Annotated in this window: 55 protein-coding genes (1 of these 55 only partly in view); 20 read left to right on the top strand and 35 right to left on the bottom strand. The window is 61.3% G+C overall.

Translation table 11 applies throughout. The annotated features are described in order from the left end of the window. On the bottom strand, window positions 1-116 hold the start of the coding sequence (locus NE851_RS35125; protein WP_254962562.1) for an ABC transporter substrate-binding protein. 1,822 nt of this gene lie to the left of the window's left edge; the window shows 116 of its 1,938 coding nt (coding positions 1-116); its start codon is at window positions 114-116; the stop codon falls past the left edge of the window. A gap of 314 nt (window positions 117-430) precedes the next feature. Here NE851_RS35125 and NE851_RS35120 point away from each other — a divergent pair, with 314 nt between their 5' ends. The 9 genes from NE851_RS35120 (at window position 431) to NE851_RS35080 (ending at window position 9,173) form a co-directional block, all read left to right on the top strand. Next, entirely contained in the window at window positions 431-1,144 is a 714-nt protein-coding gene (locus tag NE851_RS35120) for a FadR/GntR family transcriptional regulator (protein ID WP_047619104.1), read from the top strand. Window positions 1,145-1,165: 21 nt separating this feature from the next. Further along, window positions 1,166-1,996, top strand: coding sequence for an NAD-dependent epimerase/dehydratase family protein (locus tag NE851_RS35115; RefSeq protein ID WP_063473732.1), 831 nt, complete (start codon window positions 1,166-1,168; stop codon window positions 1,994-1,996). Continuing rightward, window positions 1,993-2,868: an SMP-30/gluconolactonase/LRE family protein gene (locus NE851_RS35110; RefSeq protein ID WP_063473733.1), complete on the top strand. Its 876-nt coding sequence runs from the start codon at window positions 1,993-1,995 to the stop codon at window positions 2,866-2,868. The genes NE851_RS35115 and NE851_RS35110 overlap by 4 nt, the downstream gene beginning before the upstream one ends. 60 nt (window positions 2,869-2,928) lie before the next feature. After that, window positions 2,929-3,882: a dihydrodipicolinate synthase family protein gene (locus tag NE851_RS35105; RefSeq protein WP_047619110.1), complete on the top strand. Its 954-nt coding sequence runs from the start codon at window positions 2,929-2,931 to the stop codon at window positions 3,880-3,882. A gap of 67 nt (window positions 3,883-3,949) precedes the next feature. Further along, the gene (locus NE851_RS35100; RefSeq protein WP_127431095.1) at window positions 3,950-5,536 is read left to right on the top strand and encodes an ABC transporter substrate-binding protein; all 1,587 of its coding nucleotides are present in this window, start codon (window positions 3,950-3,952) and stop codon (window positions 5,534-5,536) included. Between the two features lie 5 nt (window positions 5,537-5,541). After that, window positions 5,542-6,639, top strand: coding sequence for an ABC transporter permease (locus NE851_RS35095; protein ID WP_127431094.1), 1,098 nt, complete (start codon window positions 5,542-5,544; stop codon window positions 6,637-6,639). Between the two features lie 4 nt (window positions 6,640-6,643). After that, window positions 6,644-7,579 (top strand): ABC transporter permease, encoded by a 936-nt coding sequence (locus NE851_RS35090; protein ID WP_127431093.1) that lies wholly within the window; start codon window positions 6,644-6,646, stop codon window positions 7,577-7,579. Then, on the top strand, window positions 7,576-8,433 hold the full coding sequence (locus NE851_RS35085; RefSeq protein ID WP_127431092.1) for an ABC transporter ATP-binding protein: 858 nt from the start codon (window positions 7,576-7,578) through the stop codon (window positions 8,431-8,433). Before NE851_RS35090 ends, NE851_RS35085 begins: the two co-directional genes overlap by 4 nt. After that, the gene (locus NE851_RS35080) at window positions 8,430-9,173 is read left to right on the top strand and encodes an ABC transporter ATP-binding protein (protein WP_063473737.1); all 744 of its coding nucleotides are present in this window, start codon (window positions 8,430-8,432) and stop codon (window positions 9,171-9,173) included. The genes NE851_RS35085 and NE851_RS35080 overlap by 4 nt, the downstream gene beginning before the upstream one ends. Before the next feature lie 90 nt (window positions 9,174-9,263). Here the strand turns inward: NE851_RS35080 and NE851_RS35075 are convergent, their stop codons facing one another. The 14 genes from NE851_RS35075 to NE851_RS35010 all read right to left on the bottom strand — a co-directional run bounded on the left by NE851_RS35075 (window position 9,264) and on the right by NE851_RS35010 (window position 23,060). Next, a complete protein-coding gene (locus NE851_RS35075; RefSeq protein ID WP_127431091.1) occupies window positions 9,264-9,710 on the bottom strand; it encodes a GNAT family N-acetyltransferase in 447 nt (148 codons plus the stop codon). A gap of 162 nt (window positions 9,711-9,872) precedes the next feature. Beyond that, complete coding sequence (locus tag NE851_RS35070) at window positions 9,873-10,967, bottom strand: hypothetical protein (protein ID WP_254962557.1); 1,095 nt, start codon at window positions 10,965-10,967, stop codon at window positions 9,873-9,875. Between the two features lie 281 nt (window positions 10,968-11,248). Beyond that, entirely contained in the window at window positions 11,249-12,190 is a 942-nt protein-coding gene (locus NE851_RS35065; protein ID WP_254962555.1) for an ABC transporter ATP-binding protein, read from the bottom strand. A gap of 22 nt (window positions 12,191-12,212) precedes the next feature. Then, window positions 12,213-12,848, bottom strand: a complete 636-nt coding sequence (locus tag NE851_RS35060) for an ABC transporter permease (RefSeq protein WP_047619135.1) — start codon at window positions 12,846-12,848, stop codon at window positions 12,213-12,215. Beyond that, on the bottom strand, window positions 12,845-13,477 hold the full coding sequence (locus NE851_RS35055) for an ABC transporter permease (protein WP_097543774.1): 633 nt from the start codon (window positions 13,475-13,477) through the stop codon (window positions 12,845-12,847). The genes NE851_RS35060 and NE851_RS35055 overlap by 4 nt, the downstream gene beginning before the upstream one ends. Window positions 13,478-13,514: 37 nt before the next feature. Continuing rightward, entirely contained in the window at window positions 13,515-14,333 is an 819-nt protein-coding gene (locus NE851_RS35050; RefSeq protein ID WP_097543773.1) for a phosphate/phosphite/phosphonate ABC transporter substrate-binding protein, read from the bottom strand. 5 nt (window positions 14,334-14,338) lie between these two features. Continuing rightward, window positions 14,339-15,343 (bottom strand): ornithine cyclodeaminase family protein, encoded by a 1,005-nt coding sequence (locus tag NE851_RS35045; protein ID WP_097543772.1) that lies wholly within the window; start codon window positions 15,341-15,343, stop codon window positions 14,339-14,341. Window positions 15,344-15,464: 121 nt separating this feature from the next. Beyond that, window positions 15,465-16,352, bottom strand: coding sequence for a glycine betaine ABC transporter substrate-binding protein (locus NE851_RS35040; RefSeq protein ID WP_097543771.1), 888 nt, complete (start codon window positions 16,350-16,352; stop codon window positions 15,465-15,467). A 115-nt stretch (window positions 16,353-16,467) separates the two neighbouring features. Continuing rightward, a complete protein-coding gene (locus tag NE851_RS35035; RefSeq protein ID WP_097543770.1) occupies window positions 16,468-17,973 on the bottom strand; it encodes an HAL/PAL/TAL family ammonia-lyase in 1,506 nt (501 codons plus the stop codon). After that, complete coding sequence (gene hutC / locus NE851_RS35030; protein WP_097543769.1) at window positions 17,970-18,737, bottom strand: histidine utilization transcriptional repressor HutC; 768 nt, start codon at window positions 18,735-18,737, stop codon at window positions 17,970-17,972. The genes NE851_RS35035 and hutC overlap by 4 nt, the downstream gene beginning before the upstream one ends. Further along, window positions 18,734-19,585, bottom strand: a complete 852-nt coding sequence (locus NE851_RS35025; protein ID WP_127431090.1) for a MaoC family dehydratase — start codon at window positions 19,583-19,585, stop codon at window positions 18,734-18,736. The genes hutC and NE851_RS35025 overlap by 4 nt, the downstream gene beginning before the upstream one ends. Next, window positions 19,582-20,388: an SDR family NAD(P)-dependent oxidoreductase gene (locus NE851_RS35020; RefSeq protein WP_097543767.1), complete on the bottom strand. Its 807-nt coding sequence runs from the start codon at window positions 20,386-20,388 to the stop codon at window positions 19,582-19,584. Before NE851_RS35020 ends, NE851_RS35025 begins: the two co-directional genes overlap by 4 nt. Beyond that, window positions 20,385-21,935: an acyl CoA:acetate/3-ketoacid CoA transferase gene (locus NE851_RS35015; protein WP_097543766.1), complete on the bottom strand. Its 1,551-nt coding sequence runs from the start codon at window positions 21,933-21,935 to the stop codon at window positions 20,385-20,387. Before NE851_RS35015 ends, NE851_RS35020 begins: the two co-directional genes overlap by 4 nt. Before the next feature lie 99 nt (window positions 21,936-22,034). Next, the gene (locus NE851_RS35010; protein ID WP_063473749.1) at window positions 22,035-23,060 is read right to left on the bottom strand and encodes a YeiH family protein; all 1,026 of its coding nucleotides are present in this window, start codon (window positions 23,058-23,060) and stop codon (window positions 22,035-22,037) included. Window positions 23,061-23,160: 100 nt separating this feature from the next. Here NE851_RS35010 and NE851_RS35005 point away from each other — a divergent pair, with 100 nt between their 5' ends. Next, complete coding sequence (locus tag NE851_RS35005; RefSeq protein ID WP_097543765.1) at window positions 23,161-24,084, top strand: LysR family transcriptional regulator; 924 nt, start codon at window positions 23,161-23,163, stop codon at window positions 24,082-24,084. A gap of 82 nt (window positions 24,085-24,166) precedes the next feature. On the opposite strand, the gene NE851_RS35000 is transcribed toward NE851_RS35005, so the two are convergent. The 9 genes from NE851_RS35000 to NE851_RS34960 form a co-directional block, all read right to left on the bottom strand. Then, a complete protein-coding gene (locus NE851_RS35000; RefSeq protein ID WP_164735951.1) occupies window positions 24,167-25,792 on the bottom strand; it encodes a GMC family oxidoreductase in 1,626 nt (541 codons plus the stop codon). Further along, on the bottom strand, window positions 25,789-27,315 hold the full coding sequence (locus NE851_RS34995) for an FGGY-family carbohydrate kinase (protein ID WP_097543764.1): 1,527 nt from the start codon (window positions 27,313-27,315) through the stop codon (window positions 25,789-25,791). The genes NE851_RS35000 and NE851_RS34995 overlap by 4 nt, the downstream gene beginning before the upstream one ends. Window positions 27,316-27,346: 31 nt before the next feature. Further along, entirely contained in the window at window positions 27,347-28,189 is an 843-nt protein-coding gene (locus NE851_RS34990; RefSeq protein ID WP_097543763.1) for a class I fructose-bisphosphate aldolase, read from the bottom strand. Beyond that, on the bottom strand, window positions 28,162-29,910 hold the full coding sequence (locus tag NE851_RS34985; protein ID WP_063473754.1) for a glycerol-3-phosphate dehydrogenase/oxidase: 1,749 nt from the start codon (window positions 29,908-29,910) through the stop codon (window positions 28,162-28,164). The genes NE851_RS34990 and NE851_RS34985 overlap by 28 nt, the downstream gene beginning before the upstream one ends. Window positions 29,911-29,922: 12 nt before the next feature. Then, a complete protein-coding gene (locus NE851_RS34980; RefSeq protein ID WP_047619220.1) occupies window positions 29,923-30,918 on the bottom strand; it encodes an aldo/keto reductase in 996 nt (331 codons plus the stop codon). Then, window positions 30,915-31,919: a sugar-binding transcriptional regulator gene (locus NE851_RS34975; RefSeq protein WP_063473755.1), complete on the bottom strand. Its 1,005-nt coding sequence runs from the start codon at window positions 31,917-31,919 to the stop codon at window positions 30,915-30,917. The genes NE851_RS34980 and NE851_RS34975 overlap by 4 nt, the downstream gene beginning before the upstream one ends. Before the next feature lies 1 nt (window position 31,920). After that, window positions 31,921-32,913 (bottom strand): ABC transporter permease, encoded by a 993-nt coding sequence (locus tag NE851_RS34970; RefSeq protein WP_088930321.1) that lies wholly within the window; start codon window positions 32,911-32,913, stop codon window positions 31,921-31,923. Between the two features lie 28 nt (window positions 32,914-32,941). After that, window positions 32,942-34,483 carry a sugar ABC transporter ATP-binding protein gene (locus tag NE851_RS34965; protein ID WP_244604833.1) on the bottom strand — a complete coding sequence of 514 codons (1,542 nt, stop codon included), beginning with the start codon at window positions 34,481-34,483 and terminating at the stop codon, window positions 32,942-32,944. A 65-nt stretch (window positions 34,484-34,548) separates the two neighbouring features. Next, complete coding sequence (locus NE851_RS34960; RefSeq protein ID WP_047619177.1) at window positions 34,549-35,577, bottom strand: substrate-binding domain-containing protein; 1,029 nt, start codon at window positions 35,575-35,577, stop codon at window positions 34,549-34,551. Window positions 35,578-35,969: 392 nt separating this feature from the next. Between NE851_RS34960 and NE851_RS34955 the strand changes: the two genes are divergently transcribed. Both NE851_RS34955 and NE851_RS34950 read left to right on the top strand, forming a co-directional pair. Continuing rightward, entirely contained in the window at window positions 35,970-36,887 is a 918-nt protein-coding gene (locus NE851_RS34955) for a DMT family transporter (protein ID WP_097543762.1), read from the top strand. A 113-nt stretch (window positions 36,888-37,000) separates the two neighbouring features. Next, window positions 37,001-37,450: a pyridoxamine 5'-phosphate oxidase family protein gene (locus tag NE851_RS34950; protein ID WP_047619183.1), complete on the top strand. Its 450-nt coding sequence runs from the start codon at window positions 37,001-37,003 to the stop codon at window positions 37,448-37,450. Between the two features lie 119 nt (window positions 37,451-37,569). On the opposite strand, the gene NE851_RS34945 is transcribed toward NE851_RS34950, so the two are convergent. Further along, entirely contained in the window at window positions 37,570-38,826 is a 1,257-nt protein-coding gene (locus NE851_RS34945; protein WP_097543761.1) for a DUF763 domain-containing protein, read from the bottom strand. 118 nt (window positions 38,827-38,944) lie between these two features. Between NE851_RS34945 and NE851_RS34940 the strand changes: the two genes are divergently transcribed. Beyond that, window positions 38,945-40,441 (top strand): phospholipase D-like domain-containing protein, encoded by a 1,497-nt coding sequence (locus NE851_RS34940; protein WP_097543760.1) that lies wholly within the window; start codon window positions 38,945-38,947, stop codon window positions 40,439-40,441. On the opposite strand, the gene NE851_RS34935 is transcribed toward NE851_RS34940, so the two are convergent. Then, window positions 40,388-41,350 carry a lysylphosphatidylglycerol synthase domain-containing protein gene (locus tag NE851_RS34935; protein WP_254962546.1) on the bottom strand — a complete coding sequence of 321 codons (963 nt, stop codon included), beginning with the start codon at window positions 41,348-41,350 and terminating at the stop codon, window positions 40,388-40,390. The two genes, NE851_RS34940 and NE851_RS34935, sit on opposite strands and share 54 nt — an antisense overlap. A 154-nt stretch (window positions 41,351-41,504) precedes the next feature. Here NE851_RS34935 and NE851_RS34930 point away from each other — a divergent pair, with 154 nt between their 5' ends. Then, window positions 41,505-42,233, top strand: a complete 729-nt coding sequence (locus tag NE851_RS34930) for an endonuclease/exonuclease/phosphatase family protein (protein ID WP_127431088.1) — start codon at window positions 41,505-41,507, stop codon at window positions 42,231-42,233. Between the two features lie 23 nt (window positions 42,234-42,256). On the opposite strand, the gene NE851_RS34925 is transcribed toward NE851_RS34930, so the two are convergent. Then, a complete protein-coding gene (locus tag NE851_RS34925) occupies window positions 42,257-42,778 on the bottom strand; it encodes a hypothetical protein (RefSeq protein ID WP_097543757.1) in 522 nt (173 codons plus the stop codon). 426 nt (window positions 42,779-43,204) lie between these two features. Here NE851_RS34925 and NE851_RS34920 point away from each other — a divergent pair, with 426 nt between their 5' ends. Then, window positions 43,205-45,712: a methyl-accepting chemotaxis protein gene (locus tag NE851_RS34920; protein ID WP_254962542.1), complete on the top strand. Its 2,508-nt coding sequence runs from the start codon at window positions 43,205-43,207 to the stop codon at window positions 45,710-45,712. A 39-nt stretch (window positions 45,713-45,751) separates the two neighbouring features. On the opposite strand, the gene NE851_RS34915 is transcribed toward NE851_RS34920, so the two are convergent. The 3 genes from NE851_RS34915 to NE851_RS34900 all read right to left on the bottom strand — a co-directional run bounded on the left by NE851_RS34915 (window position 45,752) and on the right by NE851_RS34900 (window position 49,453). Beyond that, window positions 45,752-46,888: an NAD(P)/FAD-dependent oxidoreductase gene (locus NE851_RS34915; RefSeq protein WP_029868063.1), complete on the bottom strand. Its 1,137-nt coding sequence runs from the start codon at window positions 46,886-46,888 to the stop codon at window positions 45,752-45,754. Window positions 46,889-46,984: 96 nt separating this feature from the next. Beyond that, a complete protein-coding gene (locus NE851_RS35220) occupies window positions 46,985-48,523 on the bottom strand; it encodes an amino acid ABC transporter permease/ATP-binding protein (RefSeq protein ID WP_028757529.1) in 1,539 nt (512 codons plus the stop codon). A gap of 102 nt (window positions 48,524-48,625) precedes the next feature. Beyond that, window positions 48,626-49,453, bottom strand: a complete 828-nt coding sequence (locus tag NE851_RS34900; protein WP_028757530.1) for an ABC transporter substrate-binding protein — start codon at window positions 49,451-49,453, stop codon at window positions 48,626-48,628. A 183-nt stretch (window positions 49,454-49,636) separates the two neighbouring features. Between NE851_RS34900 and NE851_RS34895 the strand changes: the two genes are divergently transcribed. Beyond that, window positions 49,637-50,707 carry a LacI family DNA-binding transcriptional regulator gene (locus tag NE851_RS34895; RefSeq protein WP_097543755.1) on the top strand — a complete coding sequence of 357 codons (1,071 nt, stop codon included), beginning with the start codon at window positions 49,637-49,639 and terminating at the stop codon, window positions 50,705-50,707. 163 nt (window positions 50,708-50,870) lie between these two features. After that, window positions 50,871-51,974: a helix-turn-helix transcriptional regulator gene (locus NE851_RS34890; RefSeq protein ID WP_097543754.1), complete on the top strand. Its 1,104-nt coding sequence runs from the start codon at window positions 50,871-50,873 to the stop codon at window positions 51,972-51,974. Window positions 51,975-52,079: 105 nt separating this feature from the next. Here the strand turns inward: NE851_RS34890 and NE851_RS34885 are convergent, their stop codons facing one another. The 4 genes from NE851_RS34885 to NE851_RS34870 all read right to left on the bottom strand — a co-directional run bounded on the left by NE851_RS34885 (window position 52,080) and on the right by NE851_RS34870 (window position 53,532). Beyond that, window positions 52,080-52,340: a hypothetical protein gene (locus tag NE851_RS34885; protein WP_029868066.1), complete on the bottom strand. Its 261-nt coding sequence runs from the start codon at window positions 52,338-52,340 to the stop codon at window positions 52,080-52,082. 122 nt (window positions 52,341-52,462) lie between these two features. Further along, window positions 52,463-52,693 (bottom strand): hypothetical protein, encoded by a 231-nt coding sequence (locus tag NE851_RS34880; protein ID WP_028757534.1) that lies wholly within the window; start codon window positions 52,691-52,693, stop codon window positions 52,463-52,465. A 181-nt stretch (window positions 52,694-52,874) separates the two neighbouring features. Then, complete coding sequence (locus tag NE851_RS34875; protein ID WP_097543809.1) at window positions 52,875-53,123, bottom strand: hypothetical protein; 249 nt, start codon at window positions 53,121-53,123, stop codon at window positions 52,875-52,877. Window positions 53,124-53,241: 118 nt separating this feature from the next. After that, the gene (locus NE851_RS34870; protein ID WP_029868068.1) at window positions 53,242-53,532 is read right to left on the bottom strand and encodes a hypothetical protein; all 291 of its coding nucleotides are present in this window, start codon (window positions 53,530-53,532) and stop codon (window positions 53,242-53,244) included. Window positions 53,533-53,721: 189 nt separating this feature from the next. Here NE851_RS34870 and NE851_RS34865 point away from each other — a divergent pair, with 189 nt between their 5' ends. From NE851_RS34865 to NE851_RS34855, 3 genes are all read left to right on the top strand, one after another. Next, the gene (locus NE851_RS34865) at window positions 53,722-54,183 is read left to right on the top strand and encodes a DUF5086 family protein (RefSeq protein ID WP_308422537.1); all 462 of its coding nucleotides are present in this window, start codon (window positions 53,722-53,724) and stop codon (window positions 54,181-54,183) included. A gap of 247 nt (window positions 54,184-54,430) precedes the next feature. Beyond that, window positions 54,431-54,607 carry a hypothetical protein gene (locus tag NE851_RS34860; protein ID WP_245433417.1) on the top strand — a complete coding sequence of 59 codons (177 nt, stop codon included), beginning with the start codon at window positions 54,431-54,433 and terminating at the stop codon, window positions 54,605-54,607. Window positions 54,608-54,956: 349 nt separating this feature from the next. Continuing rightward, window positions 54,957-56,144 (top strand): aq_1923 C-terminal domain, encoded by a 1,188-nt coding sequence (locus tag NE851_RS34855; protein ID WP_097543752.1) that lies wholly within the window; start codon window positions 54,957-54,959, stop codon window positions 56,142-56,144. Between the two features lie 204 nt (window positions 56,145-56,348). Here NE851_RS34855 and NE851_RS34850 read toward each other — a convergent pair whose 3' ends face one another. Next, window positions 56,349-56,510 (bottom strand): hypothetical protein, encoded by a 162-nt coding sequence (locus NE851_RS34850; protein ID WP_164735950.1) that lies wholly within the window; start codon window positions 56,508-56,510, stop codon window positions 56,349-56,351. Window positions 56,511-56,696: the final 186 nt, after the last annotated feature.

Raw genomic sequence — 56,696 nt, 5'->3', positions numbered from 1 at the left:
GGCGCTTCGCCGCCTGCGGCGAAAGCGCGGCCGGCGATGGACAGCGCTGCGACGCCAGCCATGCCACCAAGCACGGCGCGGCGTGTGACACCACGCGACAGAATTTCATTGGGCATCGAGTTCCTCCCTTTTTGCGCCGGCACAGCTTTTGCACCAGCTGATGCGGCGGGCTCCCGACCTGCCGCTTGCGCCCTCCTCGGCGCTGGGACCGAACCATAGACACGTTCTCAAATGATTACAAGAGTTGACAGATATTTACAAATTCGATAGCGATGCAGCCAGACACCGCAGGCGTCATGCCTCTGAAAATACTGTCGCCAGACCAAAAACGGCGGCAGATCTGTCAGATTCTGTAGGCCACACAGAAGACCTCACGATCGGCGACAGGGAGTACGTGGGGCGCCGCGTGGCTTGAGAGAAAAGGACCATAATGACTTTCGCAGTCGACGCCGTTTCCAACAGAGGCGCAACGCGCTTCAGCGACATCATCTACGAGAAGATCGTGGGGATGATCGCCGACGGCAACTTTCCGGTGAACGAACGACTGCCGTCGGAAACGAAGCTCGCCGCGGATTTCGGCGCCTCGAGGCCCGTCGTGCGTGAGGCGCTCGAACGTTTAAGAGCCGATGGCCTGGTCGTTTCGCGCAAGGGATCCGGCTCCTATGTTCGGCAAAGGCCGGATTCGTCGATGCTGAAAATGGTGCCGGTCGGCTCGCTCGCCGATGTCCAGCGCTTTTTCGAATTCCGCGCCGGCCTCGAAGCGGAGGCTGCGGAGCTTGCCGCACGAAACTGGCAGCCGGATGACAGGGAGCGGATAACGGCAGCGCTTCTTGCGATCGAGCAATGCCTGCGCAACGGGGAGCTTGGCGCCGAGGAAGACCAGGCACTGCATGATGCCATCGCCATGGCGACCGGCAACCAGTTCCACATCACCGTTCGTGAATGGTTCAGGCCGCATTTCGCCATCGGGCATTCCGTGACACGAAGCCTGAGCTTGAAACGAACGCTGGAGCAGATTCGCAGCGTCCAGGATGAGCATGCGGTGATCGTGGAGGCGATCTTCGCGCGGCGGGAAACCGACGCTCACGATGCGATGAAGAGACACATACTGAATGCTCGCGCCCGCATGTTCCAGGGCGTTTGAGCGAGAATGGGAGGAAGAACGATGAAACGGGTCGCTGTGACGGGTGCCGCCGGACGTGTCGGAACGCTGCTGCGCCCGCTGCTTCGCTCGCATGTCGAGCATCTGCGCCTGATCGATCTCGAGGAGCCTGCCGGGCTTGGCGAAAACGAGCATTTCGTGAAGGCCGATCTCGCCAATGTCGATGAGGCCACCGCTGCGCTTGAAGATATCGACGGCATCGTCCACCTGGCGGGCATTGCAAGCGGCATCGATATGAACGCCATCCTGCAGGCCAATGTGCTGGGAACCTACAATCTCTACGAGGCGGCGCGGATCAACAAAATTCCCAGGGTCGTCTATGCCTCGAGCAATCATGCCACCGGCTTTTATCCGCGCGGCCAGCTCGTCTCGCCGCTCGATCCGATGCGCCCGGACAGCCCTTATGGGCTTTCCAAATGCTGGGGCGAACTGGTGGCGGGGCTCTACTACGACACATCGGGCATTCGCTCCCTTTCGATCCGCATCGGCAATGCCGGCACCTATCCCAACAGCGAGCGATCCGTCGCGATCTGGATCAGCGCACGAGACCTGGCGCAATTGGTCAGGATCGGCCTGTCGCACCCGTCGATCGCCGCGACGGTGGTCTATGGTGTTTCTGACACCGACGAGAAATGGTGGGACAACGAACTGGCAGCGAGGCTCGGCTACCAGCCACAGGACCGGCCACGCGACCATGCCCGCATCGAGCAGGGATCCGAAGGGCCGGTGGCGCTTGCGTTCCAGGGTGGCGGCTTCTGTGAGATCAATCACGACGGCACCATCCGCATGCGGGACGCCGAGGGCTTGGCCGAGAGCCTGGAGATGGTTCCATGACGGCACCGCGCATCATCCGCCCGGACGTCCGTTCCGTGATCCAGCAACCGCTGACGGTCGGTGAATCCCCGGTATGGGACGAGCGGACCGGCACGCTGTGGCTCGTCGATATCCTGGCGCCGGCAGTTGTCCGCATCTCCGCGCAAGGGAAGGTCGACCGCTTCGACATGCCGGCTCCGGTCGGCAGCCTCGGGCTCTGCCGTGACAACAGGATCGTCGTGGGCCTCCAGACAGGCGTCCACCTCTTCGAGCCCGCCTCGGGCGATCTCGAGTTCCTGTGCGATCCGGTCGGGCGCCACATCAATGGCCGCCTCAACGATGGCAAGGTCGGTCCCGACCGACACTTCTGGGTCGGCTCGATCAGCGAAGCCAAGCCGCAAGTAAACGACGCCGCTCTTTTCCGGGTCGGCGCCGACGGCAGCGCGCGGACGGTGGCAACGGGACTGACGAGCTCCAACGGTCTTGCCTGGTCGCCGGATGGCCGGCGGATGTATCACTCCGACAGCCGGCAATGTTTCCTGCAGGCATTCGATTTCAATCCGGCGACGGGCGAAATCGGCGAAGGACGCCGGCTTCGCAGCTTCACGGAAGACGACGGGCGGCCGGACGGAGCGGCCATCGATCGTGACGGCTTTTACTGGAGCGCCGGCGTATCCGCCGGTCGCCTCAACCGGATATCGCCCGACGGCGAAATCGTCGAGATCTACATTCTGCCGGTCGCCGCACCGACCATGCCGTGTTTCGGAGGGCCGGATCTGCGCACCCTCTACGTCACGAGCCTGTCGACCGACCGCACTGGACGCTTCGAGGCGGGAACGGTCATCGCCTTCGACGCGGACGCAGAGGGCTTGGCGCCCTTCCGTTTCGGATGACAGCGTGCCGATCACCCGTCGGGTGACGGCGGATTGATGGAAAGCTAAGGGGGAAGAAAGATGAGCATCGCAATCATGCGCAAGGCGCTCACAGGCGTATCGGGTGTTCCCGTCACCGCCTATGACGGCAGCGGCGAAGTCGACCCCCGGATCACGGCGAAGGTCTATGAGCGGGTGGCGGCAGCAGGCATCCACAACATCGTTGCCGCCGGCAATACCGGGGAATTTTATGCGTTGACGCCTGAGGAGATCAGGATCGTCCACGAGGCGGCGGTGTCAGGTGTCGACGGCAAGGCGCCGGTGACGGCGGCGATCGGCCGGTCGCTGCGCGAGGCGGTCGGCATGGCAAAGGACGCGGCCCGCATCGGCGCCTCCGCCGTGATGTCGCATCAGCCCGTCGATCCTTTCGCAGCACCTTCGGCCCAGATCGACTATTTCTGCAATCTTGCGGATGCTTCCGCCCTGCCGCTGGTCGCTTATGTCAGGGCCGAGGGTTTCAGTGTCGCAGAGATCGTTCGGCTCGCAAATCACGGCAATATTGCCGGTATCAAGTTTGCGACGACCGATCTGATGCTGCTGTCGCGAGCGATCCCGGCGGCCGACCCGGCCGGTGCACTGTTCGTCTGCGGCCTAGCAGAAAGCTGGGCGCCGACATTCACCGCAGCCGGTGCGCGCGGCTTCACTTCCGGTCTCGTCAATGTTGCACCGAAGCTCTCGCTTGCCGTCCACGATGCGCTTGAAAATGGCGATTTCGCCGCGGCACGAGCGATCGTCAATAAGCTCGAACCATTCGAGCGGATGCGGACCAAATTCCGCAACGGCGCCAACGTGACCGTCGTGAAAGAGGCGGTCAGCTATTCCGGTCTCGATGTCGGCCCGGTGCGTGTGCCGGGCTTGCCGCTGCTCGACCAGCATGACCGCGAGGAACTTCATCGGCTGCTTCGAAGCTGGGAGGCCGAGGGCAATGTTCAAACGGATCCGAACCGGCAGGAGACTTCAAAGGCCGCCGTCTGAGGCCGACATTATTTCCGCAAGCAACAGGTGCCGGCATGGCCGCGCCACAGGATTGGGAGGTCTTGAGATGCTGAAACAGCTACTGACAACGATCGCGATAACGGGCGCCCTGACGGCGGCACAGCCGAGCTGGGCTGCATCGCCGCCAAACATGCTGGTCATCGGCACGAATCTCACCGGCATAAGAACGCTCGATCCGGCCCAGAACAATGCCCGCACGGTTTCCGAGCTGATCTCCAATCTCTACGACAACCTCGTGCAACTGTCACCGGACGATCTAAAAACGCTGAAGCCGATGCTCGCGACGCAATGGAGCGTCTCGGCGGACGGCAAGATCATCACGCTGACATTGCGCGACGACGCGGTCTTCCAGAGCGGCAACAAGGTAACAGCCGATGATGCCGCCTGGTCGATCCAGCGCGTTATCAAGATGGGCCAGGTCGGCTCCACCGATGTCGCGCTCTGGGGCTTCACATCAGACAACGTCGAAAAGCTCGTTCGGGCAAAGGACGAACACACGCTTGAGATCGAGCTGCCGCAGGCCGTGAACACCGATCTGGTGCTCTATTCGCTAGCCGGCTCGTCGATCGGCATCATCGACAAGAAGACGGCACTCTCGCATGAGGCAAACGGCGACTTCGGCGGCGCCTGGCTTTCTGCCAATTCTGCCGGCAGCGGCCCGTTCGCGCTGGCGCAATGGCGGCCGAACGATGTTGCGATCTTCAACGCGCAGCCGAACTACTGGGGCGGCAAGCCGGCCATGACCCGCGTCGTCGCTCGGCATATCCCAGAATCCGGTAACCTCAGACTGCAGCTCGAAGCCGGAGATGTCGATGTCGGCCAGTATCTGGCAAGCGGCGACCTCGATGCCCTGTCCAACAACAAGGACGTGGTGATCGAGAGCGTTCCGGGTCTGGGCTTCTATTACATCGCCCTCAACCAAAAAGACCCGGATCTGCAGAAGCCGAAGGTTCGCGAGGCCTTCCAGCATGCTTTCGACTGGAAGGCGATCTCCGGCAACATCATGCGCTACACCGGTTTTCCCTGGCAGTCGATGATCCCGCGCGGCATGATCGGCGCGCCCGAGGAAGCTGCCTCCCACTACGACTATGATCCTGCCAAAGCCAAACAACTGCTGGCGGAAGCCGGCTACCCCAATGGCCTGAAGAAGGTGCTCAATCCATCGGGCGCGGCGACACTGCCCTTCGCCGAAGCGCTGCAGGCGAGCGCCCGTGCTGCCGGCCTCGATCTCGATCTCGTGCCCGGCGAATTCACGCCCGCCTTCCGCGAGCGGAAATACGAGGTGCTGCTCGGCAATTCCGGCGCCCGACTGCCTGACCCTTTCGCTGTCGCCACGCAATATGCCTATAATCCCGACAATAGCGACGAGGCGCGTCTCGGCAGCTATTATCTCTGGCGCGCCGGCATGAAAGTGGACGAGCTCAACACACTCGTCGACCAATCGATGAAGGAGCGCGATACGGGCAAGCGCACTGACATCTTCAAGAAGATGGACGGCATCTATGCCGGCATGGCCTCGCCGCTCGTCATCTTCTTCCAGCGAACCGACCCCTATGTCACGCGCGCCAACGTCAAGAACTATCACGGGCACACAACCTGGTCGACGCGCTGGCACGACGTTACCAAGGAGTAGAACGCGTGGCGAGCGCCGATCTGACATCGAAGCGGGAGAGCGGCACCCGTTCTGCGGAGGGCGGGTTCGCCGATGCGGCCCCGCACCCTCTGGTGAACCTGTTGCGGCGCTTGGCAGGGCGGGTCGTGGCTGTGGTGACGACGTTGCTCGGCCTTCTCTTCCTGACCTTTTCGATGGGCCGTCTGCTGCCTGCCGACCCGGTGCTCGCCATCACCGGGGCGGAGGTCAGCAAGGAGGTTTATGATCGCGTCTATCATGAGTTGGGACTCGGGCAACCCGTCTGGATGCAGTTCCTCGCCTATGTCGGGAAGATCGCGACAGGCGATCTCGGCACCTCGGCGACGACCGGCCAGCCGATCCTCACCGACCTCATGACGATCTTTCCCGCCACCATCGAGCTTGCGGTCATCGCCATGATCATCGGCGCCATCATCGGCGTTCCCCTGGGGATCACGGCTGCCGTCAGACGCGGAACTGTCATCGACCACGTCGCCCGCATCGTGGCCCTTGCCGGCCATTCCATTCCGATCTTCTGGACCGGGCTGATGGCGCTCTTCATCTTCTACGCCAAGCTCAAGCTCGTCGGCGCATCCGGCCGCATCGACGTCTTCTACGAAGGCCTCGTCACGCCCATGACCGGCTTTCTCCTGATCGACGCAGCGCTGCAGCAGCAATGGGACGTGTTTCACAACGCTCTCGGCCACATCATCCTGCCGGCGGCGATCCTCGGCTATTATTCCGTCGCCTATATCAGCCGCATGTCGCGCAGCTTCATGCTGGAGCAGCTCAGCCAGGAATACATCATCACTGCGCGGGCAAAGGGGCTCGGCACCCGCAAGGTTGTCTGGCGCCATGCCTTCAAGAACATCCGCGTGCAGCTTTTGACGATCATGGCGCTGACCTTCGGCGGGCTGCTCGAAGGGGCGGTGCTGATCGAAACGGTTTTCGGATGGCCGGGGCTCGGCCAGTACCTGACCCGAGGGCTGCAGATGAACGACATGAATGTCGTCATGGGCTCTGTGCTGACGATCGGCGCCGTCTTCCTGACGATCAATATCCTGTCGGACTTCCTCTATCGCATTCTTGATCCGAGGACACGGTGACGCCATGACGATTTCCTCTGAGCACGCAGACAGCGTTGACACCGGCGGCTTTCGCAAATGGCTGCTCGCGCCGGAGCCTCGAGGCTGGTTTCAATCGTCCGCGCAGCAAATCCATCAGGGCTGGCTGAAATTCAGCCTGCACCCGCTTGGCCTCGCCGGACTCGCCATCATCGTGCTGCTGATCGTGGTGGCGACGGCCGCCCCCCTGCTGACGAGCTACGATCCGATCGTCCAGGACATGGCCGGGCGGCTTGCCGCCCCATCGGCAAGCCATTGGCTCGGCACCGACAATTTCGGCCGCGATGTGTTCTCCCGGGTGATCTATGGCGCCCGCACGACGCTCTACATCATCATGCTCGTCACGATCATCGTCGCCCCGCTCGGCCTGCTGATCGGCACCGTCTCAGGTTATTTCGGCGGCATCATCGATGAAATCCTGATGCGCGTCACCGACATCTTCCTGTCTTTCCCCGGGCTGGTGCTGGCGCTCGGTTTTGCCGCAGCGCTCGGACCGGGCATCACCAACGCAATCGTCGCAATTTCGCTGACGGCCTGGCCGCCGATCGCGCGCCTCGCGCGGGCCGAAACGCTCAGCCTTCGCAAGGCGGACTATATCGCCGCCGTGCGCCTGCAGGGCGCGAGCTCAATCGCAATCATCACCCGCCACATCCTGCCGATGTGCATTCCCTCGGTGATCGTCCGCGTCACCCTCAATATGGCCGGCATCATCATCACCGCCGCTGGTCTCGGCTTCCTCGGCCTCGGTGCCCAGCCGCCATGGCCGGAATGGGGCTCGATGGCCGCGAGCGGCCGTGAGTTCATGCTCGACAGCCCCTGGGTCATCGCCGCACCCGGCATTGCCATTGCGCTGGTCAGCCTCGCCTTCAACCTCGTCGGCGATGCGCTCCGTGATGTGCTTGATCCCCGAGGTTCAGAATGACCGAGCCCTTGATCGATATTCAAAACCTCGAAATCGCCTTCGGCGGTGGACAGGTGCGGGCCGTGCGCGGCGTCAGCTTCGCGCTCGGACAGGAAAAACTCGGGATCGTCGGTGAATCCGGATCGGGAAAATCCACTGTCGGGCGGGCGATCATGAAGCTCTTACCGCCGACCGCGATCGTCAATGCCGAGCGGATGCGCTTTCGCGACGTGGATCTGCTCAAGGCAAACGAGAAAACGATGATGACGATCAGGGGGCGGCGGATCGGGCTCATCCTGCAGGACCCGAAATATTCGCTCAATCCTGTCATGCGGATCGGCGAACAGATCGCCGAAACCTATCGTTTACATCATCCCAAGGCGAGCACCAAGCAGACCTCCCGCCAAGCGCTCGATATGCTCGAAGCCGTCCAGATTCGCGATCCCGAGCGCGTGGCCCGCCTTTATCCGCACGAAATCTCCGGCGGGATGGGCCAGCGCGCGATGATCGCCATGATGCTGATCGCCGAACCCGAAGTGCTGATCGCCGACGAGCCGACGTCGGCACTCGACGTGACGGTAAGGCTCGAAATCCTGGCGCTGCTGGACGAGCTCGTGCTACGCCGCAATCTCGGCCTGATCTTCATCAGTCACGACCTCAATCTGATCAGGAATTTCTGCGATCGCGTCCTCATCATGTATGCGGGGCGGGTCGTCGAAGTGCTCGAGGCGCGCGATCTCGACAAGGCCAGACACCCCTATACGCAAGGGCTTCTCGCATCCCTGCCGACGATCGAGAATCCCCCTGCCCGGCTGCCGATCCTCAAGCGCGATCCGGCCTGGCTCGACGAACCCGTATTGGAGGCGCCGCGGTGATCAAGATCGACAATCTCACGATCCGTTTCGGGCATGGCCAGCGACCCGTCGTCAGAGACATCAGCCTCGCCATCGAGAGCGGCACGGCCTTCGGCCTGGTCGGCGAGTCCGGCTGCGGAAAATCCACCGTGCTAAGGGCGCTTTCCGGCCTCAACGCCAATTATGACGGCCGGATCTCGCTCCAGGGCGAGACGCTGGACCGGCAGCGTAGCCGGCCGTTCTTCCGCCGGGTGCAGATGGTGTTCCAGGACCCCTACGGGTCGCTCCACCCGCGCAAAACCATCCGCTCGCAGCTGAAAGAGCCGCTGCGCAACCAGGGACTGGATACGAATTCCGTCGACGTGAATGCCGTCCTGAGATCGGTCGGCCTCGATCCGGCGCTGAGCTACCGATTTCCGCACCAGCTGTCCGGCGGACAGCGGCAGCGTGTGGCGATCGCCCGCGCCCTGATGCTGGACCCGGATGTTCTGCTTCTCGACGAACCGACATCTGCGCTCGACGTGTCGGTTCAGGCCGAAATCCTCAATCTCCTTCAGGATTTGCGTCGGGAACGCGGCCTCACCTATCTGCTCGTCAGCCATGATCTCGCCGTCGTCTCCCATATGTGCAGCCGCGTCGCCATCATGGAAGCCGGCGAGATCGTCGAACAGGTCGATATCGCAGCCCTGCGCAGAGGCGCGGTCGAGCATCCCTATTCGCAACGCCTGCTGCGGGCGAGCCAGATGTATGGAAAGGCGTAAATTCTCGATCGATGCGCGGCGGCTCGACGTCGTCGCAGGCCCGCCGTCCTCAGGATCGTCACTGGCGGATCAGAGACTCCCAATCCAGCACTATCCGCTCGATCTGGAGTACAGGCCAAGCTCGTCTCTCATAGCAAATCCGCAACGCTGATAGAACTCCGACAGCGCCCCACCTCGCTGCGAGATCAGCCAGACGCTATTACACCCTTCAGCTTTGGCTGTTTCAAACATTGCAGAAAGCAGAGCAGTGCCTATTCCCATACCCTGTGCGTCGGGTTGCACTGAAAGCTCGTCCAAGTAAATCACCGGGCCGGTGTGGCGCCGCTGTCGTACGCCCAGCGCAATCCCGAGCACCTTGCCTTCATCAACCGCCGCCAGCGCAACCGATCTAGGGGTTTCAAGCACATAGGTCACATTTTCCGCAGCCGCCTCAAGGGACCAGCTCTCGTTCCACGGCGGCAGGGCATAGGCTCTTACCAATACGTCGGCCGCGCCGCTGACGTGTTTTTCAACCAGACGTTCGATCCGAAATGACATGAACTTGTCTCACGCTACGTGAGGTGACATTTGCCGAGCGCGGTTGGTTTCGCAATGGTGTGTTGCCTGCATCCGCAGATTTTTTCCGAGCTTATCCCCAAAATGGCTAGGCGCCAGGCAGGCCGAGCCAGTCCTCCCGGCTGAGCCCGCCATTGAAAGTCCCTATTTCCAACTTGTGTAATCGTCAGCGACGCAACCAAACGGCGCACGATCCTGACCGAACCGCTTCTTGAGCTGCTGGCATCCCCACTCGTTCAACGGCGCCGGCATGAGATTGTTGATATCCATGCCAGGCGATTGAAATTGTGTCGTGGAGCTCGTGACGTACCAAAGCCAGAAGCCGACCACACCGACGAGGATCAGAAGCAACACACCGAAGAAAATCTGCAGCCGCTTCCAGATCGATACCGCCTTTTTGGGCTCTTCGACCAAGACCGTCGCATTCCGATCGCCTTCTTGCTGAGACGCGAGAGATGCAAGAGCGGCGGCACGCTCATCATCCGTAAGCTCGACGCGCTGCAGACGATCGTCCAGAAGCACCGGAAGAGCAGTATTGCCGTGCCTGACAGCCAGTCCGATCGCTTTGCCCTTGGCTTCACCGACGATGAGCGGCTCTTCTCCATTCTTCATGCGCGTGTAAGCCGATCGCCCCGTTTTGTCGGCGGCGATCTTGTCATTATAGGTGATGGAAAGGACGCCGCGTTTGCGGTCGAATGCGGTCACCTCGACCGGGACAGGGGTCAGCATGGCAGGCCGGCGCAGTTGGCCCTTGACCCGCCAAATGCGGATACCGAGAAAAATCATACCCAGGCTCATGCCGCCAAGCAGGATGACAAACACAGTCAGCGTGATGATCCGGTTCCAGAGCATATCCAGACCTAGGCTCATCGTCGCGAGTTCCGGATGATCGGCTGATATCACAAGGCCGGTTTCGTAGTCGCCGGTATGGAAATCGACGAACATGACCTCGACCTCGGTGTCGTAGTCCCGTCCGCCGTAATTGTAGACAAGGCGTGCTTCGCAATCCGTGAAGATGGCTTTGCGCGTCGTGCATCGCCCGTTTTGCACATCGCCGTTTTCGAGCACCAAGGGGTTCTGGCTGATCTGGTAATCGCGGATCACGCCTGGCGCTTCCGAAACGAAGAGAAAGATAGCCAGTGCCAGGATGATAGGCGTTGACCAGAAGTAAGCATTTGGCGTGGAGATGACGTTGCGCGCCAACGAAAGCGGGCGACTAGGAAGAACAAGCGAAGACAATGGCGTCGACCCCTTATGTGACAGCGCAGCGCGCTGGTAAAGCTTCAGACAGCCGATGATGAACGAGCGGCGTTGATGCGATTGCGACCGGCTTCACACAATCCCATTGTGTGATACCGATCTACAGCCTGAGGCGGGCGATCGGCAATCCCTTTCAGCGCGCGTGGGTAGCATTGGTATGTTGATCCCTTCGCGCACCGCGAGCGAGTCGGTGAGTTGCGCCCGGATATCGATGATTCGTGTCCTCGGCGCCGCGCTCGCATTTGCTTAGCAGGTGAGCTCTACAGCCGATTGGCGCGCAACAAGGTGTCTCGCGACAGATATCCCGCAAGCGTCCCATCGGCTGACCTGACATGCAGGCCCGGCATCTCACCGGACAGGATGAGCGCCAAGGCATCGTGAACCGTGGCGTCAGCGGCGATCTCGGCATCACCGTTGGACGGTTCCGGCGCGGTCATGATCGTCGATACGGCAATCAAGCTGAGCCTCTTTATGGCTCGGTCGGGGCCGAGGAAACTCTCGACGAATTCGTTGACGGGACGCGCAAGGATTTCCTGCGGGCTATCATATTGAAGGAGGCGGCCATCCCGCATGATCGCAATGCGATCGCCCATCTTGATAGCCTCATCGAGGTCATGCGTGACGATGACGACGGTTTTCTTCACCTTCCTCAAAATATCGCGGAATTCGTCCTGAAGCCGGACGCGGGTGATCGGATCGATCGCGCCGAACGGTTCGTCCATCAGCATGATTGCTGGGTCGGCTGCGAGTGCACGCGCGAAACCGACGCGCTGGCGCTGCCCGCCTGACAATTCATGCGGCAGGCGCTGCCGCATGATGGCCGGATCAAGACCGACGAGATCCAGGAGTTCGTCGACGCGGCGATCGCTGCGCGCCTTTTCCCAACCGAGAAGCCGCGGGACGGTCGCGACATTGCGTGCGATCGACATATGCGGAAACAGACCGACCTGCTGGATGACATAGCCGATGCTGCGGCGCAGCTCCTTCTGGTCGACCCGGGCGATATCCCTGCCGTCGACCAGCACACGTCCCGTCGTCGGGGTCTCCAACTGATTGATCATCCGCATGGTCGTGGTTTTGCCGCAGCCCGAAGGACCGATCAGGGCAACCGTCGTACCAATATCGATCAGGAGATCGAGGTTGTCGACCGCATGCTGGCCACTTCCGTCGTAGTTCTTGGTCACATGATCGAGATGAATCATCCTGATATCCGCTTTCGGCCGCTCAGCGCCGTTGAGTGAAGAGGCGCTCCAGGGCGCCGAAGGCCAATTCCGCGAAGATTGCGAGCAGGGCAATCGGCACCGCTCCGACAAGAAGGCGCGGCATGTTCATGATCGCAATGCCGGCATTGATGAAATCGCCAAGCCCGCCGCCGCCGATGAAGGAGGCCAGCGCCGCCCCGCCGATGACCTGGATGGCGCTCGTCCTGACGCCCGACAGAATCGCGGGAACGGCCAGGGGAAGTTCGATCTCCCACAGCATCTGTCCGGCGCTCATGCCCATTCCATCCGCCGCATCGATCACCGAGGCGTCGATCTCGCGGATGCCGATGATCGTGTTCAACAATAACGGCGGCACGGCCAGGACGATGAGGGCGATCACCGACGGCAGCAATCCGATGCCGAGAAAAGGCATCGTCGCCGACAGGATCGCCAGGCTCGGGATGGAGCGCAGGGCGCCGGCAATATTGACCACCGCAAAGGCGGCGCGCGGCGCCCGGGCGACGACGAATCCGAGCGGCACGGCGATGACGAAGGCGATGCCGAGCGAGAGGGCGCACATCAGAAGATGGCGATTGAACGCGTTGAAGAAGGTGCCGGAATTGTTGAAGATCCAGCTGAATGCATCGATCACGATCATGCCGGCTTCCCCCCGCTGCGCCGGCGCAGCAGCTTTTCGAAGGAGGCAAAACAGTAGTCGGCAAAGAGCGCCAGACATGACGTCAGCAGCCCGCCGGCGATGATCTTTTCGGGAAAGCGCTGGTCGATGCCTTCGAAAATGATGACGCCGAGCCCGCCGGCATTGATATAGGCGGCAACGGTGGCGATGCCGATGACCGTCACCATGGCGATGCGGATGCCGCCGACGATATAGGGCATGGCCAGCGGCAGTTCTACTTCCCAGATCCGCCGTGCCGTGCCGTAGCCCATGCCATCAGCAGCTTCCAATATGTCACGCGGAATAGCCTGAAATCCCATGCCGATATTGCGGATCAGGATCATCAGCGAGTAGGCGGCAAGACCGGTTATGGCGGGCGCCGCCCCGATGCCCATGATGGGGATCAGAAGCGCAAACAGCGCCAGGCTCGGCACGGCGAACAGGATGCCGGTGAAGATGACGATGGCCGCAAAACTCCGCGGCCGCCTCGCCGCCCATATCCCGACGATCAGCGAGATCACCAGGGCGATGCCGACCGAGGAAAAAACGAGATAGAGGTGCTCCAACAGCGCGTCGAAGAGCCGGTCGAGATGTTTGGGGACCCATTTCATCGTCGAGACCTCCGCATCCGAGCGCTCGTTCGGCTGTCTACCATGTGATCCCCAATCTGCGATCGGCGTCGTCGGCTCTTAGCGGCAGACTATCGTAGGCCGGGGGAACGACCGTCGAAAATCGCCGGAGGCCGAGCCGTTCCAAAACCGCCGCTCCCTCAGGCGTTTCATGCAACGTCACGAGGCTTTGCTGTAATGCTGTGGCGATGTCCGCAGGCAAGGTTTGCGCGGCAACCAATAGCGGCGCGGGAAGCGGATCGGTCGTCGCCAGAATACGAAGACCATCGATCGCATCGGTTTCGTGCATCGACAACAATTGGAAGGCGTAAGCATCGATCGCACCCGCATCGATCCTGCCGTCCTTGAGGGCGGCGACGATGCCTGACGGGTTGAGCAGCGGCCCGACCGTCATGCTCTGCTTCACTTTCCCGGCAAACCGGTCGGCAAGAAAAGAACGCGCCGCGTGGTAGCCCGATTGGGAATCGCGCACGGTCCAGCCCCAGCGGGCCACAGCGAGATCCGCTACCTCGTTCACCGCCCCGGTGGAGGCGACGAGAATGTGGCTGGCATAGAGCGGCTGGTCCAAAGACCATGCCTCGCTCGAAACGGGTGCAGCAAGGGCAGTCGGCCTGGCGCCCTCGGGCATACGCGAAAACGGATAGCCGCACATAAAGACCAGCCCCATGTCCGGCCTCGCCCATAGCTCCGACAGCGGCGCCGGTGCTGCATGAGCGATGATCTCGAGCTCAATGCCGGACTGCACGCTGACCAGCGCAAACAACGCATCCCACAGGCCGCGAATGCGCGGACTGAGATTATACATTCTCGAACAGGCGATCGGCTTGGACATCACCATGGCAACTATGCGAACCGCAGCCGCTGGCCGATGTTCATCTCTCTTGCCTTATCGACCATGGCGGCGCCGAGCGCCACGTCGGTGGTGCTGAGGCCGCGGTGCCAGAACAGGATCGTCTCCTCGTCACTTTCGCGGCCGGGCTTCATGCCGCAGACGATCTGGCCGATTTCGGCATGCAGGTTCTCGGCCGTCACCTTGCGCTCGTCGACGTGACGGCGAAGCGCTCCGAACGGCTTGCCGGGGCCGCATTGTCCCCAATCGTCGACGACGACCTTGTCCATGATGTCGGTGAGATCGAATTCAAGCGCGCTCATCGTGCCATAGGGCACGACGAAGGCGCCCTTCTTCACCCATTCCGTCTTGAACAGCGGCGCCGGTTCCGGCAGGCGGCTCGCCTCGACCATGATGTCGGCGCCCTTGAGGCAATCCTCCCAATTGTCGGTGACGATGATCTTCTTGCCGAGATCCGCCTCAAGACGCTTGGCGAAGGCATCCCGACTTTCCGGCCGGCGCGAATGCACGCGGATTTCCTCGAAGTCGAAGAGATGGTCGAGAAGCCGGACATTCCAGTAAGAGGTTCCGCGCGCACCGATATGGCCGAGAATCTTGCTGTCCTTGCGGGCGAGATATTTTGCGCCAAGAGCGGTGACGGCCCCGGTGCGCATGTCGGTGATGGCAGTTGCGTCGATGATGGCCTTCGGCACGCCGGTGTTCGGGTCGAACAGGTTGAGGACCGCAAGCTCCGAAGGCAGATCGACCTTGTAGTTGTCGACGAAGTCGCCGACGACTTTGACGCCGGCATAATTCAGCGCTTTGACGTAGCCGCGAAGCACGTTGAAATGGCCTTTGTCGGAGCTCTCCGGCACAAGATGAACACGCGGCTCGATGACGGTTTCACCCCTGCCCTGCGCATCCAGCGCCTTCGACACCGCATCGAGAATCTCGTCATTCGTCAGCGCCAGCGCCTTGGCATCGAGGGCGTTGAGATAATCGATCCAGATTTCCTGCATTTCCCGCTTCTCCATATTCCTGCCCGGCTGCTGACCGGACGGATTTTCGAACAAAAACCCTTAAATGGATCGCCGCGCCAGACCGCAGCCGGATTGATATCCGGCCGCGGAGGCATGACAATCATTTCGGCAGGAGGCCGTTTTCCTTGAGGAAATCGACCGCCACATCCTTGGCTTCCTCGTGATCGGTTTCGACCTTGGCATTGAGGACCCGCATCTTTTCGTTGTCGAGATGGGAGCCGACCGCTTCGAGCAGTTCGGCAACCTTCGGGTTGGCCTTCAGCACGTCCTGGCGGACAACAGGCGCCACGTAGTAGGGCGGAAACAGACCCTTGTCGTCTGCCAGCGGCACGAGATTCTTCGAGCCGATCTGCCAGTCGGTCGCCGCACCATTGGCAACGTCGATATCCTTTTGTTCCAGCGCGTCGTAACGAAGACCAAGCTTGGCGAACTGCTTGAACTCCTTGAACTCGGCGTCGTAGACGCGCTTCAGGCCGGGCAGGCCGTCGGCGCGATCCGGAAATTCGGCGCCGCCGCCGAAGACCAGTGTCTTGGAGACCTTGGCGAGATCCGACAGGCTCTTCAGATTGTTGGCCTGCGCCGTTTCTTGCCGGACGACGATGACATAGCCGTTATTGATCCCGCTCGGCTTCAGCCATGTGAGATTGAACTGCTTGGCGTAGAAGTCCTTGACCTGCGTATAGACCTTGTCGGCGTCGGTCGACATCTCGCCCTTGACGACGGATGCGAGCGCCGTGCCGGTATATTCCGGATAAAGATCGATCTCGCCGGCCACCAATGCCTGGTGCGCAATCAGCGTGCCGCCGAGGTTGATCTTGCGCTCGACGGTGAAGCCGGCATTTTCCAGAACGGCTGAATACATTTCAGCGAGGATGAACTGCTCGGTGAAATTCTTGCTGCCGACCTTGATGGTCTCTGCGGATGCAGACTGGAACATGGCGGTTGCCATGATGCCGGCTGCAAGGATGCCCTTTGTCCAATTTTTCATAGTCATTCCCTCTTGTTGACTTTTCAATGAACGAACCGGCGGCGTTCCCCGGAATAGCCGTCGGCATGACCGGTCGGCGCCCTGCCCTTCTTGGTGGGGCAGTGGCGAACCGGGCTTACTGCGGGCCAAGCCCGATCAATGCGGCGATCGTCGCAAAATCCGGCCCTTGCGCGCGATCCTCATCAAGCGCCGGGACGTGGTTGCGGACGAAAGCATAGGCCTCAGCCGATCCCTTGCCCAATTCGCCTGAGACGCCGCGCAGCTCGACGGCCTGCGCCGAGGCAATCAGTTCAATTGCAACGAGATAACGCAGGCGCTCGACGATCGCCTGCGTCTTTGCCAAAACGCTCGGCGCCATCGACGCTTGGTCTTCGACGCCATCGGCGACGGGAAAGGGCGAGAGCGAAACCGGCATGGCGAGATGGCGGATTTCGGCTTCCATGGCCGAGACGGTCTTTTGCACGGTCGCAAAACCGGTCCGGCTCTGGCCCATCGGGGTCAGGAAGCGCGGGAGGTCGGACATGCCGGGCGACATGATCTTCATGATCCGATAGGCGGTGCCTGCCGCACAATGCGCCATCGCCTGCCCCAGCCTTTCCCAGGCGAGCACAAAAGCGGTCATGTCGAAATTGCCGTGTGCAAGAATGACGCCTTCGGAGGCGATGACGACAGGATTGTCGCTGGAGCTGACGAGATCTATCTCCGTCGCCTGCCTTGCCTCATCGATCGCATGCCTCATCGCGCCCCAGACCTGCGGCGTGCAGCGGTAGCTCAAAGGATCCTGGAGACGTCTTGCGGCATCGGCCGCAAGCAAGGAGCTTCCCGAAAGCAGTTCCATCAGTTGAGCGGCGACACGGCGCTGCCCAAAGGCCGGTCTGGCAGCGAGAGCGCGATCGTCGAAGACGCTGACATTGGCCCGGAACGCTTCGAAATTAACGGCAATCGCCTTCAGGGACCAATCGAAGAGCCGCTCGATATCCTCAAGCGCCAGGCAGGCAAGGCCGATGGAGAGACTGTTGGCCACGACAAGCGCATGCCCGTCCTTCGGCGCCAATTCGAGTTGTTTCAGGCCGGCCCTTTCGAGGGCGATGGCGGCCGGCAGCACTTCGCCGCCAAGCTCGATCTCGCCGAAGCCGAGAAGCGCCCGGCTCATATGGGCAAGCGGAGCCAAATCCGCCGCACCGATCGAGCCCAATGACGGGACGACCGGATGGATATCTGCATTGATGGCGGCGATCAGACCACGAAACACGTTCAGCGAAATGCCGGAGCCGCCCGCCGCCATGCCGGCAGCCCTGACGGCCATCATCGCCCGCACGGATTCCTGGGCAAGCGGCTTTCCGACGCCGACCGCGCGGGCTTGCGGCACACGCATCTGAAACGCCACCAGATCTTCCGTTGCAAGTCGTGTATCGACCCCCGCTCCCAGTCCTGTCGTCAGGCCATAAACCGGCAGCTCCTTTTCCGTATAGCGATCGACGACGGCGCGCGCCGCCGTAATCCGGGCCTCGACCTCGGCGGAGATTTCGATCCTGGCGTGACGACGGGCAATTGCTGCGATGTCCTCGATCGTCGGCGGCGACGCGCTGAAGGTGATCGATGGAGAATGGGTGGCGCTCACTGTTTCTCTCCGAGAATGGCGACGGGCTTCGAGGGACCCTTGGTGGACCGTGCTTCCAGCCGATATTGCGCGCCCGGATAGTATAACAGCGCACAGGTCACGACGGCCTCGCCCGACCAGGTCCTTCGAAAGACGCGCAGGCAAGGGTGATCATTCTTCAGGCCAAGATATTTGCGGATCGTCGTGTCCGGTTTGACGGCCTGGACGATATGTTCGAACGCCGTTATCGGCGCAACCTTCGTCAGATATTCGTTCGGCGTCATGCTGCTGAAATCGGTCGACAGATAGTCGGGCGCGACCAGCGGATTGACGTAGCGCTCCTCGACCTGAATGGGCTGGTCGTTTTCCAGGTGCACGATCAGCGAGTGCATCACCTCAGCGCCGAGCGTCAGTTCGAGCGCGTCGGCAACGTTGGCATCCGCCTTCATCGAGCCGGCCTGAACGACCGCCGCCTTATGCGTGTGACCCCGCTCCAGTATTTCGTCGGCTATGTTGCGGATTTGAAGCAGATCGACGTCGAGGTGCTTTGGCGACACGAAGGTTCCGATCCCGGCGGATCGCTTGAGGACACCCTCGAACATCAATTCCCGCAGCGCGCGGTTCGCCGTCATGCGGCTGACGCCAAATGCCGCCACCAGTTCGCTTTCAGAGGATACCCGGTCTCCCGGCTGCAGCTTGCCTTCGGCGATGTCGGCCAGGATCTGCTCCTTGATCCTGATATAATGGCGCGCCTCGCCGGCGGCTGGTTTGACCGCTTTCGTCATGACAGCCTCGCCATGCCATTGTCGAGGATGGTCACACCCCGTGACGCAACGATCCCCCTGAAGCGAATCTCGGCGTCGTTGCGCCACATCTGCAGGGTGATCGTTTCTCCGGGAAAGATCGGCGCGCTGAACCGCGCCGCGATCGCCCGCAAGCCGATCTTCATGCCTGGATCGATGGCGGCGATGATGGCGTAGCCCGCATAACCGAAGCTGCACAGCCCATGTAGGATCGGCCGATCGAAGCCGCTTCGGCCGGCTGCCTGTGGATCCGCATGCAGCGGATTGAGATCGCCGTTCAGGCGATAAAGCAGCGCGGCGTTGTCAGGGAGGTCGACATTGAATTCGAAGTCCGGCTCGTCGTCCGGGACTTTGGACAGAGGTTCAGGCGCCGTTCCCGCCGAACCGCATCCACCGTCACCGCGGCAGGCGTTCGTCTGGACGATCGTCGCGATCGGCTCATCACCTTCCACGGTTGCGATCATGCGCTCGAAGCTGACGAACATGCCTTTCTCAAGGCCGCGATCGACCACCGACAAGACGCGCGACCGGGAGATCAGCGGCACATCGAGAGGGACTGGCCGGTGGATGGTCAGGCGATGTTCGGAATGCACGAGACGCGCCCAGTAGACACCCGTCTGCTGCATCCACGGGCCTGGATGCGCCACGACATTGGCAAGGGTCGGCGCGGTCACGAGATCGCGTTCATAGACATAGTTCAATAGGTTTTCGTCGAGCGGGTTGGTGCCGTAGCCGACAGACAGGGCGTAGAGGATGGCATCTCTTGCAGTAACCACATGCGTCGCCTGCGGCACCGGGAAATCGAGGATGGATTGGGCCGACAGTGTCACGATGCGGCTCCGCCGGATGCCACGGGTTTGCGAACGCCACCCGACAGGCGGATGCCGCCGTCGACGGAAAGCAATTCGCCAGTGACGAAGTCTGCCCCCTGAACAAGCCAGACAATGGCGCCGGCAACGTCTTCCGGTGTCGCGACCCGGCCGAGCGGCGCGGTTTCCGAAAATCGCTTGGCAATGGCGCCATAGGCATCCGGCCCGAGCGTGTCGCGCATCCAGCGCGTATCGATGATGCCGGGGCAAACCGCGTTCACCCGGATATCGGGACCGCAGGTGCGCGCTAGCGCCAGGGTCAACGCATTGAGCGCACCCTTGGAGGCCGTATAGGCAAGCGAACTGCCGCCGCCGGTAAAGGCAACGTTGGATGAGACATTGACGATCGCACCGCCGCCGCTGTCCCGCATCGCAGGCACCGCCGCCCGGCACATCTGATAGGCGCCGATGACATTGACGCCGAAAACACTCTGAAAATCTTCGGCCGACAATGTCTCCAGATCGAAAGGATCCGATTTGACCGTCGTTGCGGCATTGTTCACCAGGGCGTCGAGGCGCCCCCACCGGTTGACGGCCGTCGCGACCATCCGGCGGCAGGCCGCATCGTCGGCAACGTCGGCCTGGACGATCTCGACCTCCGCGCCCAGGCTGCGGCAGATATCGGCCGTTTCATCGGCCTCTTTGTTGCTGCTGTTGTAATTGACGACCACCCGGGCACCGCTCTCGGCGAACTGCTTCACGCATGCGGCCCCGACGCCTGTTGCCGAGCCCGTGACGATGATGACGGCTCCATCGATTTTCATGGGGCAAAGTCCTTCATGGCGTGGGTGGAAAACAGGCGCGCGTCCATCTGTTTCAGCTGGTCCGACACCGCGACGCCCTTCGGCAGGCGGTCGAGAACATGGGAGGCGAGATCGATGCCGGGGGCAAACTCCGTCAGCATCAGGCATCCCTCGATCACTCGAAAGACCGCCCGCTCGGTGACGACGAGCTGCGACTGCCCTTCCGGCGCAAAGGCCGGGCTCGAACTGATCTGGTCGACATGGTCGACGATCTTGCAAACTCTGCCGTCCCGGATGATGTCGAGCCTGCCGTCGGCAACCGCAATTTCCGCGCCGCCGGCCGAAAATGCGCCGAGATAGACAACACGCCCCGCCGTCTGCGAAATATTGGTGAAGCCGCCGACCCCAACGATGGAATTGTTGAAGCGGCTGACATTGACCGCACCGTGCCTATCCACCTCGGCCATGCCGAGAAAGGCGATATCGAGGCCGCCGCCGTCGTAAAAGTCGAACTGCGAAGCCTGTGGGACGATGGCGGTCGGATTGACGGCAGCGCCGAAGGACAGTTCCTCGGCCGGCACGCCGCCGATCACGCCGGATTCGATCGTCACCGTATAATCGTCGAATCCCTCTTCGCTGGCGATCCGACCGATCCCGGCGGCAATGCCGATGCCGAGGTTGATCGTCGGGCGATGGAGCGGCGCCAACTCCAGGAAGGCACGGCGCTGAATTATCTTATCGGCCGACAGCGGCGCCGGGTGCAGGCGGCTCACCGCCATCCGGACGCGCCCGGTATAGGCGATATTGTCTGTCTCGGCGAAACTGACGCCGTGCTGGGCCGGATTTTCGCAGACGACGACATAATCGACCAGCGCCGCCGGGATGCGAACATCGCCCGGCGGCAGCGAGCCGCGCTCGGCAATCCGCTTGACCTGCACGATGACGACACCGCCGGAATTTCGGCCTGCCTGCGCCATGGCGAGCACGTCGAGCGGAAAGGCTTCGTCCTCGAGGGTGACGTTGCCGTCTTCGTCGGCCGTCGTACCGCGCAAAAGCACGCAGTCGAGCGGCATCGAGGGATAAAGCAGCCATTCCTTGCCGCGCAACGACACGCGCTCGACAAGCGCTCGCGGCGTCGTCGCATTCATGCGGCCGCCGCCATGCAGCGGGTCCATGAAAGAACCGAGCCCGATATGGGTGATCACCCCAGGCTGACCGGCGGCAATCGCCCGATAGAGCTGGGCGATGACGCCTTGCGGCCAACAATGCGCTTCGATCTTTTCCTCGATCGCCAGCCTGCCAAGGCGCGGCGTTCCCCGCCATCCCCCGGCGATCACGCGGGCGACGAGGCCCTCATAGCCGAAATGCCCCATGCCGCGCGTCTGACGATCGCCCGTGCTGGCAGCAAACAGAAGTGTCAGCTTGCGCGGTTTTCCAGTGGCGAGGAAACGCTCCTCCACCGCGGCCGTGATGGCCTCGGGATGGCAGCATCCTCCAAAACCCGAGGCAGCGACCGTCATCCCGTCTTCGAGGAGATCCGCAGCTTGCTGTGAAGAGATGACCCGCATGACGATCTTTGCTTCTCCGCCCTGTATATACAGGCTAGCCGCTGATCGTTTGGAAGGCAACGGGAATTTTTGCAAGTATTTTGGGCACACCACCCCGTCTCAGACGATATTCAGCAGGCCGATCAAGCAAAGCCCAAGCACCGCCAGAGCTAGCAGCGACAGCGCCGCCGCGACGAGGACCCGACCGCCGGTATGGGCGATGGATCTGACATCGACGGAGAGGCCCAACGCGGCCATGGCAGTAACGGTGAAGGCGGCTGATACAGCCGACATCGCGGGCAGCAGCGGCGCCGGGATCGCGTCGAGCGAACGAAGCGTCGCCATGGCCGCAAAACCGAGGATGAACCATGGCAGAACATGGCGGAGATTGATTGCGGCGCCGCCGGGACGGCGACCATGAACTGCGCCGAGCACAAGAATGACGGGGCCGAGCATCATCACGCGGATTAACTTGACGAGCGTGCCCACCTGGGTGCTGACGGCGCCGGCGGAGGCCGTCGCCGCCAATACCTGCGGCACGGCATAGGCTGTCAGCCCTGCGAAAACGCCATATTGTACGGCGCTGAGACCCAGGAACAGATGCAGAAGCGGCAAAGTCAGCACCGCACCAACGCCGAGCAGCGCGGTAAAGGCTATCGAGGCGGCGATATCGTCCGGTTTGGCGCCGATCACAGGTGCTGCCGCGGCGATCGCAGAATTGCCGCAGATCGAGTTGCCGCAAGCAACCAAGGTCGCCAGGCTGGTCGACAGCCCGAAGAGCCGGCCAAGCAGAAAGCTGCCGGCCAAGGACAGCGCAACCAGGACGGCAATTCCACCGACAAGCGGCAGTCCGGCCTGCCGGATGGCGGCCGTGCTGAGCGAGGCGCCCAGCAACACGACGGCAATCTCGAGAAGCGTCTTGGCGGCGAAGTGAATGCCGGGAGTGAAGGTCTGCGGCAGGCGGACCGAGGAGCGCATGGCAATGCCGATCAGAATGGCCAGCACGAGGCTCTCGATCCAGTGCGCGCCGAAAATCATCAGCTGCAACTGCTCAACCAACTGCGCAATGAGCGTGACCGCCACACAAAGGACAAGTCCCGGCAGGACGGCAGGAAGCGACGGGGAACGGGAGGCGGAAACGAGCATCGGCAAGACCTTGCGGAATGCTTCACTGTCCCATACTCAATTGTCGACTTCCATTGAATAGTTTAATATAGTTCATTCGGTAAAATCGAACGATTGCATCATGACTTTCGAACAGCTCTCCATTTTCGTTGCGGTTGCGGAACGCGAGCACCTGACCAATGCCGCCGCGGCGATCGGCCTCACGCCGTCGGCCGTCAGTTCGGCCATCCGCAATCTCGAGGCCTCCTATGGCGTCGAGCTTTTTCACCGTGTCGGACGCCGCATAGAGCTGACATATGAAGGGCGGGTGTTTCTGGGGGAGGCACGAGCCACACTCGCGCGCGCAAAAGCCGCAGCACTCGTCTTGTCCGATCTCGGCGGCTTGCAAAAGGGTGAGCTCGTTGTTTTTGCCAGCCAGACGATCGCAAGCTATTGGCTGCCGGCGATGCTGATGCGTTTCAAGGTCCGCTACCCGGGCATCGACCTCAAGCTGATGATCGGCAACACGACCACGGCGGCGAAAGCGGTTCTCGATGGATTGGCGGAAGTCGGATTCGTCGAGGGCAGCGTTGACGAACCGGCGCTGAATATTCGGCCGCTCGCCGAGGACGAACTCCTTATCGTCGTCGGTCCGCGCCATCCCTGGGCGCGTGGCAAACCGATCGCCCCGGCGGAGCTGGTTTCGGGCACGAAATGGGTCATGCGGGAAAAAGGGTCCGGAACCCGGTCGGCTTTCGAGGCGGCGATTTCCAATCTCGGCATCGGCCCCGCAGATCTGACAGTCGCGCTTGAGCTGCCGTCGAATGAAGCCGTCATATCGGCAGCAAGAGAAGGCCTCTGCGCAACGGTCGTTTCCGGCGCCGTGGCCGCGCCGCTCTTGACGCAGGGTCTGCTGGTTAAGGCGCGCTTCCCTTTGCCGTCCCGCCAATTTGCAATCCTGCGGCACAAACAGAGGCACTCCAGTCGTGCCTCGTTGGCGCTGGAAACGATTTGCCGCGAGGACAAAGCTGCCGAGGTCCAAAATCGGGATGACTGGGCGCTTTAGATCGAAAGCGGTTCGGCCGAACCCCCTGTTATTACGCCGATTCCCGGCAAAACCGCTTCGCGCTTCGCCTGGGAAAACCGCGTTAAGCCTCTGATACAATGCTTTCCGCGGCCTTTTCGGCAATCATGATTACTGGCGAGTTGGTATTGCCCGAGACGATCGTCGGCATGATCGAGGCATCGACCACCCGCAGTCTCGCAAGACCATGCACCCGCAATTGCGGATCGACAACCGCCATGGTGTCGCTGCCCATCTTGCAGGTGCCGACCGGATGGAAAATCGTTGTGGCGATATCGCCGACCCGACGGATCAGGTCCTCGTCACTCTGATATTCCGTGCCCGGCAGCATCTCCTGCGGCCGGTAATTGCGAATGGCATCGGCCTCCATCAGCCGGCGGGCATGCCGGATCGATTTCGTCGCAACCATCCGGTCGCCGGCTGTCGAAAGATAGTTCGGGCGGATTTCCGGCGCCATGCAAAGGTCCGGGCCGCCAACATGCACGCTCCCCCGGCTTTCCGGCCGCAGATTGCAGACGGAGACGGTGACAGCGGGATATTTATGCAGCGGCTCGCCGAGCCGGTCTGTGCTCAAGGGCTGCACGTGATATTCGAGATCGGCGGTCGCAACAGCCGGATCGCTCTTGGCAAAGATACCGAGCTGGCTCGGCGCCATCGACAGCGGACCGGACCGGCGCAGCATATATTCAAGCCCCATACCCGCTCGGCTGAACAAGTTGTGATAGAGCTGGTTCAGCGTCTTTGCGCCCTCGATGCGGAAGACCGTACGGATCTGCAAATGGTCCTGCAGGTTTTCGCCGACACCCCGAAGTTCGTGGGCGACGTCCAGTCCGGCAGCGGACAACACATCCGGGCGACCGACGCCGGAAAGCTCGAGGATTTTCGGCGAATTGATCGCACCGGCAGACAGGATGACCTCGCGATCGGCGCGAGCCAGATGTTTCTGCCCGTTCAGCCGGAACCGCACGCCGGTCACCATCCTGCCGTCGAATTCCAGCCGCTCGGTTTCGGCGCGGGTCAGCACGCGCAGATTGGGCCGCTTCATCGCCGGGCGCAGAAAGGCCTTTGTCGTGTTCCAGCGCAGGCCGCCGCGCTGATTGACCTCGAAATAGCCGGAGCCCTCATTGTCGCCATCGTTGAAATCGTCGGTTTTTGGAATGCCGAGCTCCTCGGCCGCATCGCGAAAGGCATCGAGGATCGGCCAGGAAAGCCGTTGCTTTTCCACCCGCCATTCGCCGCCTGCCCCGTGCATCAGCGACTTCCCGCGATAATTGTCCTCGGATTTCAGGAAATAGGGCAGCACGTCATCCCAGCCCCAGCCGGAATTGCCGGCTTGCCGCCAGCCGTCATAATCGGCCGCTTGGCCGCGCATATAGATCATGCCGTTGATCGACGAGCAGCCGCCCAGCACTTTTCCACGCGGATAAGGCAGTGACCTGCCGTTCAGTCCGGCTTCCGCCGCCGTCTTCATCATCCAATCGGTGCGCGGATTGCCCATGCAATAGAGATAGCCGATCGGCACATGCACCCAGTGATATCGGTCGCTGCCGCCGGCTTCGAGCAGCAGGACGCGAGTTTTCGGATCGTGCGACAGCCGGTTGGCCAGAACGCATCCCGCCGATCCCGCGCCGACGATGATGTAGTCGTAGCTTCCCGCATCGATGGCCCCATCATTCACCCGCATGTTCATGCCGCCGCTCCCGCTGCCAGCGGAACCGCCGTCAGACGCCGCCAGAGCGGTGCCATTGCCTCGGCGATATCCTGATAGAGAGCGTAGCGCCGCGCATAATGTGCCTCAAGCGAGACATCCGGACGATAATGCCGCTCGGTCCGGACCATGGCCGCAGCACCGGCGCCGAAGTCTGCGAAGACACCGACGCCGGTTCCGGCTGCAATCGCCGCTCCCAGCGCACCGGTTTCACGCGAGCGGGCAACGCTGACCGGAACGCCGAGCACATCGGCAAAGATCTGAGGCCAGATCAGGCTGCGCGAGCCGCCGCCGGACAGCACGGCTTCGTTGAAGACCGCGCCGGCCTTTCGGATCGCCTCGATGTGCTGGCGATGACCGAAGGCGACGCCCTCAAGAAGCGCGCGAACGAGATGCCCCTTGGTGTGCCAACCGGCAAGACCGTAGAAGCCGGCGCGTGCATGGCCATCCTGCTGGGCGCCGTAGAGATACGGATGGTAAAGCGGGTCGTCTGCAGCGGGTTCGATCGCCTCGGCCAGCGCGCAGCAGGCATCGAAGGGCGAAACGTCTTCCGCATGCTCGCCTTCGAAAAACTCCCGCACCAGCCATTCGAGATTGGCAGCCGAGGTGGCGCTGTTCTCCATCGCCATGTAGCGGCTGCGATCGAAGGTCGACGACATGAACACCGGCCCGTCGAGGTCGGGGCCATCGATGATGACCTGGTTGATACTCCAGGTGCCGGCGATGATCGAGGCGCTGCCGGTGCGTGAAACGCCCGAGCCGAGCGCCGAGGCGACGACGTCGAACAGCCCGCCGACCACAGGAGTACCGGCGGCGAGCCCGGTTTGCGTCGCCACTTCTTCCGTTACCGTGCCGGCAATGTCGGCGCTTTCGATGAGCGGCGGCAAGAGGTCCATGCAATCTCCCAGTCCATAGGCCTCCATCAGCGCCTTGTCGTAGCGGCGCGCGGCAAGATCCAGCAGACCGGCACCCGACATATCGGACACCTCGCTGACGCGGCGGCCGGTCAGGCGGTTGACGACGAAATCCTTGGAGAAGAACACCGTACCGATGCGGTTGAACAGATCCGGCCGGTGACGCTTGAGCCAGGCAAGCAATGTCGGCGTCTGGGATGGCCACGGACGCTGGCGGGCAATCGGATAGGTCCGGTCACCAATGCCGGCCTCTCGCCATTCATCGACCAGGCCGGCGGCCCGCGTGTCGAGCGACTGGATGCCGAGCAGCGGAGCGCCGTCACGATCAAGCGCATAGAGACCGTTGCCATGCCCGGCGCAACCGATCGCGGCGATTTCCTCCGGCTGGATCTCCGCCTTTTCGATGCAGGCGCGGATGACCTGCCGTGCATTCGTCCAGAGTTCGTCCAGCCCTCGCTCGACATGCCCCGGGCTCGGCATGCGGCTGTGCCCTTCTTCGGACGCAGCCGCGATCTCGTTGCCGCTCAGGTCGAAAATCACCGCCTTGATGACGGTGTTTCCGGCGTCGAGCCCCAAAAGATAGTTTCCCATGCTGAACCCCTCCCAAGGTTCGAGATCGCATTCAACCCTGCTGGTAGAGCGCAAACGCCTGATCGCCGCTCGCATCCTCGTGCACGATCGCCATCAGTCCGCGCACCACGGCCCTCGGATTGGCGTGCTGATAGATGTTGCGGCCATAGACCATGCCTAGAGCGCCTTGTCGCATCAAGGCCGCCGATTTGTCGAAGACGGCACGAAGATCTTCCCTGCCGCCACCGCGGACGAGAACCGGGCAACGGGCTGCTTCCACCACCCTGTGGAAATCCTCGGCATTGGTGGTTGGGTCGGCCTTGACGATATCTGCGCCCATCTCACGGGCGAGCCGCGTCAACGTCACAATCTTGTCCGCGTCACCATCGACCATATAACCCCCTTTTTCGGTGACCGGCTGCATCACCAGCGGCTCGATCATCAGCGGCATGCCATACCTGTCGCAATCGCCCCGCACGCGGGAAATGTTCTGCACGCACTGGCGGAACAGGTCCGGCTCATCAGGCAGCATGAACAGGTTGACGACGACGCAGGCTGCATCCATCTCGATCGCGCCGATCAACGGTTCGGCGTCGTTCTGCAGCACCGCCCACATGTCGCGGTGGCGGATTCGGTTATAGGGATTGCCCATGTCGATGCGCATGACCAGCGCCGGCTTGTCCTTGCCGGGCACGTCCTGCAGCAGGTCCGCTTGGCCGTAATTCATCTGGATCGCATCCGGCGCGGCAGAGACCAGCGCCTTGACGACGGCCTGAATGTCCTCCAGCCCGTTGAGGAAGGACGGCTCGTTGCAGACGCCGTGATCGATCGCCACATCGAGGCAGCGGCCGCCGCCGAACAGCCGGTTCATCCGGACTTTGCTGTTGTGTCGCATTCTGTGCTCCTTGGTTCGTTCCTTGCGGAAAGCATGTCTTCGTCGACGCCGTGGCGTTCGTTGAGAAGGGTGAGAAAGCGGACGCGCTCACTGGCGCGATGCGCGAGCGTCCAGTTCTTATCCTGCGCCAGCAGGTCGAGTGCTGCGTCCATCATGTCGAGTGAAAGCTCGCCCGAAACGGCAAGCGTCGTGCGCCGCAAAAGCAGGTCGTCGAGATGTTCCACCGCTTCCTCGCGGATCAGGAACTGCAATTCGCGCACCGAGTAGGCGGCGTGCGGCAGCGCTTCATCGGGGCTTGGCGCGATGAAGCCGGCAATCGCCTCGGCATCCGTGCCATATCGGGCAAACAGCTCAGCCATGCGCCCTGCGGAAAGGCCTTTGCTGGCTGCCATCTGCGCTAGCCAGGCGGGCGTGTTCGCGGGAAAGGCCCGACCGCCGCCGATCGGCCGATCGGTTGTCGCAACGCGGCGCCGCCTGCCGAGCCTTTCCAGAGCCATGTCGGCCGCCAGTTCCCCGAAGGACCGGAATGTCGTCCACTTGCCGCCGATCATGCAGAGCACCGGCGCACCGCCATCGGGAGGCTCCAGCATGGTGCAGAAATGATCGCGCGGGATGCGTCCGGTAAAGCTGTCGGTGCTCGCCGGCAGCGGCCGCACGCCGGAAAACTGAAAAACGATTTGCTCCGGCCGAATGGTGATATCGGGCAGCACGAAGGCAAGCGATTGCAGGATATAATCCCGCTCGTCCGCCTCGCAGCGCACCGTTTCCGGATCATCGACGCGGATATCGGTGGAACCGACGAGAACCTTACCGAGATAAGGAAAAGCGATACAGATCCGCCCGTCCTCGTTCTCGTAGTAGATCATGTGATCGGCAAGTGCGTCGCGCAGCTCCGCATTGTCGATGATGAGATGCGAGCCCTTGGTGCCGCCCATCAGTGGTGACGGCCGTGCTTCTGGCGAAAACAGGGTTTGATTGGCAAGGTCGATCCAGCCACCGGTGGCGTTGATGATCAGCGCCGGTTCGACGGCAACGGACGCGCCGCCGATCTGATCCTCGACGTGATACTCACCATTTTCGGTACGCCGCAGTTCGGCATAGTTCAGCGCCATCACTCCGAACTTTGCCAAAAGACCATCCTGTAGGAGCTCGATGCCCAACCGCTCCGGATGGCTGACCCAGGCGTCGAAATAGGTGGCGGAACTCTTGATGTCGGGATTGAGCGCCGGCCACTTGGCAAGCGTTGTGCGCCGGCCGCGAAACTGGTGGCGCGGCATCAATGCCCGTTTGCGCGTCAGGAAATCATAGATGCTCAGGCCCGCCTTGATGGCGACGGCGCCACGTCGGCTCGGACGGCGGCTGAGGCCAAGGAAGCGGACAATGCCATTGCCGAGGCCGGAAAAGATATCGAACACCGGCACCGTCGTCGGCAGCGGCGCGACGTAATGCGGCGCGTTGCGCAGCAGCCGGTCCCGCTCGACCAGCGATTCCTGCACCAGCTTGAATTCGCCGTTTTCAAGATAGCGAAGCCCGCCATGGACCATGCGCGACAACGCCGAACTGGCACCGGAGCAATAGTCGTGCTTCTCGACGAGCAGCACGTTCAGCCCCTGCAGGGCCAGTTCCCGAAAGACGCTGATGCCGTTGATGCCGCCGCCGACGACGCAGACGTCCACCTTCGGGCTCTGGCGGAGCCCGTCCAATATTTCTTGCCGTTTCATGATGGCGATCCGCTACCTGTCCATATCAGTCAGTTTCGCCGCTATGGCCGTATCGATGGCCGCAAGATCGGCCGTATCCAGCCGGATGGTCCCGGCCCGCGCATTGTCGAGCGCTTGTGCCGGATTGCGCGCCCCGCAAAGTGCAAAGGTGACGCCCGGCTGCGCCAGCGTCCAGGCAATCACGATCTGGGCGATGCTGGCGCCGTGTTTTTCTGCGAGCGGCCGGATGGCGTCGGCGAGCGCCGCTGCCTTCTGGCGGTTGTCGACTGAAAAGCGCGGATTGTCCTTGCGCTGGTCGTCGCCGGAAAACACACGGTCCGGACCGATGGTGCCGGACAGCAACCCCAGCGCCAGCGACGAGTAACTCAGCGTCGCTATGCCGTTGGCCTTGGTCAGCGGCAGAAGCTCTGCCTCGATCTCGCGGTCGATCATGCTGAACCGCTCCTGGATCGCGTCGAGACCGCCGGCAGCGAGATAGGCATCGAGGTCGTCGGAACTGACATTGCTTGCGCCGATCGCCCGGATCTTGCCCGATGTTCGCAGGTCTTCCAGCGCCCGCATCGTTTCCTCGATCGGGGTCGTCGGGTCCTGCCAATGGGTGATGTAGAGGTCGATATAGTCGGTTCCGAGCCGCCTCAGGCTTTCCTCGACCTCATGCAGGATCGCATCGCCGCCGAGATAACGGTGGACCGGCTTGCCGTCTTGGTCGAAGAAATGACGGCCCTTCTGCGTATGCCAGACAAGGCCGCATTTGGTGGCGATCACAGCCTTGTCGCGTCGCCCAGCCAACGCTTTGCCGACGATCTCTTCGGAACGTCCAAGCCCATAGGCTGGCGCCGTGTCGATCAGCGTTACGCCGGCGTCAATCGATGCCTGGATTGCGGCGATGGATTCGGCCTCGTCGGTCCCGCCCCACATCCAGCCGCCGATCGCCCAGGTGCCCAGCCCGACCGCCGAGGCGGAAACGCCGGATTTGCCGATCTCACGTGTCAATTGCTGTCCATTCATGCCCATTTTCCTTCGCCATTCGCCAGTGCCAGCACCCGCGCACCTGTCGCCTCATCGGTCACCAGCGTATCGAGATGATTGCCCCTGAGAACGCTGAGGATTGGGCCTGCCTTGTTCGGCCCGCTCGCCACGCCGATCTTGGTGGGGATCGAGGCGAATTCCGGCAGCGTCAGCGACACCAGCGACCGGTTGAGGCTGTAGTCGCAGACCTGGCCATGATCATCGAGCAGATGCGCCAGCAATTCGCAGGAGGCGCCGGACCGCTCGATCGCGGCGCGGTCGGTGCTCGAGGAGGGATGCAGGTCGTAATAGCTCGAATCGTCCGACAGGATCGAGCCGATGCCGACCACCGCGACCTTCGCCTCGCGCGCCCGTTTGAAAACGTCGGCGACGGCACGCATGTTGATCAGCATTGCCCGCTGCTCGGCATCGTCGGCAAAGAGCGGCGCGTGAATCTGGTAGGAACGTCCCCCAAGCCGGTCGGCCATCAAGGTCGAGACATGGTTGACGTCGGTATAGTGCTTACCCTGCACGCAGCCCGTTGCTGGAATGACCTCGACATTGAAACGACGTGACGGCTGCAAGCCGGCGACGACGGCGCTCACGCCTTTGCCTCCCGTGATGCAGATCGTATCGCCATCGATGATCTCTTCCAGCAGCAACCGCGCTGCCGCTTCGCCGACGGCCTGAAGCGCCGTTTGCGGATTGTCGGACACAGTCGGCACCACCACGGCGCGGCCGATGCCACCAAGCGCTCGCAGCTGTTCCTCCATATCGACCAGCGGCTCGACCGGCGACTTGATCTTGATCTCGACCAGGCCGAGTTGCCGGCCGCGCTTGATCAGGCGGTTGACGGTAGCATGCGAGATGCCGAGTTGATCGGCAATCTGCGCCTGTGTCAGTCCCTCGAGGAAATGCAAGACCAGGGCCTGGTGCATCTGCCGGGCGATGACGATTTCCTCGCGCGGCGCGTTTGCGGGTTTGAGTTTGGCTATCGGCATGTCAGGCAGCCTTCCGCTTGTGCAGGAAATGGTCGATCGAGACGGCAGCAAGCAGAATGCAGCCTTTAATCATGTCTTGCCAATAGACGGACACGTCGAGCAAGATCAACGAGCTTGTAACGACCGACAGGAGGGCAATGCCGAGAATTGCCCCCAAGATCGTGCCGGAGCCGCCATTCAGCGACGCGCCGCCAATCACCGCGGCTGCGATGATATTGAGCTCCATGCCGACGCCGAAGGTCGGGGTCGCGGCGCCGAAGCGGGACATGTAGATCACCCCGGCAACCCCCGACAGCGTGGCGCAAAGCACCGTCACCCAGAACTTCACCTGGTTGGTCTTGATACCGGAATAGAGCGCCGCCTTCTCGTTGCTGCCGGTGTAGAACACCTTGCGGAAGGCGGTTGCCCGGCGCAGCAGGAAATCGAACAACACGACGACCGCAACAAAAATCAGGATCACATAGGGGACGCCGTAGAACGTGCCTTGCCCGACCGCCTTGAACGAAGGCGGCAAGGTGAACAGCGACAGCGGCGTGCCCTTGGTGATGATCAGGCAGATGCCGCGCACGATGACCATCGCCGCAAGCGAGGTGATGAAGTGGTTGAGCCCGACGACCGTGACGAAAAAGCCCATGACGCAGCCGATCAGGCTGCTGGCTATGATCCCGATCAGGGATGCGCTCCACGGATCGAGCCCCATCAGGAACAGCGAGCCAGACAATACCATCGAGAAGCAGACGACCGAGCCGACCGACAGGTCGATGCCGCCGACGATCAACAGGATGGTCATGCCGACGACGACGATTCCCTCCACCGAGAACGACATCAGCATCGCCCGGAAATTGCCGAGCGTCAGAAAATGCGGCGAGGCAAAGCTCATGACGATGCAGAGCGCCAGGATGATCGCGATCAGTCCCGCCTCGCGCATTGTCCCCAGCCGTTTCCAGCCGGGCGCGCGTGCCTGATGTACCGTTGCCAATGTAGCGTCCGCCATGACCTTGTCTCCCGCCCCTGCGTTTTCTTTATGCGGCATGCTCTGATGCCTTTGAATTGTTAAGACCGCCGATACCCGACGCGAGCCGCATGATCGCTTCCTCCGTCATCGTCTCGTCCTCGACCTCGCCTGCAACGGTGCCCTCGTGGATGACCAGCACCCGGTCGCATAGACCGAGAAGCTCCGGCAGTTCCGACGAGATGACGACAATGCCGATGCCAGAGCGCGCGAGATCGCGCAGCAGCCGGTGGATTTCCGATTTGGCGCCGACATCGATACCGCGGGTTGGCTCGTCCATCAGGATGACCTTCGGATTGACCGCCAGTTGCTTGGCAATCGCTACCTTCTGCTGATTTCCGCCCGACAGCGACGAGACCGGCATGTCGATGCCCCCCATCCGCACCCCGAGCCGCCGGACCAGCTCGTGGGCACGATCCGCCTCGGCTTTGGAATTCAACAGTCCCAGGGGTCCGGTCAGCGATTTCAAATCGAGAACGGCAATGTTCTGGGCGATGGAAAGATCGAGGAAGATGCCGGAGCCTTTCCGGTCTTCCGACAGGTAGACGACACCCGCCTGCGCGGCCTTCGCATAGGAGTGCGCCGGCAGCCGCTGTCCATGCAGTTGCACCTCGCCGGCGATCACCGGCCGCAACCCGCAAATGCCTTCGGCTATCTCGGTGCGCCCGGAGCCGATGAGCCCGCCGACGCCGAGAATTTCGCCCTTGCGCAGTTCGAAGCTCACATCCGTAAAGCGGCTGCCGTCGCCGAGATCGCGGACGCTCAGAATGATCTCGCCGGTCCGCTCCGCCGGCGCTTGCTTTTCTGGATAGAGCTGGGTGATCTCGCGCCCGACCATGCGGCGCACGACATCATCCGGCGTCAAGTCCGCCACCGTCTCCGTCGAGACATAGCGGCCATCGCGAAAGACGGTGACCCGGTCGCACAGGCTGAAGATTTCGGCCATGCGGTGGCTGATATAGATGATCGAAATACCCTGCGCCTTGAGGTCGCGGATGATCCCGAACAGGACCTGCGCCTCCGCTTCCGTCAGAGCCGCCGTCGGTTCGTCGAAGATCAGCACCCGGCAATCGAGCGTCAGTGCCTTGGCGATCTCGACAAGCTGCTGGCTTGATATCGACAAGTCGCCGACTTTGCGGCGAACATCGATCGGCGCCAGACGGTTCATCACGACCTGCGCATCCCGTTCCAGCCTGCCATAATTCATGAAAGGCGAGCGGCGGCGGTTGGTCGCGGCCATGAACATGTTCTCGGCCACCGTCGCATCCGGGCAAAGCGCGATTTCCTGATGCACGAGGCCAAGCCCGAGCGATTGCGCCACCGCCGGCGACGCCACTTTTATCGGCACGCCATCGACAAGGACGTCCCCGTCGGTCGGCTGCAGCACGCCGGCAATGATGTTCATCAGCGTCGACTTGCCCGCGCCGTTTTCGCCGCAAAGTGCATGAACCTCGCCTTTTTCCAGGTTGAAGCTCACATCCGTCAACGCCTTCACTGCACCGAAGTGCTTGCTGACATTGCGGATTTCCAGAACCGGCACCGACGCCACCATAATTTCCTCCTCACGCTCGCGATGGCTGCCCGGAGCTTGAAGCCCCGGACAGCAGGCACAAAGGTTTACTCCTCGATGCCCTTGGTGCCCCGCCGCTTCAGGTACTTGTCCCAGTAGAAGTCGTCGGCATTATTGGCCGTGACGATCGACAGGCCGTTGTCGACGAACGGAATGCTCATCGGGTTGAAGCTGGCGCGCTTGGCGTCGTTCATCGGGTCGATGAGTTCGGGATGCTTGGCGAGCCACAGGAGCATGAAGCCCATGTAACCCTGCATGCCCTGGTTCGGGTTGATCGAGCCGAACACTTCGCCCGCCTTGATCATGTCGAGGATGTTGGCGTTGACGTCGGCGCACATGACGAGGATCTTGCCGCCGCTTTCCTTGTTGGCCTGCGAAGCGCCGATGGCCGAGTTCGCTTCCGGCATGAAGACGGCGCCAAGGTTCGGATGTGCCTGCACCAAGCTCATCAAGCCCTGATAGGCCTTGTTCGGGTCCTGGTTGGACGCAGCGCGGCCGACCAGCTTCATATCAGGATACTTTTCGTCCATTCGGGCGATGAAGGCGGCGATACGCTTGTCGTGGTTGTCCTGGCCCGGATTTTCCAGAACGGCATATTCACCCTTGCCCCCCATCTTTTCGGCAATCGCGTCGGCCGCATAGGTGCCTTCGCGGGTATTGTCCGACGTGATGAACGAGATGCGCTTGGACAGCGGCGCGTCGGCTGCGAAGGTGACGACCGCCGTGCCCTGATCGATGGCCCGGTTGATCGGCTCGATGAACGGATCGGAGTTCATCGGATGAACGAGGATACCGGCCGGGTTCTGGGCCAGCGCCTGGTCGAAGGTGGCGATCTGTTTGTTGACGTCATATTCCGGCGTGCCGGTATAAGCCGTCTCGCAACCGAGCTGCTGACCGGCCTGCTTGAACATTTCATAGACCGGGAACCAATATTCGACGCCCGAAACCATGACATTCATGACGTATTTTTCACCGGGCTTGCAGCGGAACGGATTTTCCGCGTCCGCGCTGGCCACGCCGGCATAAAGCGTCGATGCGAGGACCGCCAATGCGGTCGTGCTTAGAAATCTGCGCAAGTTTCCTCCTCGAGGCCGAAGCCCCTCCCAAATATCCGGCGGCGCCTCAGCGGCTGCCGATGATCCATTGAAGACCGGAGTTCCTCCTCGAAGTCCGGTATGGGCAGATAATCGCAACGGCGGAGCGGTGTCAATATAATTCATCATGTGAAATATATTTCAAACGTCAGCGTCCTGCATGGCGATTGTTGCCCGCATTTGGCGCTCGAAGGCACCGCTTCATGAGAGGCACTTGATGCGGCGGCTGATGAAGCCGTGGGTCGACAGGCCTGAAGACGGTCGTTTGCGGGTTCGACTGCAATCTCTTCAACCGGCCCATTGACATCGGCAGGGTTAAGGCCGAAGCCGCACTCGGCCGCGTATTCGCGGCCGCTTTTGCAAGGATGTCTAAAATGAAGACCGAGACTGGTGTAGCCAATGCCGGAAACCTGATCATAACAGGCGTCGTGCTGATGCTGCTTGGCGATCTGCTTTTTGCGCTGAACGATGCGATGGGCAAGTGGCTTGTTGCGAGCTTTGCCGTCGGTCAGGTGCTGGTGATCCGCTCGGTCGGCGCTTTCATTGTGCTCGGACCAATGATCCTGCGGCAAGGACCGATGGGTTTGTTCCGCGTCGAGCAGAAGGGCCTCCAGTTCATACGCGTTTTCATGGCGACTTGCGATGTCGCGCTGTTTTACGCCGCCGTCGCCTATCTGCCGCTCGCAGACGTCATGACCTTCTATATGGCCGGGCCGATCTACATTGCGGCGCTCTCGCATTTCTTTCTCGGAGAAAAAATCGGCTGGCGGCGTTGGCTGGCCGTTCTGATCGGCTTCGCAGGCGTCGTCATCGCGCTGCGTCCGTCAACCGCAATGCTGTCGCTTCCGTCGCTCTTCGGCCTTGCGGGCAGCCTTGCCTTTGCACTGTCGCTGGTGATGAGCCGCTATCTGCGCTCGACCAGCGACACGACGCTCGTGACATGGCAGACGGTCGCCGCGCTCATCACCGGCATCGTTTTGAGCATCGGCCATTGGCAGCCGGGGACGATTGTCGACTGGTCCGGCATGTTGCTCCTCGGCATCGTCGCCACCTGCGCGCATCTGCTGATCACCCGCTCGCTGAAGCTTGCACCGGCATCGCTGCTCGCGCCGCTCCAATATACGCTGCTGCTCTGGGCGATCATCCTCGGCTACCTCTTCTTCAATGATGTTCCCGACATGCAGGTCATCATCGGCGCCGCAATCATCGTCGTTGCCGGGCTCTTCATCTTCCACCGGAAGAATCTGAAAGAAACGGTTCCGATTGAGGCCGTCCCGCCCGACGGCCATTGAAGCTACAGCGCTGCTTATCTTCAGAGGGATAGAGACATAGTCACGTGGACTTTCCACGGAACAATCTGGACGCTTGCACGCTACTCCCGAGCATTCAAACACGGGAGATCACAATGGCGTCCATGACCCTCGAAGACCTATCCTCGCAACTGAAGAAGATCGATTTCTGCATGCTGTCTACGAACGCCGGGTCGGGCCGCATCTCGGCCCGACCGATGAGCAATAACGGCGACGTCGAATATGACGGGGATTCCTGGTTCTTTTCGTATGAAGACAGCAGAAAAATCACCGAGATCGAAGGCATCGACGCCGTCTCGCTGACGTTCACGGCGCCTCCCAGCCTCCTCGGCAAGCCGGGGATTTTCATCGCTGTCGAGGGCTTTGCCTCACTGGTACGGGACAAGGCGACATTTGAAGAACATTGGGTCCCCGATCTCGAGCGGTGGTTTCCTGAAGGAGTGGACACTCCTGGGATCGTTCTCATCAAGGTTTCGGCGTCCTCCATCCGGTACTGGGATGGAGAGGAAAACGGTGAGATCGCCCTGCCTGGCTCCGCGCGTTAAGGAAAGCATGGCCGCCCCTGCGCCCTTGCATGTTTCGATGATGCACACGGCCCGTTCTATGGATCTAATGGCCCGCCCCGCATGATGTGAGGCTGGCGCGCATTGGTCGGCAGATCACGTCAATGACCACTCTCATCCACCGGCGGCGGCTCCCAGCCGAACACGCTGCGGCCGCCGAAATCCGCGGAGTGCCGGAATTCGCCGGCGATGATTTCCTTGAGGTCGGGGCCGGTCACATAGCGTTCCATCTGCCTGGATTGGTCGTCCAGGCGCCGCAGCGCCTGCAACTCCTCCTCCCGCCCCAGCTTGCCCTTCTGCACCGCCGATTTCATCACGGCGATGGTCTCGTCATAGACCTTGAGCGGAACCGGAAAGGGATGTCGGTCCTTGCCGCCATGGGCGATCGAGAAGCGCGCCGGATCGGAAAAGCGGCAAGGCGCGCCGTGGACGACTTCCGCCACCATCGCCAGCGCCTTCACCGTGCGGGCGCCGACGCCTGGAACCAGCAGCAGCTCTTCGAAATCCGCCGGTCCGCGATCGGCCGCGGCGGCCAGATTTCCGTGCAGGCGCCGCATATTGACGTCGCTCTCGCGGACGTCGTGATGGGCGGGCATGATCAGGTGCGGCAGCATCGGCTGTTCGGCAGGTTCGGGCGCGGGTTCTTCGGCACGCAGCAGCGCGGCGGCCTCGCGGATGATCCGGTCGGGGCCGAGCGTCGCCAGCAGATCGAGCTGGCCGCGCCGCGAGCGCTCGGCGCGCCTGTCGGCCAGATTGACGATCTCGCCCTGGCTCCTTCCCTCGATTGCCGCATGCGGCGAGTCGACGAAACTCTCCAGCCCTTCCGACAGCCAGTGATAGCGCCGGGCCTGCCGCCTGTCGCCATTCATACCCTGCTGCACCACCACCCAATGGCCGTCATCGGCAACAATGAACCCGTGGAGATAAAGATCGAACCCGTCCTGAAGGGCAGCACTGTCGACCTTGGCGATGAGACGGCTCGTGGTCGCCAGCCCCTCTCCGTCGAGACCGACACGCTCGCCGATCGAGACAAGCTCCTGCGGGGTCTTGCGCGAATGCGCGCCGCGACCGCCGCAGACATGCAGGCCGAGTTCGCCGGCACGCGGCTTCAGCCCACGCTTCAGCGCCCCGAGAACGCTGGTGGTGATGCCGGAGGAATGCCAGTCCATGCCCATGACCGCACCGAAGGACTGGAACCAGAAGGGATGCGCGAGCCTGCGCAGGAATTCGTCGCGGCCATAGTGATGGACGATCGCCTCGGTGATCAGCGTGCCGAGCCGCGTCATCCGATCGCCGAGCCAATGCGGCACACGTCCCCCGTGAAGGGGAAGATCGGCGCTGCCTGCTCGTTGTGACATCTCGTTTCCTTGCACTTTGTATCGCCCGTCGTTGCCGGCATGTTCGCCTCATCCGGCGCGACAGGGAACCCAAAAATATTCCAGGCGTTTGCTCTCCCAGTGAGAGGCCGAGGCAATCATGACGACATTCGAAACCATCTTCAATGACCCGAACTTGCCCCAGACAAAATCACAACGACCAGGCGACCGCCCAAAACAGGAGGGCGGCGCCTTGCGCTTGGAAGGAAGCGCGGCGAAGGCAGCCTTCCTGATCAACGGCAACAGCTATTTCGCCGAACTGGCGCGCGTGCTGCGGCAGGCGCGGCGCACCGTCTGGATCATCGGATGGGATTTCAATCCCGACATCCGGATGCAACCGGAAAAATCCGACGAAACATTGGCCGATCTGCTGCATGCCCTGGCCGCGGCAAATCCCAAGCTTGAAATACGCATCCTCATCTGGACGCTCGGGCCGATCTATTCGGAGAAATCCCTGCAGGTGCTGCGAAAGAAGAACTTTCCCAGGAATGCACGGATCGATCTGCGCTTCGAGCTTCAACCGACATTGCGCGGCTGCCACCATCAGAAACTCGTCTGCATCGACGACGCCGTCGCCTTCATCGGCGGCATAGACCTGACGTCGCGGCGATGGGATACCCGGCGCCATCGCGCCGAGGAGAAACTGCGGCGCGACCCGGAGGGCGTTTCCTACGATCCGCTGCACGACGTTCAGGCAATGGTCACCGGCGATGCCGCCAGGCTGATCGGCGACATCGCCAGGCAGCGCTGGGAAAATGCCACCGGCGAGATCCACCTGCCTTTGGCCGAAAATATCCGCTTCGTCTGGCCGGACGATCTCGCCATTTCCATGAGGGAGGTTGCGGTCAGCTTCGCGCTGACGGAGCCTTCGACCGCACTTCGCCCCGGCATTAGCGACGGCATCGCCATGACATTGGACGTCATCGCCCGCGCGCGGCGGCAGCTCTACATCGAGGCGCAATATCTCGCCTCTTTCCGCGTTGCCGACGCCATTGCCGCGCGGCTGCAGGAGGAAGACGGGCCTGAGGTCGTCATCATCTGTACGCGCAGTTCTCACGGACTGATCGAAAAGCTCGTCATGGGCGGCAATCGCGACCGCGTCATCCGCCGCCTCAAACGCGCCGATCGCGCCGGCCGTTTGCGCGTCTATTACGCGGTCACGCCGGGAGAGGACGGCGAGGTGGAGGTGCTCGTCCATTCCAAACTGATAATCGCCGATGACGAACTGGTCCGCATCGGCTCCTCCAACCTCAACAATCGCTCGGAAGGGCTGGATTGCGAATGCGACATGCTGTTCGAGGCTGGCAATGACGAGCACCGCGGCGCAATCGCGGATTTGCGCAATCGCCTGCTTTCGGAATATCTCGGAACCAAACCCGAAAGCTTTGCCGCAGCCTTTGCGCAAAGCGGCTCGGTCATCGCTGCGGTCGATGCGCTCAATGACGGGCCTCGGGGCTTGCGAGAATTCACCGTTGCGCTGTCGGGCAGCATTTCACCGATTACAGGCACAGGGCTCTTCGACCCGGTTCGACCCTTCGCACCCTTAGACCGACTGGGCCTCGGCGCGCTCGTCCGCCTCCTCATCCGGCCGGCGTGATCTCCGCCGGAAGATCATCTCGCTGATGACGAGAAGCGTGGATCCGAGCGCCAGCGGGATGAAGAAATAGGCGCAGCGGAACGCAATCAGCGCGCCGATCGAGGCCTCCTTCGGCACGGCATAGGAAACGGTCGCCTCGAGCACGCCGAGGCCGCCCGGAACATGTGTTGCGAGAATTGCCGAATTGGCGAGCACGTAAGCCGTCACCGACCGGAAAAAGGCGACGTCGCCAAAGGCCGAGAGCATCTGGTGCAGACAGGCGGAGACGAGCATGAAGTTGAGCGTCCCGACCCCGACCTGCGCGACCGCGGTCGAAAATCGCGGCAGCTGAAACTCCCAGCGCCACAGCCGCAACGTGCCGCGGATGAAGAACGCCAGGCCCGTATAGACAACCGGCACGACCAGCGCCACCGCGCCGAAGATGCGCACACTCCCCGGATCAATGCGCAGCAGACGCCCAGCATCACCGGGATTGACGATCATCGCGAGACCGCTAAGCGTGATCAGCCCCAACCCCACCGTGACGCCACAAAACAGTATGACCTTCGCCACGTCCTCCGCCGTCAGCCCCCAGCGAGAATAGAAACGATAGCGGAAGGCGCCGCTGCTCAGGCCGGCAAAGCCGATATTGTGGCCGAGCGACAGGCTGATGAATGAAGTCAGCGCTATCCTGGAATAGGGCAAGGATTTGCCGAGCGAACGGATCGCCAGCAGATCGAAACAGCTGAGGCACAGATAGGATGCCGCCGCAAACAGAAGGGCTGTGCAGAAGGTCGAAAAAGGAATGCTGCGAACCGACTGGACGATCTGCTCGAGACTATACTGTTGGAAGATCCGATAGAGGAGAAAGACCGCAAGGCAAAGCGCGGCCATGAGCAGTCCATTCCAGATTACGCTTTTCAAGCTCATCGATTGTCCGTTTCCGAGATGCGAGCGCGACGGCTCGATGATCTGGAACGATCAAACGAGTTCTGTGTTCCCAAGGAGAACACGTTCTATGTTCTCCCTGGGGAGGAACGAGTTCCGTGTTCTCCCGGAGGGAACAAGCTTTTCAGCGGGGCCAATGCCGGATAAATCGATCAAACTTCTGACCTATAACGTGCACAGTTGTCTCGGCAGCGACCGGAAGCTCGATCCCGGCCGCATCGCTTCCGTCATCGCCGAGGCCGGGGCCGATATCGTCGCGCTTCAGGAGGTCGATGTCCTCAGGCGCAGGACCGGCGGCGTCGACCAGGCCCATATGATTGCCTCGCTGCTGAAGATGCAGGCGCATTTCCATCCGGCGCTGTCGGTTGCCGAGGAGCAATATGGCGACGCGATCATCACCGCGCTGCCGACAGGCGCGGTCAAGGCCGGCCCGCTGCCATCCATCGGCGAACAGCGCGGAGCGCTGTCCGTCGAAATACTGGTCGGCGACCGAAAACTGCTGGTCGTCAACACCCATCTCGGCCTTCGCGGCCGCGAGCGTATCCGGCAGATGACGACACTGCTGAATTCCGGCTGGCTGCGCGGCACGGCGGACGAAGCGCTTCCCAGCATTCTTTGCGGCGATTTCAACGCCATTCCGTCGTCGGCGGCTTACCGACTTGCCGCGCGCTCATTAAAGGACGCCCAACTCGCAGGCAGCAACGCGCCGAGAGCGACCTTTCCATCCCGCTACCCGCTGATGCGCCTCGACCACATCTTCGTTACCGAGGATCTGATCGTCAAACAGGCGGCGGTCCTGGAAAACCGGCTGACAAGAGTCGCCTCCGACCACCTGCCTCTGCTAGCGGAAATCGGTTTCGCGTGATCAGTCGTCGACGCTGACTGACGTCACCTGGCGAACTTCCGGTTCATCGCCGCCGCCACCAACGGCACCGCCGTCGTCGCCACGGCTCCCAGAGGCAGCCGCCGGATGCCCCGCGTAACGACGAATGCTGCCGCCATCGCGCCTGCCAGCTTGAGCCAGGGCTGATTGCCGAGCTGTACATGGGCGCTTGCATCGGCCCAACGGACGTTCTCCGCAACGACGGTCGCGGCCTGATGCTGGATCACGTGAAGGCGCGCGCGGAGGTTTTCGATCTCTTCTCTCAGTTCTCGCAAGCGGCCTTCCAGGGCATGACCATCGGAGACATCACCATCAGAGACCAGGAGAGGTTCCTCGACGATGTCGCCAACCGGAACATGACCACCGAGTGTTGCAATATACGCCCGATAGTCGGCCTCGCTCGCGAAACCCTCACGTCTGATGAGATCGGGATTGATGGTGGCTTCTTCCAAAGCCGCCGGTGCGGTGCCGGCACCGCCGGGCATACCCCTATTTGTGCCGATCTCTCCGCGTTCGTCCTTCAACATGATGCGTCTCCAGTTGTTTCCTGGCGATAGAACGTCTGACGGCTCAGAAGGATGCATCGGCCGCCGCTTCCCAGGCTGGACAAAATGCTGGTTTCGGCGAATATTGAAACGAATATTTCACGAGTCGTGCAGTATGAAATATCTATTCCACTGATGCGTCATGCGTCCGACAGGGATTATGTGCAGAACCGGTTCGAGGGGATCGGCATCTTCACCCGAGATTGATTGTTCTTCTTCAGGCATTTCCTTCCGACGGATCCAGGAATTTCGGAAGGTCAAGAGGAAGGGGCGAACGGCCGCTGGTTGCGAGCAAACCTGTGCGCCGACCGCCTCAGGCGGAAGAGGATTTTCACTCGACGGGAGGCGAACTGCAACAGCCCCTGCGCCCGGCGCCGTAACGAGACGCTGTGAGCCGAGGAGGGACTCATGTTGGGAAGGCTATTGTCACGCGTTCGAATCCAGACGCAGGTAATGGTGTTCATCATTCCCTTCGTCTTGAGCATCATGGCCGTGGGCGCGACAGGTTTTTATGCGTCGAGCCTGCTCCAGGGGCGGATGGATATTTCAAATTCCGTCCTGCAGTCCTTGAGCGGCTTTCGGGATTTGTCGGCCGCGATGGGCGAGTTCCTCGCCAATGCCACGCAAGAAAACCGGGATGTCGTCACCCGAAAACTTGCCGATCAACGCACCCTTCTGAAAGCCGGCATCGATAAGCTCGCCGCCGATCGCAGCGGTCAGCAGGAGCTCGAGCAGGCGCAATCCTCCATCGACGGAATTTCAACCCGCATGGATTCGCTCTGGCGACTTCAGGAGAACCGGGCGGCGCTGCTCATCGATCTTCAGAAGGCATTGAGCGTCGTCGTGTCGTCCCAGACGGATATCGTCGAAGGTACCAAGGTTCTTCAGCGGGCTGCCGACAGCCAGGAGGACGAAGCACGCAACATGCTGGGCGACGCGCAGCGTATTTCCGATTTCTTATCCTTCGCCCAGGCGTTTAACGACAAGGTTCAAGCCGCCGCCGGTATCGGCGGGCCTGACATGGAAGAACTCGGCCGGCAGCAGCGGGTCCTGGCGATGGCGCTGGCCGGCGAAGCGCCGGAGGCCAAAAAGGCGATCGACGACGCCATTGTTTCCTTGAAGCCGCTTGTCGAGGCCACCGGTCAAACCGAGGAACGCGCAGCCGGCCTCAGCAATGCGATGGGCCAGATCGTCGGCAGACTGCCTGAATTGCAGGCGGCCGCCGCACGGCGGGTGAAGGCGGCAACGGAAAAGGCGGCCGAGATTGCCAAGCCGGTCGAGCGCGCTAAGGCCAGCCAGAGAGACGGCCAGAAACTGATCACGTCGGCTTACGTGATTCAGATCGTCATGGCCAAACTGACGCTCGCGCCGACGGACGCCAATCTTCAGAGACTCTCGCAGGAAATTACCGCTGTCAGGAAAGGCTTGGACATGCTGATTTCCAACGCCGGCAGCGTTGCGCAGTTCGACAAACTCAAATCGAAGCTTCTGCCGGCGCTGGACAAGATGCAGGAGGCTGCCGCGGACCTCGTCCACATCAGCGCACAGCGCCAGGAGGAATTCCGTTCGGCCGCCGCCGACGTGGACGGGATGTGGTCTCAACTGACGGCTTTCGCCGAAATGCAGCGGCAGAACGCGGCCGACGAACGCACGGACGCCAACTCGATGTCTCTCGGCACGACAATCCTCGGCGTGGTGATCGCGATCCTCGCAGGCGTCGGGCTGACCGTGACGCTCAAGGGCCCGATCAATCAGATCACCTCGGCCATGAGGCGCCTGGCGGATGGCAAGCTCGAAACATCAATCGTTGGCGAGCGCCGGGCCGATGAAATCGGCGATATGGCCCGCGCGCTCGGCGTATTCAAGAACAATGCCATCGCCAAGGTCGAGATCGAGGAGCGCAGCGAGATCGAGCGATCGAAGGCCGAAGAGGAAAGGCATCGCAACGATGAGGAAAAACGCGCGGTCGAAGAGCAGATAGACTTCGCGGTGACGGCACTGGCACAGGGTCTCGGTCGACTGGCGCAGGGCGACATTTCGCAGACGATCGCGACACCCTTTTTCGGACGGTTGGAGCAGCTTCGCAACGATTTCAACGCGTCGCTGCTACGGCTGCAGGAAACGATCGACCAGATCCGCACGAACACCCGGATGATCGAAGGCAATGCCGGGCAAATGGATCTCGCCGCGGGCGATCTAGCAAGGCGCACGGAACAACAGGCCGTCGCACTCGAGGAGATTGCAGCAGCCATCGAAGAAATCACCACGACGGTTCGTTCGTCTGCAGCCTGCGCCGATGACGCCCATCAGATCATCACCGACACCAAACAGGCGGCCGATTCGTCATCCCAGGTCGTCGCCAGTGCTATCGATGCGATGAGCAAGATCGAAGCGGCGTCCGACGAGATCGTTCAAATCATCGGCGTCATCGACGAAATCGCGTTTCAGACGAACCTGCTTGCGCTCAACGCCGGCATCGAAGCGGCCCGCGCCGGCGAGGCCGGAAAGGGCTTTGCGGTCGTGGCCCAGGAAGTGCGCGAGCTCGCCCAGCGCTCCGCGGAGGCCGGCCAAAGGATCAAACAGCTCATCGGACGTTCGCAGACGGAGATTGCCAATGGAGCGCGTGTCGTGCGCGAAACGAGCGAAGTCCTCGAAAGCATTTCGGCGAAAGTGGTCACAGCCTCCGGGCAGATGGACGTGATCGCCCGCTCGAGCAGAGAGCAGTATAACGCCCTTCATGAAGTGAATTCTTCCGTCAACCGGATGGACCAGATGACGCAGCAGAATGCGGCCATGGTCGAGGAAACCAGCGCGGCGACGAAGGAACTTGCCGACGAGACGAGGATACTCCTCCAATTGATCGATCAGTTCCAATTGGCGGAAACGGACACGCTTCGTCGAACCGCTGCGGCATAGAACCGTCACCCCCGGCCAGCGGCTCGAGCTTCGCGACCTTCACTGTCGCGACGCGCTGAAACGCTCCGGCCGAAACTCCGCCAGCAGTGGATGGCGGCGCCCAGTGACGATTTCGTCCGCCAGCAATTCGCCGGCAATCAGGCCGAGGGTGGCGCCGCTATGGCTGAAGGCAACGAAATAACCAGGGATTGACGAGAGCTCGCCGAAGACCGGCTCGCCATCGCCCGGGATGGGCTTCGGCCCGACTCCATAATCTTCGATCTCCAGTCGCGGATTGCCTTCGAGAACCCTTGAGGCCTCGCGCAGCAGCCCGTCCAGCGTCGATTGCCTGACTTCGTAGCTGCCGTCAGGCTTCACGCTCACCTCTTCCTCGGACCAGGCGGAATCGAGCGCAAAGCCGCCGCTGGGCGTCGGCCGAATGGCAATGCGGGGGGTATTGAGTACGGCCTTCAGCGGGTGGCGGATCGGTTTGGTCCTGACGAGAAGGGCGACAGGCGTTGCATCCTCGATAAGCTGGCCGGCCTCGGCCACGATTGCGGGAACATCGCCGCCCGCAGCAAGCAGCACGGCATCCGCATCGCGGCGTATGCCGTCGGCCGTGATCACGCCGCAGGCCCGCCCGCCTTCGACATCGACCGTCGCGCGCCCGGCATCGGTAATGATCTCACCGCCCAGCGAGCGGAACTCTTCCGCGAGTGTGGCGATCAAGGACGGAAGATCGATCCAGCCCTCCCCGGGGTTGAAGATCGCGCCTTGCGGCGTCACGGCGCTTGCGTCGACACCTGGCGTCGTCCCGGCAATTCCTTCCCGGGCGAGCCATTGCGCGTGATAGCCGCGATCGCGCTCATAGTCGAAGATCTCGGCGATCTCGTTGCCGGCATCGTCCGCATCCCATGTCAGGCCGCCGTCGAAACGCAGCCACGGCGCATTGGGATATCGGGCGGCCAGGGTGCGATAGCGATCTATGCCGGCCAAACGCAGCCGGTGATAGGCATCGGAGCGTTTACGCGCCGAGTTGAGCCAGGCAAGCGAACGGCCGGAGGCACCGTTGGCAAGCGGGCCGTCATTGACGAGCACGGTGCGGACCCCGAGCCGCGCCAGATGAACGGCCGTCGAGACGCCAAAGATCCCGCCGCCGATGACGATGACCTTCACGGGTTTGGTGGAAGCATTCATGTCGATAACCTTGTTTCCTGCTCTTTCTACATCGGGTGAAAAATCCGGTGCATCCGGCGTGCGGAAGACCGGCGCCCATGCCTTGCCTCGGGCGCTTTACAGGACCTCGGCAAGGAAGCGCTTCAATCGCTCACTTTGGGGATTGTCGAATATCTGCTCCGGGCAGCCGGCTTCGACGATGCGGCCCTCATCCATGAAGACGACCTGGTCAGCCACCCTGCGGGCAAATCCCATCTCGTGCGTCACCACGGCCATCGTCATGCCCTGGCGGCCGAGAGCGGCCATCAGGTCGAGAACGCCCTTCACCAGTTCGGGATCGAGCGCACTGGTTACTTCGTCGAACAGGATGAGTTCCGGATCCATGGCAAGCGCACGCGCGATGGCGACGCGCTGCTGCTGCCCGCCCGATAGACCTGCCGGGCGATGATCCTTGCGCTCTGCGAGACCGACCTCGGCCAAACGCGCCTCGGCGATGCGTCGCGCCTCCTGTCTCGGCATCTTTTTGATCTTCGTCAGCGAAAGCATGACGTTTTCAAACGCCGTGTGATCGGGAAACAGGTTGAAGTGCTGGAACACCATGCCGACACGCCGGCGCAGCCTCTCCGGCTTCATCGCCAGGATGCTTTCGCCATCGAGCAGGATGTCACCGCCTTTCGGTTCGACAAGCCTGTTCATGCAGCGCAACAGCGTCGATTTTCCCGAGCCGGAGGGGCCGATGATGCAGGTGACGGTCCCGGCGGCAATGTCGAGATCGACCCCCTTCAGGACGTCGAGATGGCCATAGGCCATGGTCAGGTCCCGGATATTGAGGGCCCCACCCTTGAAGCGCGGTTCCATCTCCTCGACAGATTTGGCCGCGGACTGCGGTCCGGCAGCGGCCTGCAACTCGCTCACCTCGAGCAGCCCACTTGCCGTGCCGGGGCCGTGGCCTTGTTTTCCCAGGCGCAGTCGCGCATCGATATAATTGACGAAGTGGGTCAGCGGCACGGTGATGACAAGGTAGAAAACACCCGCTAGCAGCAGCGGCGACAGATTACCTGTGACGACGGCCTGATCCTGCCCGACACGGAAGATCTCCCGCTCGGAGGCGAGCAATCCGAGGAAATAGACAAGGCTGGAATCCTTGACGTTTCCGATGAACTGGTTGACCAGCGCCGGCAGAACGCGCCTGATGCCCTGCGGGATGACGATCAGGCGCATGCCCTGCCCGTAGCTCATACTGAGCGCCCGACAGGCTTCCATCTGACCGCGCTCGACGCTTTGGATCCCCGACCGGAAGATTTCGCCGATATAAGCACCGGCGATCAGGCTGAGCGCCAGGATGCCGAGCGGAAATGGCGACGGACCGAAGATCTCCCGGCCGATCCGGGCAAAACCCTGACCGATGATCAGGATCGTGACGATCGCCGGCAGCCCGCGGAAAACATCGGTATAGAGGCGTGCCGGCAGCCGCAGCCAGCGGGACTGCGAGATGCCCATCACGGCAAGAACCATGCCGATGACGACGCCGAGCACGGTCGAGGCAGCGGCCAGGATCAATGTGTTTTTCAGGCCGACGCTGATCATGCTCGGCAGCACTTCCGCCATGGCATCCCAGTCGAGGAAGCTGCGGCGCAGATTTTCAAGCCAGTTCATCGAGATCCCCATTGGAGCCCTTGCCGGGCACGCTGCCGCTCGCAGGCTGCGATCGGCAGCGCCATTTGTCAGCCGTCCGCTCTGAACGGCCGGCCTGCGGCCTTACTTCTTGGGAAGATACTGGTCCGGCATGGGCGAGCCGGGAAACCACTTTTCATAAAGGGACTTCCAGGTGCCATCCTGCATCGCGTCGTGAAGCGCGCCGTTCAGCGCCGTCCGAAAGGCATCATTTCCCTTCTTGACTACGAAGCCCGCCGGCGCATCGAAGGACGGGATGTTTACAGCAACCTTCAGCGCGGGATAGCGCTCGCCATATTGCTTGGCGGCCTCGTAGTCGAGAAAGTGCGCATCGATCGTTCCGTTGTTGAGGGCGGCCACGGCGGAATTGTTGTCGGGGAATTTCACCAGATCGGTCTCACCGAAATTCTTGGCCGCATAGACTTCCTGCAAGGTCCCCTGCACGACGCCGAGACGCTTGCCCTTGAGGCCACTGGCATCCTTGATGGCGGCATCCGCAGTCAAGACAGAGAGATAACCGGCAAGATAGCCGTCGGAAAAGTCGACCGTCTTCTTGCGGGCTTCGGTGGTTCCGATCGCCGCAACGGCAACATCGAACCGTTCGTTAGCGACCGACGGCAGAAGGGCTGAAAATTCCTGGCCCGTGAACGTCACCTTGTCCTTTGGAAAACCGAGGCGGGAGACGACGTTGAGAAACAACTCGATATCGAAACCCGTGAACTGGCCGTCCGCCGTCGCAAACGTATAGGGCTTGGAATCGCCCATCGTGCCAACGCTGATCACCCCGGGCTCGATTAGCTTATAGGGATTGTCAGCCGCCGCCGCGGATCCTGCACCCACTGCAAGAAGGCATGTCAAAAGGCCGGCCCGCAATGGGGCGAGGGTGGCCGCAAATGATTCAAAAGGCTTCATGTTCGTTCTCCGCTCTGAAAGGAATGCTCTTGTCGGCATTGTCGCGTCGCCCCGCCCCCGTCGCATAGTGCGGCAGAGTCTTCTGGACAAGACACCGGTCTCCTGTATAAAGAGACCGGTCTCACAACATATTTGATATCCGTCAATTGACCGGCCGTCAACAACTCTTGTAGTCCTCGGCTTATGGAAGATTCCGCTCATTCGAAACGTTCAGTCACGGTCGCCGATGTCGCGAAGGCCGCAAAGGTCTCGAAGGCGACGGCCGCCCGCGTGCTCGGCGGCTACGGCGTGGTCAGCGCCAAGATCACGGATCAGGTCATGGCGTCGGCAGCCGCGCTCGAATACCGCCCGAACGAGCTCGCCCGGAGCATGAGCACCGGAAGATCCGGCATCATCGGGGTCGTGGTCGGCGATATCGAGAACGCTTTCTTCAGCCTGGCGGTGCGCGGCATCAGCGATGCTGCCCGGCTTGCGGGCTTCAACGTCATCATCGCGAATTCGGGCGAACAGCTGGATGCGGAAAAATCGGCCGTCGACCTTCTGATCGGCAAACGCGTCGATGGCCTGATCGTCACGCCCGCTCGCTGCGACAACATCGATCACCTCCGAGATATCCGCCGCGCCGGCGTGCCGCTGGTCCTGTTCGACCGGGCCATTCCGGAACTCGATGTCGACGCCGTGACCGGGGACGACCAGGATGCGGCAGTCACCGCGACCCGGTATCTGATCGGGCAAGGGCATCGCCGCCTCGCTTACGTCTCCGCCATGGATGCCGAAGGCGGCGGGCTCACCGATGTCGGGCGAATATCGAATTCCGCCGTGCGCGAACGCGTGGAAGGCTTCGTGAGCGTCCTGACCGAGGCGGGCCTGCCGAACCCTCTTCATTATGTCAGGCTCGGCGCCACCGACCAGCAACAGACGGACGGCGTGATCAAACGCCTGGTCTCGGAGGGATCATCGCCAACTGCACTCTTGGCATCCGACAGCCTCGTCGGCTTGCGCATCTTCAAGTCGCTGCAGTCGCTCGGCCTGTCAATCCCGAGCGACGTGTCGATGATCTGCTTCCTGGATGCCGACTGGACCAGCGTCACCGTTCCACCGATCACCATCATCGACCAGCGCGTCTACGAGATGGGCAAGCTCGCGAGCGAACGTCTGGTCGCCCGCATCGAACGCACGCCTCTTGCCGTCGAACGTCTGCGCGTCAGTACGCGCCTTGTCGTACGCGGCTCCGTCGCGACGATCGGCCGGTGAGACCGCAGATCCAGGCGGAATCAATCGGTCGCACAGCAGCATTGTGATCGGCCGTGTTGTATCGATGGCCACCGATTTGTTATTGCATATAGTTCCTGTTGTCTTTGCCTGGCCTACGTTATTTAATACTGAAAATACTCGTCATGGGATTTTCAGAAAGATCATGCTCCAGTCAAATGAGGTTTCATCTGAGCTGATAGATTTGATCTATGGAAGTCTCTTCGGTGAGTGCAACTGGCAAGATTTTCTGGATCGAGTTGCGCAAACTTCGCCCAATGGAAAAGCTGCACTCCATTACCACGATCTGGCCTCGCCTATTGCTCATGTTCCTTACGTATCGGGCTTCTCGAGGACCGAGGTCGACCAGTTCAGCAGCCACTTTGCCTCGGTGAACCCTTGGATTCCGAGATTGAGCGTCGTGCCCGTCGGCCAGGGTGTCTGTGGAGACGAAATCTTTCCACGCAAAGACTTGCTCAAATCGGAATTCTACAACGATTGGCTGAAGGGGCAGGCCGGCTGCGAGACCAGCATCGGTGTCTCCATCATCCGGGAGGAAACCCGCACCTTCGTTCTGTCGACCTGCACGTCGTCGGCAGACCCCGATTTCAACAAAGCGGCAACCGGGCGCTACACGATCCTCGCGCCGCATTTGAAAAGGGCTTTCGACTTCATTCGGAAGCGCGATCTGCTGGCACCGGAAAAACAGGCAACGCAAACCCTGTTTGATAGTATCGGCGCCGGACTGATCTACGTTTCCGAGCAAGGGCGAGCACGCCAATGGAATAGGAGTGCGGAAGCGTTCGTGGAAGCTGGCTTCCCTGTGCATATCGCGCCGGATGGCAGGCTCGCACTTCAATGCGAGACATCAGCTGCCGTTCTCGATTTCCTGACGTCCAGAAAGGGTGTGCAAACAAAGCCGCATACGGCGATTGTAAAGGGGAAGAACAAGGCCAATTACCGCATCACCCTCGTCCGACTGCAGTCCGACGCGTTCACCGAATTCCTGGAGGGGCCGACCGTGGCCGTGATCATCGAGCCGATGATCACGACACCATTCAATGAGCGGCGAGACTTCCTGATGGAAACATACAAACTGACTGCGACGGAAATCCGGATCGCATCCAGCATTGCCTCAGGCCGTTCTCCAAAGGAAGTGGCCGTAGCCGATCACATCAGCTACGAAACTGTCCGGACTCATCTCAGAAACATTTATTCCAAGCTCGGGGTCAATTCCCAGGTTGGTTTGGTGGCCCTGCTCATGCGCTGAGCATCGACGCGGCGGTCAGTTCGAGCAGAAAACCAACCCGTTTAGATCTTTGTTTTCATGCATGTCGTTGCCCAAAACCGCTGCACGCTTTTTGGGCGACATGCATCAATCGTAGAGCTCACCACGACCGATCTGTGCCCTGGCAGGTTCATCGCTGATGGCGGGATCGTCGGCCGGATCGGGATCTCTCTTGTTGGCGTCGCTCAGAAACTGCGCAGCCTTCAGGAGCGCTGAGGTTATCTCTTCGGTGCCCCATCCGGCTTCATTGGCGGCTGCAATCAGCCTTTCCAAAGCCTCGCGCGCAGCGGCGGTCGCCTCTTCGAAGCGCTGCGCAGGAGCTTCGGCCTTCGGTGGTGGAAAGGTCATCGGCATTCCCTCCATGGATTGGCTGTTGGAGATGAACGCAGCCCGCGCGAAATGGATGCATAACCGCGCTGATTTAACAAGCGAACACCCGCGGCGCGACAAGGGCCGACGACGCCTCTGCGTCAGATCACCGTCTGCAACAGAAACGGAGAGCGCTCCAATGGCTGCTGGGCGAGGATCCGCAGCATGGCGGGACCTTGTATGCCTGACGTCGTGCACGAGCGACCGTCGTGATAGACCACCGTCATCACGCGGCTGAGACTATTGTACCTGATCTCTGCGATCGTGCGCGTGTGAACCGGAAAGATAAATTCGTGGGGCTGTGATTTTCGCCCCGAAGTCTTCAAGGTCATTGCGACGCCCCCGCGAAACAATAGCATTTTGGCCCGACCGTGCCTTAACCCGAGCCTAACGACGCCTATCAAGCACATATTGCTGCGACGGTCGCGTGACATCGGCGTGACACGCAGAATCGACATTCCCAACTCAAAACCGACTTCGTGACACGTCAGTTGCAAAAGCGGCGATCAGCCGTCAATGCAATGTCCTGCGGATCTCGTGTGCAAGAACCGGCTGCGGCCAGCCTTCGACCGTGCGTGCCAGCGATCGAACAGCTTCGTCCATGTTGAAAACCATGTCCCCGAGCCGCTCGATCTCATAATCGAGCTCGTAGACCTCGACTTCGTCAAGACCTTTGCTCTGGAGCAGTCGCCTCATTGCTTCGATAAGCCGCTCAGTCCGCCCAACGATATCAAGAGCGCTTCGGATAATAATATCGACCATGCACATCCCCTCGCTTCGATAACGGAGCGTCGGCCATAATCGCGATGCTGACAATCCTGAAATCTTGTCAGACGCGGCCTCGGATCGTGTCGTAGAGAGTACTCGACTGACGCCGCGCTTAGTCGTCGTCGAGCGAAAAGACCGGCCGGTAGTGGCGCTCGGCGATCAGCAAGCTCCGGTCGGGCCGGATGATGTAGATCTCCTCGACCTGGCGTCCCCATTGATCTGTGAAGGTATGCGGGAAGGAAGAGCCGACGGGCGACTTCGTCAACTTCGTGCGCGGTTGACCATTATAGGTGATGCTGCCGGGAATGGGGGCCAGCCCCGCCGACGAATAATTGCCTGCGCCGGTGGTGCAGCCTGTCAGCACAACGGCAAGTATCAACCCAAATCCTATGCTCCGCTTCATCGAGCCCTCCAACTGCTTCGTCCTTCACGCAGCACTCGTCTTATCGTCAATGTAACAGGGGACGATAGACATTGTTCCAGAATCGGTCGGAGCACACGCAGTCGTCCATCCCTCGTGTTGGCGTTGAATTTTTCAGAAAAAGGCGGCATTAAAAATTCATTCAAAGCGTGGCAGTGATTTAACTCTTGGATGGAACGCTGTTTACCCATGCGAGTAGTTCCTGGAGCTATCCTTCTGGCTGTCGCGACGATATTGGCCGCACCGGTCTTCACACGTGCCGAACCGGTGAAATCCACGGATGTTTCCACGGTCATTCTCTCCGTTTCACCACGGACAGTTCGTTGGGCCACCGTCTACAAACATCCGGATCCCGCCGGTCACGATCCCTATTACCATGTGGAGGTGATCGAGAAGGAGCAAGGTTCGCCGCCATGGCAATTCAAACGGCTTGCCGCACATCTTGTCGTAACGGCAGACGCTTTGGACAGGAGCCGTCTGAGACAAAAGGCCAAGACCTATTTTTACAAGGACCTCGAATTCCGGATCGCCCACCGAGCCTGGCGCACACAACCTCTCATCCAGCGGGGCACCGGGGTTTGCCGCACGACAATTCTTGAATGCGTCGGGGCTGCAGGCAATAGGCGCCCATAATGCGTGTGGATACGGTGAAGGCATGGCCGTATCAATGCGGGAGGATGAACGAAAGGAACGTTCGGCGATGCTAGCAAGAGCAGCGGGATATGCAGGGGCGGCAATCGCCGCTCTGTGGGCGGCCCGTCAACTAAACCGAATTTATTCATTCCCCGAACCGCTTGATGCTGAACTCATGAATGTTGCGAGAAATTTTGGCATTTTCATTCTGCCAGCGCTCGTTCTGCTGTTGGCAGGACCGTTCAGGATGTGGTTCGACAGATTTGCGCCGCTTTATCCCTTGGTGCTCGGCGCCGGCGTCCTCAACATCTATCTGCAGAATGATGCGCTTGCCGCCGGTCTGCCGATCATCGTGCTCGTTTATCCCTTTCTGGTAATCTTTGCGCTCGCCTATCTGTTGCGCGGCCGAGTGCCGCGGGCTTAGAAAAGCCGGAACCCCCATTCCGGTGCATCTGACAACAACAAATGCCGACCCATATTTCCGGTTTGGCATCCGAATTCAAAGGGTTGCAAGAATCGAAGAAATACACTTTATGTGTGATAATGAATCGCCAAACTACCCCTGCTAGAGAAAATGCTGCCGCCCACGGCCGGCGTAGGGATGGCCATTTTTCGTCAGCCCTGGGGTTGCGGCTGATCCGAACCTTATCGCCCCCCAATTAGCTTACCTGATCACCAGGACATGCATTCGCCTCTCCGTTCTCAGCGTGGGAGAGACACGTCCGGATAATGTTCACAAACCTCGCATCTACTTTCTCCATAAGGACATCTCGATGAAGCCCATACGCAATCTCCACATGATGATGGCAAGCGCCGCATTCCTGACGCTCGCCGGCCCGGCGCTTGCCCTTGATGGCGCCGACATGATGAAGAAGCTCAATGCCGCAACCAGTGCCGGCGGTACGGTCATCACTTTTGAGAAGGCGGATGTCGACGGCGACACGGTAACGGCGACAGGCGTCCAGGTGGGATATGCGAACCTGCCCGGCGACACGCTGAAAATCGGCGACCTCACCTTCGAGGGCGTCGAGGAAACCGAAGGCGGCGGCTACTACGCCAAGGGCGTCTCTTTCCCGGATATCGATATGAGCCAGGAGGAAGGTCGTTTTTCCGCAAAGGACATCCTGATCGTCGGCCTCACGATCCCCGCCAATGCATCAGGCGACACGCTGAACGATATCCTCCTCTATGAAACCGTCAGCACCGGCCCAATCGCTTTCAACATCAAGGGCAAGGACGTGCTTGCTATCGAGAGTATCGAGTCAAACCTCGGACGCCAGGACGGCGGCTTTGCCTATGACGCCAATGTCGCCGGCATCAAAGCCGACCTGTCGCAGGTCGAGGAGGCGAGCGCGAAGGAGGCCATCGCGAAGCTCGGGTTGACGACGCTCGACGGCACCGTGACGATGAAGGGAAACTGGGAGATCGAAAACGGCAAGGTCGCTGTCGACGAATATGCCTTCGATTTCAAGAATATCGGCCGGCTGAATTTCGCCGTCGACTTCTCCGGTTACACGCTGGGCTTCATCAAATCGCTGCAGCAGGCGGTGAAAACCGCCGAGGCCAATCCGAACAAGGAAGAGGCCAACCAGGCCGCCGGCCTTGCGATGTTGGGGCTGATGCAGCAGCTGACGTTCAACAGCGCTTCGATCCGCTTCGACGATGCCTCGATCACCAAGAAGGCACTTGACTATGCTGGCTCGCAGCAGGGCGTCACGGGCGATCAACTGGCGCAATCGCTGAAAGGTCTTGTGCCGATGATGATGGCACAGCTCAACCTACCCGAGCTGCAAAACCAGGTGTCGGCCGCCGTCAACACCTATCTCGACGGTCCGAAAAATCTGACGATCAGCGCCGCGCCGGAAAAGCCGGTTCCCTTTCCGATGATCATGGGTGCTGCCATGGGTGCACCGAACACCATTCCCTCGGTGCTCGGCGTCAAGGTCACCGCGAACGACTAGAGCAATTCCAGCAAAAGGGCGTCGCAGTTTTGCGTCCGGACTTGCGTGAAAACAAAGAGATAGAGCATTTCCGTGATTCGGAAAAAAACGGAAATGCTCTAGGATCTTTGCTCTAGGATCTTTGCAGGGCGCTTCACGAACGCCGGCTGCCGGAGGCGGGTTATCTGCCAACCTGCCTCTGGATCAGCCCCTTCAGGAATTGCTCTAGAACTCGTCGCTGCGACGCTTCACGGCGTGCTTCAGAGCTACCATATGCCTTCGCCGCTCCAGCACATAATCGGCATATCCGACGCAGATGAACAGCAATGTCGGGCCGGCGTATATGATGATCAGCGCCAATGCGATAAGGATGAATGCGGTCGTCATGGTCGTATTTTCCATCAATATTAGGCGCGCCGCATCTGGAGCGGCGAAACGGACGGAGCCTCGTCTCGACGATCCCTGTCCTTATTCCTTCAAAATTCGCCGGCCTGCTATTCGTTCCCTTCCCGATCGATTTCCATTCGTTTGGGATGCCCGATCGAGCGACAATGACGAAGCTGACGGCTCGCC

Origin of the sequence: Rhizobium anhuiense bv. trifolii (genome assembly GCF_024346605.1) — a bacterium.
In the GTDB taxonomy this organism is placed as follows: domain Bacteria; phylum Pseudomonadota; class Alphaproteobacteria; order Rhizobiales; family Rhizobiaceae; genus Rhizobium; species Rhizobium anhuiense.
This window is presented reverse-complemented; position numbering and strand designations above follow the sequence as displayed.

Excerpts from the sequence above, each read along its gene's own strand:
- NE851_RS35090 (WP_127431093.1), top strand. The coding sequence starts at position 6,644 with ATGACGATTTCCTCTGAGCACGCAGACAGCGTTGACACCGGCGGCTTT.
- NE851_RS34945 (WP_097543761.1), bottom strand. The coding sequence starts at position 38,826 with ATGTCACAACGAGCAGGCAGCGCCGATCTTCCCCTTCACGGGGGACGT.
- NE851_RS34875 (WP_097543809.1), bottom strand. The coding sequence starts at position 53,123 with ATGGTCGATATTATTATCCGAAGCGCTCTTGATATCGTTGGGCGGACT.
- NE851_RS34865 (WP_308422537.1), top strand. The coding sequence starts at position 53,722 with ATGGAACGCTGTTTACCCATGCGAGTAGTTCCTGGAGCTATCCTTCTG.
- NE851_RS34890 (WP_097543754.1), top strand. The coding sequence starts at position 50,871 with ATGCTCCAGTCAAATGAGGTTTCATCTGAGCTGATAGATTTGATCTAT.
- NE851_RS35000 (WP_164735951.1), bottom strand. The coding sequence starts at position 25,792 with ATGAACATGCGGGTGAATGATGGGGCCATCGATGCGGGAAGCTACGAC.
- NE851_RS34935 (WP_254962546.1), bottom strand. The coding sequence starts at position 41,350 with ATGAGCTTGAAAAGCGTAATCTGGAATGGACTGCTCATGGCCGCGCTT.
- NE851_RS34985 (WP_063473754.1), bottom strand. The coding sequence starts at position 29,910 with ATGAAACGGCAAGAAATATTGGACGGGCTCCGCCAGAGCCCGAAGGTG.
- NE851_RS35110 (WP_063473733.1), top strand. The coding sequence starts at position 1,993 with ATGACGGCACCGCGCATCATCCGCCCGGACGTCCGTTCCGTGATCCAG.
- NE851_RS35040 (WP_097543771.1), bottom strand. The coding sequence starts at position 16,352 with ATGAAAAATTGGACAAAGGGCATCCTTGCAGCCGGCATCATGGCAACC.
- NE851_RS34930 (WP_127431088.1), top strand. The coding sequence starts at position 41,505 with ATGCCGGATAAATCGATCAAACTTCTGACCTATAACGTGCACAGTTGT.
- NE851_RS34955 (WP_097543762.1), top strand. The coding sequence starts at position 35,970 with ATGAAGACCGAGACTGGTGTAGCCAATGCCGGAAACCTGATCATAACA.
- NE851_RS35045 (WP_097543772.1), bottom strand. The coding sequence starts at position 15,343 with ATGCAGGAAATCTGGATCGATTATCTCAACGCCCTCGATGCCAAGGCG.
- NE851_RS34855 (WP_097543752.1), top strand. The coding sequence starts at position 54,957 with ATGAAGCCCATACGCAATCTCCACATGATGATGGCAAGCGCCGCATTC.
- hutC (WP_097543769.1), bottom strand. The coding sequence starts at position 18,737 with ATGACGAAAGCGGTCAAACCAGCCGCCGGCGAGGCGCGCCATTATATC.
- NE851_RS34885 (WP_029868066.1), bottom strand. The coding sequence starts at position 52,340 with ATGACCTTTCCACCACCGAAGGCCGAAGCTCCTGCGCAGCGCTTCGAA.
- NE851_RS34940 (WP_097543760.1), top strand. The coding sequence starts at position 38,945 with ATGACGACATTCGAAACCATCTTCAATGACCCGAACTTGCCCCAGACA.
- NE851_RS34980 (WP_047619220.1), bottom strand. The coding sequence starts at position 30,918 with ATGAATGGACAGCAATTGACACGTGAGATCGGCAAATCCGGCGTTTCC.
- NE851_RS34925 (WP_097543757.1), bottom strand. The coding sequence starts at position 42,778 with ATGTTGAAGGACGAACGCGGAGAGATCGGCACAAATAGGGGTATGCCC.
- NE851_RS35005 (WP_097543765.1), top strand. The coding sequence starts at position 23,161 with ATGACTTTCGAACAGCTCTCCATTTTCGTTGCGGTTGCGGAACGCGAG.
- NE851_RS35060 (WP_047619135.1), bottom strand. The coding sequence starts at position 12,848 with ATGATCGTGATCGATGCATTCAGCTGGATCTTCAACAATTCCGGCACC.
- NE851_RS34870 (WP_029868068.1), bottom strand. The coding sequence starts at position 53,532 with ATGAAGCGGAGCATAGGATTTGGGTTGATACTTGCCGTTGTGCTGACA.
- NE851_RS35050 (WP_097543773.1), bottom strand. The coding sequence starts at position 14,333 with ATGGTGATGTCCAAGCCGATCGCCTGTTCGAGAATGTATAATCTCAGT.
- NE851_RS35055 (WP_097543774.1), bottom strand. The coding sequence starts at position 13,477 with ATGAAATGGGTCCCCAAACATCTCGACCGGCTCTTCGACGCGCTGTTG.
- NE851_RS34965 (WP_244604833.1), bottom strand. The coding sequence starts at position 34,483 with ATGGTGGCGTCGGTGCCGGTTCTGGAAATCCGCAATGTCAGCAAGCAC.
- NE851_RS35085 (WP_127431092.1), top strand. The coding sequence starts at position 7,576 with ATGACCGAGCCCTTGATCGATATTCAAAACCTCGAAATCGCCTTCGGC.
- NE851_RS35020 (WP_097543767.1), bottom strand. The coding sequence starts at position 20,388 with ATGAAAATCGATGGAGCCGTCATCATCGTCACGGGCTCGGCAACAGGC.
- NE851_RS34850 (WP_164735950.1), bottom strand. The coding sequence starts at position 56,510 with ATGACGACCGCATTCATCCTTATCGCATTGGCGCTGATCATCATATAC.
- NE851_RS35115 (WP_063473732.1), top strand. The coding sequence starts at position 1,166 with ATGAAACGGGTCGCTGTGACGGGTGCCGCCGGACGTGTCGGAACGCTG.
- NE851_RS35100 (WP_127431095.1), top strand. The coding sequence starts at position 3,950 with ATGCTGAAACAGCTACTGACAACGATCGCGATAACGGGCGCCCTGACG.
- NE851_RS35065 (WP_254962555.1), bottom strand. The coding sequence starts at position 12,190 with ATGATTCATCTCGATCATGTGACCAAGAACTACGACGGAAGTGGCCAG.
- NE851_RS34975 (WP_063473755.1), bottom strand. The coding sequence starts at position 31,919 with ATGCCGATAGCCAAACTCAAACCCGCAAACGCGCCGCGCGAGGAAATC.
- NE851_RS35015 (WP_097543766.1), bottom strand. The coding sequence starts at position 21,935 with ATGCGGGTCATCTCTTCACAGCAAGCTGCGGATCTCCTCGAAGACGGG.
- NE851_RS35105 (WP_047619110.1), top strand. The coding sequence starts at position 2,929 with ATGAGCATCGCAATCATGCGCAAGGCGCTCACAGGCGTATCGGGTGTT.
- NE851_RS35010 (WP_063473749.1), bottom strand. The coding sequence starts at position 23,060 with ATGCTCGTTTCCGCCTCCCGTTCCCCGTCGCTTCCTGCCGTCCTGCCG.
- NE851_RS34995 (WP_097543764.1), bottom strand. The coding sequence starts at position 27,315 with ATGGGAAACTATCTTTTGGGGCTCGACGCCGGAAACACCGTCATCAAG.
- NE851_RS34950 (WP_047619183.1), top strand. The coding sequence starts at position 37,001 with ATGGCGTCCATGACCCTCGAAGACCTATCCTCGCAACTGAAGAAGATC.
- NE851_RS35120 (WP_047619104.1), top strand. The coding sequence starts at position 431 with ATGACTTTCGCAGTCGACGCCGTTTCCAACAGAGGCGCAACGCGCTTC.
- NE851_RS34880 (WP_028757534.1), bottom strand. The coding sequence starts at position 52,693 with ATGACCTTGAAGACTTCGGGGCGAAAATCACAGCCCCACGAATTTATC.
- NE851_RS34970 (WP_088930321.1), bottom strand. The coding sequence starts at position 32,913 with ATGGCGGACGCTACATTGGCAACGGTACATCAGGCACGCGCGCCCGGC.
- NE851_RS34860 (WP_245433417.1), top strand. The coding sequence starts at position 54,431 with ATGTGGTTCGACAGATTTGCGCCGCTTTATCCCTTGGTGCTCGGCGCC.
- NE851_RS35220 (WP_028757529.1), bottom strand. The coding sequence starts at position 48,523 with ATGAACTGGCTTGAAAATCTGCGCCGCAGCTTCCTCGACTGGGATGCC.
- NE851_RS34895 (WP_097543755.1), top strand. The coding sequence starts at position 49,637 with ATGGAAGATTCCGCTCATTCGAAACGTTCAGTCACGGTCGCCGATGTC.
- NE851_RS34920 (WP_254962542.1), top strand. The coding sequence starts at position 43,205 with ATGTTGGGAAGGCTATTGTCACGCGTTCGAATCCAGACGCAGGTAATG.
- NE851_RS34990 (WP_097543763.1), bottom strand. The coding sequence starts at position 28,189 with ATGCGACACAACAGCAAAGTCCGGATGAACCGGCTGTTCGGCGGCGGC.
- NE851_RS34915 (WP_029868063.1), bottom strand. The coding sequence starts at position 46,888 with ATGAATGCTTCCACCAAACCCGTGAAGGTCATCGTCATCGGCGGCGGG.
- NE851_RS34900 (WP_028757530.1), bottom strand. The coding sequence starts at position 49,453 with ATGAAGCCTTTTGAATCATTTGCGGCCACCCTCGCCCCATTGCGGGCC.
- NE851_RS35075 (WP_127431091.1), bottom strand. The coding sequence starts at position 9,710 with ATGTCATTTCGGATCGAACGTCTGGTTGAAAAACACGTCAGCGGCGCG.